The organism is Streptococcus sp. 'group B' (assembly GCF_002073795.1).
Lineage (GTDB): Bacteria > Bacillota > Bacilli > Lactobacillales > Streptococcaceae > Streptococcus > Streptococcus agalactiae.
This window is the reverse complement of sequence record NZ_CP020432.1, coordinates 230,685-288,089: the sequence shown is the minus strand read 5'-3', so window position 1 is coordinate 288,089 and position 57,405 is coordinate 230,685. Positions and strand designations below refer to the sequence as shown.

66 protein-coding genes (1 of these 66 cut by a window edge) are annotated in these 57,405 nt (G+C 38.4%); 1 reads left to right on the top strand and 65 read right to left on the bottom strand.

The features are described 5' to 3' along the window. Positions 1-49: 49 nt before the first annotated feature. The 44 genes from rplQ to purD form a co-directional block, all read right to left on the bottom strand. Complete coding sequence (gene rplQ, locus A6J68_RS01635) at positions 50-436, bottom strand: 50S ribosomal protein L17 (RefSeq protein ID WP_000331497.1); 387 nt, start codon at positions 434-436, stop codon at positions 50-52. A gap of 14 nt (positions 437-450) precedes the next feature. Then, positions 451-1,389: a DNA-directed RNA polymerase subunit alpha gene (locus tag A6J68_RS01630; RefSeq protein ID WP_000568977.1), complete on the bottom strand. Its 939-nt coding sequence runs from the start codon at positions 1,387-1,389 to the stop codon at positions 451-453. Positions 1,390-1,438: 49 nt separating this feature from the next. Further along, entirely contained in the window at positions 1,439-1,822 is a 384-nt protein-coding gene (rpsK, locus tag A6J68_RS01625) for a 30S ribosomal protein S11 (protein ID WP_001118387.1), read from the bottom strand. A 17-nt stretch (positions 1,823-1,839) separates the two neighbouring features. Then, on the bottom strand, positions 1,840-2,205 hold the full coding sequence (gene rpsM, locus A6J68_RS01620) for a 30S ribosomal protein S13 (protein ID WP_000090785.1): 366 nt from the start codon (positions 2,203-2,205) through the stop codon (positions 1,840-1,842). A 17-nt stretch (positions 2,206-2,222) separates the two neighbouring features. After that, complete coding sequence (gene rpmJ, locus A6J68_RS01615) at positions 2,223-2,339, bottom strand: 50S ribosomal protein L36 (RefSeq protein ID WP_000868345.1); 117 nt, start codon at positions 2,337-2,339, stop codon at positions 2,223-2,225. A gap of 25 nt (positions 2,340-2,364) precedes the next feature. After that, complete coding sequence (infA, locus tag A6J68_RS01610; RefSeq protein ID WP_001040189.1) at positions 2,365-2,583, bottom strand: translation initiation factor IF-1; 219 nt, start codon at positions 2,581-2,583, stop codon at positions 2,365-2,367. Between the two features lie 115 nt (positions 2,584-2,698). Then, positions 2,699-3,337 carry an adenylate kinase gene (locus A6J68_RS01605; RefSeq protein WP_001050424.1) on the bottom strand — a complete coding sequence of 213 codons (639 nt, stop codon included), beginning with the start codon at positions 3,335-3,337 and terminating at the stop codon, positions 2,699-2,701. A gap of 94 nt (positions 3,338-3,431) precedes the next feature. Continuing rightward, on the bottom strand, positions 3,432-4,736 hold the full coding sequence (gene secY / locus A6J68_RS01600; RefSeq protein WP_000478891.1) for a preprotein translocase subunit SecY: 1,305 nt from the start codon (positions 4,734-4,736) through the stop codon (positions 3,432-3,434). A gap of 20 nt (positions 4,737-4,756) precedes the next feature. Beyond that, positions 4,757-5,197, bottom strand: coding sequence for a 50S ribosomal protein L15 (rplO, locus tag A6J68_RS01595; protein WP_000766093.1), 441 nt, complete (start codon positions 5,195-5,197; stop codon positions 4,757-4,759). A gap of 124 nt (positions 5,198-5,321) precedes the next feature. After that, entirely contained in the window at positions 5,322-5,501 is a 180-nt protein-coding gene (rpmD, locus tag A6J68_RS01590) for a 50S ribosomal protein L30 (RefSeq protein ID WP_000057245.1), read from the bottom strand. A gap of 14 nt (positions 5,502-5,515) precedes the next feature. Continuing rightward, on the bottom strand, positions 5,516-6,010 hold the full coding sequence (gene rpsE, locus A6J68_RS01585; RefSeq protein WP_000874200.1) for a 30S ribosomal protein S5: 495 nt from the start codon (positions 6,008-6,010) through the stop codon (positions 5,516-5,518). Between the two features lie 18 nt (positions 6,011-6,028). Next, on the bottom strand, positions 6,029-6,385 hold the full coding sequence (gene rplR / locus A6J68_RS01580) for a 50S ribosomal protein L18 (protein ID WP_001865622.1): 357 nt from the start codon (positions 6,383-6,385) through the stop codon (positions 6,029-6,031). A gap of 100 nt (positions 6,386-6,485) precedes the next feature. Further along, on the bottom strand, positions 6,486-7,022 hold the full coding sequence (rplF, locus tag A6J68_RS01575) for a 50S ribosomal protein L6 (protein ID WP_000086620.1): 537 nt from the start codon (positions 7,020-7,022) through the stop codon (positions 6,486-6,488). Positions 7,023-7,131: 109 nt separating this feature from the next. Continuing rightward, positions 7,132-7,530, bottom strand: coding sequence for a 30S ribosomal protein S8 (gene rpsH, locus A6J68_RS01570; RefSeq protein ID WP_000245501.1), 399 nt, complete (start codon positions 7,528-7,530; stop codon positions 7,132-7,134). A 154-nt stretch (positions 7,531-7,684) separates the two neighbouring features. Further along, positions 7,685-7,870, bottom strand: a complete 186-nt coding sequence (locus A6J68_RS01565) for a type Z 30S ribosomal protein S14 (protein WP_001085698.1) — start codon at positions 7,868-7,870, stop codon at positions 7,685-7,687. Between the two features lie 17 nt (positions 7,871-7,887). Then, a complete protein-coding gene (rplE, locus tag A6J68_RS01560; protein ID WP_000013545.1) occupies positions 7,888-8,430 on the bottom strand; it encodes a 50S ribosomal protein L5 in 543 nt (180 codons plus the stop codon). Between the two features lie 23 nt (positions 8,431-8,453). Beyond that, the gene (rplX, locus tag A6J68_RS01555; RefSeq protein ID WP_000497687.1) at positions 8,454-8,759 is read right to left on the bottom strand and encodes a 50S ribosomal protein L24; all 306 of its coding nucleotides are present in this window, start codon (positions 8,757-8,759) and stop codon (positions 8,454-8,456) included. A 79-nt stretch (positions 8,760-8,838) separates the two neighbouring features. Then, the gene (gene rplN / locus A6J68_RS01550; protein WP_000615920.1) at positions 8,839-9,207 is read right to left on the bottom strand and encodes a 50S ribosomal protein L14; all 369 of its coding nucleotides are present in this window, start codon (positions 9,205-9,207) and stop codon (positions 8,839-8,841) included. A gap of 24 nt (positions 9,208-9,231) precedes the next feature. Further along, on the bottom strand, positions 9,232-9,492 hold the full coding sequence (gene rpsQ, locus A6J68_RS01545) for a 30S ribosomal protein S17 (protein ID WP_000440811.1): 261 nt from the start codon (positions 9,490-9,492) through the stop codon (positions 9,232-9,234). A 25-nt stretch (positions 9,493-9,517) separates the two neighbouring features. After that, positions 9,518-9,724: a 50S ribosomal protein L29 gene (gene rpmC / locus A6J68_RS01540; protein WP_000775731.1), complete on the bottom strand. Its 207-nt coding sequence runs from the start codon at positions 9,722-9,724 to the stop codon at positions 9,518-9,520. A gap of 9 nt (positions 9,725-9,733) precedes the next feature. Next, entirely contained in the window at positions 9,734-10,147 is a 414-nt protein-coding gene (rplP, locus tag A6J68_RS01535; protein WP_000960952.1) for a 50S ribosomal protein L16, read from the bottom strand. A gap of 3 nt (positions 10,148-10,150) precedes the next feature. Next, a complete protein-coding gene (gene rpsC, locus A6J68_RS01530; protein ID WP_000529929.1) occupies positions 10,151-10,804 on the bottom strand; it encodes a 30S ribosomal protein S3 in 654 nt (217 codons plus the stop codon). 12 nt (positions 10,805-10,816) lie between these two features. Continuing rightward, entirely contained in the window at positions 10,817-11,161 is a 345-nt protein-coding gene (gene rplV, locus A6J68_RS01525; protein ID WP_000818141.1) for a 50S ribosomal protein L22, read from the bottom strand. Between the two features lie 15 nt (positions 11,162-11,176). Further along, entirely contained in the window at positions 11,177-11,455 is a 279-nt protein-coding gene (gene rpsS, locus A6J68_RS01520) for a 30S ribosomal protein S19 (RefSeq protein WP_000533765.1), read from the bottom strand. 98 nt (positions 11,456-11,553) lie between these two features. Next, positions 11,554-12,387, bottom strand: coding sequence for a 50S ribosomal protein L2 (gene rplB / locus A6J68_RS01515; protein WP_000511738.1), 834 nt, complete (start codon positions 12,385-12,387; stop codon positions 11,554-11,556). 17 nt (positions 12,388-12,404) lie between these two features. Then, the gene (locus A6J68_RS01510) at positions 12,405-12,701 is read right to left on the bottom strand and encodes a 50S ribosomal protein L23 (protein WP_001055343.1); all 297 of its coding nucleotides are present in this window, start codon (positions 12,699-12,701) and stop codon (positions 12,405-12,407) included. Next, positions 12,701-13,324: a 50S ribosomal protein L4 gene (rplD, locus tag A6J68_RS01505; protein WP_000024418.1), complete on the bottom strand. Its 624-nt coding sequence runs from the start codon at positions 13,322-13,324 to the stop codon at positions 12,701-12,703. The genes A6J68_RS01510 and rplD overlap by 1 nt, the downstream gene beginning before the upstream one ends. 23 nt (positions 13,325-13,347) lie before the next feature. Then, positions 13,348-13,974: a 50S ribosomal protein L3 gene (rplC, locus tag A6J68_RS01500; RefSeq protein WP_000160205.1), complete on the bottom strand. Its 627-nt coding sequence runs from the start codon at positions 13,972-13,974 to the stop codon at positions 13,348-13,350. A gap of 72 nt (positions 13,975-14,046) precedes the next feature. Then, entirely contained in the window at positions 14,047-14,355 is a 309-nt protein-coding gene (gene rpsJ, locus A6J68_RS01495; protein ID WP_001284518.1) for a 30S ribosomal protein S10, read from the bottom strand. A gap of 207 nt (positions 14,356-14,562) precedes the next feature. Continuing rightward, positions 14,563-15,843, bottom strand: a complete 1,281-nt coding sequence (locus tag A6J68_RS01490; protein ID WP_001270709.1) for an MATE family efflux transporter — start codon at positions 15,841-15,843, stop codon at positions 14,563-14,565. A 104-nt stretch (positions 15,844-15,947) separates the two neighbouring features. Continuing rightward, positions 15,948-17,438: a threonine synthase gene (gene thrC / locus A6J68_RS01485; RefSeq protein ID WP_001029129.1), complete on the bottom strand. Its 1,491-nt coding sequence runs from the start codon at positions 17,436-17,438 to the stop codon at positions 15,948-15,950. A 119-nt stretch (positions 17,439-17,557) separates the two neighbouring features. Beyond that, positions 17,558-18,574, bottom strand: a complete 1,017-nt coding sequence (adhP, locus tag A6J68_RS01480) for an alcohol dehydrogenase AdhP (RefSeq protein WP_000649193.1) — start codon at positions 18,572-18,574, stop codon at positions 17,558-17,560. Positions 18,575-18,752: 178 nt separating this feature from the next. Continuing rightward, positions 18,753-21,395: a bifunctional acetaldehyde-CoA/alcohol dehydrogenase gene (gene adhE / locus A6J68_RS01475; RefSeq protein WP_000137031.1), complete on the bottom strand. Its 2,643-nt coding sequence runs from the start codon at positions 21,393-21,395 to the stop codon at positions 18,753-18,755. 268 nt (positions 21,396-21,663) lie between these two features. Continuing rightward, positions 21,664-23,442 (bottom strand): acyltransferase family protein, encoded by a 1,779-nt coding sequence (locus tag A6J68_RS01470; RefSeq protein ID WP_001220913.1) that lies wholly within the window; start codon positions 23,440-23,442, stop codon positions 21,664-21,666. Then, positions 23,439-23,819 (bottom strand): membrane protein, encoded by a 381-nt coding sequence (locus A6J68_RS01465; protein WP_000787702.1) that lies wholly within the window; start codon positions 23,817-23,819, stop codon positions 23,439-23,441. Before A6J68_RS01465 ends, A6J68_RS01470 begins: the two co-directional genes overlap by 4 nt. Positions 23,820-23,825: 6 nt before the next feature. Continuing rightward, the gene (locus A6J68_RS01460) at positions 23,826-24,263 is read right to left on the bottom strand and encodes a low molecular weight protein-tyrosine-phosphatase (RefSeq protein WP_000754819.1); all 438 of its coding nucleotides are present in this window, start codon (positions 24,261-24,263) and stop codon (positions 23,826-23,828) included. Between the two features lie 151 nt (positions 24,264-24,414). Further along, on the bottom strand, positions 24,415-25,413 hold the full coding sequence (gene ruvB / locus A6J68_RS01455; protein WP_001873969.1) for a Holliday junction branch migration DNA helicase RuvB: 999 nt from the start codon (positions 25,411-25,413) through the stop codon (positions 24,415-24,417). A 296-nt stretch (positions 25,414-25,709) separates the two neighbouring features. Next, the gene (locus A6J68_RS01450; protein ID WP_000912100.1) at positions 25,710-26,621 is read right to left on the bottom strand and encodes a helix-turn-helix domain-containing protein; all 912 of its coding nucleotides are present in this window, start codon (positions 26,619-26,621) and stop codon (positions 25,710-25,712) included. Positions 26,622-26,773: 152 nt separating this feature from the next. Next, complete coding sequence (purB, locus tag A6J68_RS01445; RefSeq protein WP_000625675.1) at positions 26,774-28,072, bottom strand: adenylosuccinate lyase; 1,299 nt, start codon at positions 28,070-28,072, stop codon at positions 26,774-26,776. Positions 28,073-28,089: 17 nt separating this feature from the next. Beyond that, the gene (locus A6J68_RS01440; RefSeq protein WP_000613836.1) at positions 28,090-28,935 is read right to left on the bottom strand and encodes a hypothetical protein; all 846 of its coding nucleotides are present in this window, start codon (positions 28,933-28,935) and stop codon (positions 28,090-28,092) included. 131 nt (positions 28,936-29,066) lie between these two features. Further along, positions 29,067-30,311, bottom strand: a complete 1,245-nt coding sequence (locus A6J68_RS01435; protein WP_000522367.1) for a DUF4041 domain-containing protein — start codon at positions 30,309-30,311, stop codon at positions 29,067-29,069. Positions 30,312-30,320: 9 nt separating this feature from the next. Continuing rightward, positions 30,321-31,394, bottom strand: a complete 1,074-nt coding sequence (purK, locus tag A6J68_RS01430) for a 5-(carboxyamino)imidazole ribonucleotide synthase (RefSeq protein WP_001083998.1) — start codon at positions 31,392-31,394, stop codon at positions 30,321-30,323. Next, positions 31,381-31,869, bottom strand: coding sequence for a 5-(carboxyamino)imidazole ribonucleotide mutase (gene purE / locus A6J68_RS01425; RefSeq protein WP_001182532.1), 489 nt, complete (start codon positions 31,867-31,869; stop codon positions 31,381-31,383). Before purE ends, purK begins: the two co-directional genes overlap by 14 nt. A 285-nt stretch (positions 31,870-32,154) precedes the next feature. Further along, positions 32,155-33,417, bottom strand: coding sequence for a phosphoribosylamine--glycine ligase (purD, locus tag A6J68_RS01420; RefSeq protein WP_000772246.1), 1,263 nt, complete (start codon positions 33,415-33,417; stop codon positions 32,155-32,157). Between the two features lie 281 nt (positions 33,418-33,698). Between purD and A6J68_RS01415 the strand changes: the two genes are divergently transcribed. After that, positions 33,699-34,502, top strand: coding sequence for a MurR/RpiR family transcriptional regulator (locus A6J68_RS01415; protein ID WP_000158184.1), 804 nt, complete (start codon positions 33,699-33,701; stop codon positions 34,500-34,502). A 22-nt stretch (positions 34,503-34,524) separates the two neighbouring features. Here A6J68_RS01415 and A6J68_RS01410 read toward each other — a convergent pair whose 3' ends face one another. The 21 genes from A6J68_RS01410 to A6J68_RS01310 form a co-directional block, all read right to left on the bottom strand. Continuing rightward, complete coding sequence (locus A6J68_RS01410) at positions 34,525-35,502, bottom strand: alpha/beta fold hydrolase (protein WP_000573449.1); 978 nt, start codon at positions 35,500-35,502, stop codon at positions 34,525-34,527. A gap of 7 nt (positions 35,503-35,509) precedes the next feature. Beyond that, positions 35,510-36,391 carry an ROK family protein gene (locus tag A6J68_RS01405; RefSeq protein ID WP_000198866.1) on the bottom strand — a complete coding sequence of 294 codons (882 nt, stop codon included), beginning with the start codon at positions 36,389-36,391 and terminating at the stop codon, positions 35,510-35,512. A gap of 16 nt (positions 36,392-36,407) precedes the next feature. Further along, entirely contained in the window at positions 36,408-37,325 is a 918-nt protein-coding gene (locus A6J68_RS01400) for a dihydrodipicolinate synthase family protein (RefSeq protein WP_000654095.1), read from the bottom strand. Next, positions 37,322-37,984: a YesL family protein gene (locus A6J68_RS01395; protein WP_000710130.1), complete on the bottom strand. Its 663-nt coding sequence runs from the start codon at positions 37,982-37,984 to the stop codon at positions 37,322-37,324. The genes A6J68_RS01400 and A6J68_RS01395 overlap by 4 nt, the downstream gene beginning before the upstream one ends. 19 nt (positions 37,985-38,003) lie before the next feature. Beyond that, positions 38,004-38,447: a YhcH/YjgK/YiaL family protein gene (locus A6J68_RS01390; protein ID WP_000638662.1), complete on the bottom strand. Its 444-nt coding sequence runs from the start codon at positions 38,445-38,447 to the stop codon at positions 38,004-38,006. A gap of 12 nt (positions 38,448-38,459) precedes the next feature. After that, complete coding sequence (locus A6J68_RS01385) at positions 38,460-39,290, bottom strand: carbohydrate ABC transporter permease (protein WP_000730582.1); 831 nt, start codon at positions 39,288-39,290, stop codon at positions 38,460-38,462. A gap of 9 nt (positions 39,291-39,299) precedes the next feature. Further along, entirely contained in the window at positions 39,300-40,187 is an 888-nt protein-coding gene (locus A6J68_RS01380; protein ID WP_001260027.1) for a carbohydrate ABC transporter permease, read from the bottom strand. An 87-nt stretch (positions 40,188-40,274) separates the two neighbouring features. Then, positions 40,275-41,591, bottom strand: coding sequence for an ABC transporter substrate-binding protein (locus A6J68_RS01375; protein WP_000023462.1), 1,317 nt, complete (start codon positions 41,589-41,591; stop codon positions 40,275-40,277). A gap of 46 nt (positions 41,592-41,637) precedes the next feature. Then, positions 41,638-42,336 carry an N-acetylmannosamine-6-phosphate 2-epimerase gene (locus A6J68_RS01370; protein WP_001120331.1) on the bottom strand — a complete coding sequence of 233 codons (699 nt, stop codon included), beginning with the start codon at positions 42,334-42,336 and terminating at the stop codon, positions 41,638-41,640. 246 nt (positions 42,337-42,582) lie between these two features. Then, on the bottom strand, positions 42,583-43,887 hold the full coding sequence (locus tag A6J68_RS01365; protein WP_000783413.1) for a LysM peptidoglycan-binding domain-containing protein: 1,305 nt from the start codon (positions 43,885-43,887) through the stop codon (positions 42,583-42,585). A gap of 146 nt (positions 43,888-44,033) precedes the next feature. Continuing rightward, positions 44,034-44,933, bottom strand: a complete 900-nt coding sequence (locus tag A6J68_RS01360; RefSeq protein ID WP_001045908.1) for a lytic exoenzyme target recognition domain-containing protein — start codon at positions 44,931-44,933, stop codon at positions 44,034-44,036. A gap of 192 nt (positions 44,934-45,125) precedes the next feature. Next, the gene (gene purH / locus A6J68_RS01355) at positions 45,126-46,673 is read right to left on the bottom strand and encodes a bifunctional phosphoribosylaminoimidazolecarboxamide formyltransferase/IMP cyclohydrolase (RefSeq protein WP_000166553.1); all 1,548 of its coding nucleotides are present in this window, start codon (positions 46,671-46,673) and stop codon (positions 45,126-45,128) included. Positions 46,674-46,692: 19 nt separating this feature from the next. Further along, a complete protein-coding gene (locus A6J68_RS01350; protein ID WP_000780023.1) occupies positions 46,693-47,445 on the bottom strand; it encodes a GNAT family N-acetyltransferase in 753 nt (250 codons plus the stop codon). A gap of 22 nt (positions 47,446-47,467) precedes the next feature. Next, positions 47,468-48,016, bottom strand: a complete 549-nt coding sequence (gene purN, locus A6J68_RS01345; RefSeq protein ID WP_000685108.1) for a phosphoribosylglycinamide formyltransferase — start codon at positions 48,014-48,016, stop codon at positions 47,468-47,470. Positions 48,017-48,182: 166 nt separating this feature from the next. Beyond that, the gene (purM, locus tag A6J68_RS01340; protein WP_001291333.1) at positions 48,183-49,205 is read right to left on the bottom strand and encodes a phosphoribosylformylglycinamidine cyclo-ligase; all 1,023 of its coding nucleotides are present in this window, start codon (positions 49,203-49,205) and stop codon (positions 48,183-48,185) included. Positions 49,206-49,232: 27 nt separating this feature from the next. Then, positions 49,233-50,687, bottom strand: coding sequence for an amidophosphoribosyltransferase (gene purF / locus A6J68_RS01335; protein ID WP_000220675.1), 1,455 nt, complete (start codon positions 50,685-50,687; stop codon positions 49,233-49,235). 233 nt (positions 50,688-50,920) lie between these two features. Beyond that, positions 50,921-54,646: a phosphoribosylformylglycinamidine synthase gene (locus A6J68_RS01330; protein WP_105253155.1), complete on the bottom strand. Its 3,726-nt coding sequence runs from the start codon at positions 54,644-54,646 to the stop codon at positions 50,921-50,923. A 122-nt stretch (positions 54,647-54,768) separates the two neighbouring features. Next, on the bottom strand, positions 54,769-55,473 hold the full coding sequence (gene purC, locus A6J68_RS01325; protein ID WP_000184490.1) for a phosphoribosylaminoimidazolesuccinocarboxamide synthase: 705 nt from the start codon (positions 55,471-55,473) through the stop codon (positions 54,769-54,771). Positions 55,474-55,596: 123 nt separating this feature from the next. Beyond that, entirely contained in the window at positions 55,597-55,836 is a 240-nt protein-coding gene (locus A6J68_RS01320; protein WP_000085641.1) for a phosphopantetheine-binding protein, read from the bottom strand. A 10-nt stretch (positions 55,837-55,846) separates the two neighbouring features. Next, positions 55,847-56,839 (bottom strand): phosphate acyltransferase PlsX, encoded by a 993-nt coding sequence (gene plsX / locus A6J68_RS01315; protein WP_000717414.1) that lies wholly within the window; start codon positions 56,837-56,839, stop codon positions 55,847-55,849. Positions 56,840-56,916: 77 nt separating this feature from the next. Next, on the bottom strand, positions 56,917-57,405 hold the 3' portion of the coding sequence (locus A6J68_RS01310; protein ID WP_000420123.1) for a CPBP family intramembrane glutamic endopeptidase. It continues 390 nt past the right edge of the window; only the last 489 of its 879 coding nucleotides appear in the window; the start codon falls outside the window, past its right edge; its stop codon occupies positions 56,917-56,919.

Here is a 57,405-nt window from a genome sequence, read left to right as displayed (position 1 = left end):
AAGAATCGATTGATTCCATCATCATAACACTCAACAAAATTGATAAAAATTATACTAATTCAATAATTGCCATTGGGGCAGCATCGCCACGGCGTGGTTCTGTTTTAAGAATACGAGTGTATCCTCCGTTACGTTCAGCATAACGAGGTGCGATGTCGTCAAAAAGTTTTTGAAGAGCTGTTGTTGATGTATATTTATCAGAAGCTTCATCATAGTTTTCTGATGCAATTTCATTACGTACATAAGCAGCAGCTTGACGACGAGCATGTAAATCACCACGTTTACCTAGAGTAATCATTTTTTCAACTGTTTTACGGATTTCTTTAGCACGTGCTTCAGTAGTTACAATTGATTCGTTGATAAGAAGATCGGTTGTCAAATCACGAAGCATTGCCTTACGTTGTGAGCTAGTGCGTCCTAGTTTACGGTAAGCCATTATGTCCTCCTATTTTATTTATCGTTTTTTAATCCAAGACCTAGATCGGCAAGTTTGATTTTAACTTCTTCAAGACTCTTACGTCCTAAGTTTCGGACTTTCATCATTTCAGGCTCAGTTTTTTCTGTTAAATCAAATACTGTATTAATTCCAGCACGTTTTAAACAGTTATATGAGCGCACTGACAAATCAAGTTCCTCAATTGTGCGGTCAAGCACTTTCTCATCGTTCACTTTCTCTGTTTCCTTCATTACTTCAGTTGCTTTAGCAACCTCTGTTAAATCAGTAAACAAGTTTAAGTGTTCAATTAAGACGCGAGCTGAAAGACCAAGAGCATCCTCAGGAATGATTGTGCCATTTGTCATGATTTCAATAGTTAATTTATCAAAGCCATCATTACTACCTACACGAGCAGGTTCAACTTGATAATTAACTTTTTTCACTGGTGTATAGATTGAATCTACAGCCAATGTTCCTACTGGTGCATCATCTTTTTTATTTCCTTCTGCTGGAACATAACCTCGGTTTTTAGCAACGGTCATTGTTGCTTTCAAACTGTGACCTTCAGCAATTGTGAAAAGATAATGGTCAGGGTTTACAATTTCGATATCACTATCTGTTAAAATATCTCCGGCAGTAATTTCTGCAGGACCTTCAACGTCTAGTTCGATAATCTTTTCGTCTTCGACGTAAGATTTCACAGCAAGTCCTTTTACATTAAGGATGATTTGCATCACATCTTCACGTACACCTGGGATAGTATCAAATTCGTGTAATACTCCATCAATTTTGATTGATGTGACTGCTGCACCTGGAAGTGAAGACAGAAGCACACGACGAAGAGAGTTTCCTAGAGTTGTACCGTAGCCACGTTCTAGTGGTTCGATGACAAATCTGCCGTAATCTTTATTTTCATCAATTTTTGTTATTATTGGTTTTTCAAACTCAATCATTTAGTTACTCCCTCTTAAACGAAAAGTTGTGTACTATAAAATGCTATGATTATACACGACGACGTTTTGGAGGACGAGCACCATTATGTGGTACAGGAGTCACATCACGAATTGCAGTTACTTCAAGACCAGCTGCAGCAAGGGCACGGATAGCAGATTCACGACCTGAACCAGGACCTTTTACAGTAACTTCAACAGTTTTAAGACCGTGTTCTTGTGCAGATTTAGCAGCAGCTTCAGCAGCCATTTGAGCAGCAAATGGAGTAGATTTACGAGAACCTTTAAATCCAAGAGCACCAGCTGATGACCATGCAAGAGCGTTACCATGCACATCTGTAATCATAACAATAGTGTTATTGAATGTAGCGTGAATATGAGCAACACCAGATTCGATGTTCTTTTTCACACGACGTTTGCGTGTTGGTTTAGCCAATTGTTTTACCTCCTATTTTATTTTTTCTTACCTGCAATCGCAACAGCTTTACCTTTACGAGTGCGAGCGTTATTTTTAGTATTTTGTCCACGGACAGGAAGTCCACGACGGTGACGGATTCCACGGTATGAACCGATTTCCATCAAACGTTTAATATTCAAGTTTACCTCACGACGTAGGTCACCTTCAACTTTGATTGCATCAACTTCACGACGGATAGCGTCCTCTTGATCTGGTGTCAAATCTTTAACGCGGATATCTTCAGAAATACCTGCAGCTGCTAAGATTTTTTTAGATGTAGAAAGACCAATTCCGTATACATAAGTAAGTGAAATTACTACACGTTTGTCATTTGGAATATCAACTCCAGCAATACGAGCCATTTTATCTCCTTTCTATATTATCCTTGACGTTGTTTGTGTTTTGGATTTGTCGGACAAATTACCATAACACGACCGTTACGACGAATAACTTTACAGTATTCGCAAATTGGTTTAACCGATGGTCTTACCTTCATGTTTTAATCCCTCCAATTATTTCGACTATTTAAAGCGGTATGTGATGCGTCCACGTGTTAAATCGTATGGGCTCATTTCAACAGTAACACGATCACCTACCAAAATACGGATGTAGTTTTTACGGATTTTTCCTGATACAGTTGCCAAAATTTGGTGTCCATTTTCCAACTCAACAGTAAACATTGCGTTAGGCATAGTTTCAACAACTTTACCTTCAATTTCAATCACATCTTCTTTTGCCACGCAAAAGTACCCCCTAAATTTCGATTTGATGTCCTCTATAAAGAGGTAACAATTATAAGTCAGACTAACTTAGTATATCATTACTAATCTACTTATGCAAGTAGATTAGCATAATTTATTTGAGTTCTAGCAACGCTTTTTCAACATCTGCAAAAACTTCTGTTATTTCTTGATTACCTTCAATATCTGTAACAAGACCAAGCTTACGATAGTGTTCAAGAATAGGTTCTCCTTGAGCAATATTAACGTCCAAGCGACGTTTGACAGTTTCAGGCTTATCATCTTCACGTTGATAGTAATCTTCTTCTTTATAATCTACTGGTGGGTTGAACACTTTGTGGAAAGTTTCACCAGTTTTACGATTGATAATACGGCCACTCAAACGCTCTATAAGGCATGTTGGATCCACTTTAATATTAATAACACCATCTAAGCGTAGTCCTAGTTCTTCAAGCGTAGCATCTAAGGCGTGTGCTTGCTCAATAGTACGTGGATATCCATCAAGTAAAAAACCTTTTTCTGCGATATCATCCTCAGCTAAGCGCTCTTTTACAATCCCGTTTGTTACTTCATCAGGAACCAATTCACCTTTATCAATATAACTTTTAGCTAAACGTCCCATTTGGGTTTGATTAGCCATTGCGGCGCGGAACATATCCCCTGTTGAGATGTGAGCAACACCAAATTCTTCAACAATCTTAGCTGCTTGAGTACCTTTACCAGCACCAGGCAAACCCATAATTAAAAGATTCATTATAGTCTCCTTATTTTGTTTTTAAATAAATCCAACACAGCATGTCGGACTTATTAAAAAACAAAATAGAAGGTTGACAGAGTCAACCTATATTCTATTCTGTTGTATTCATGAATCCAACATAGCGTCTCTTCAAAAGATAGCCCTCAAGTTGTTTCATACCTTCAATACCTGTTGCAATCAAAATGAGTAAGCTTGTACCACCTAACGCAATACTTGATGACAAATGCAACGCTTGTTGAGCAATAATTGGTAACAAGGAAATAAATGCTAGAAATACTGAACCAATTGTTGCTAATTTTTTCAATAGCGATGACATATACTCTTCTGTTTCTCGTCCTGGTCGAATACTTGGAATGTAGGACGAATTTTTTTGAAGATTCTCTGCTGTCTTTTCAGGGTTTACTTGTACAAAAGTATAGAAGAAAGAGAACAGAATAATCAAGATAGCATAGATAATCATACCGACTGGGGTTTGATAATTAAGTAATTCTTGGAGTTTAGTAAGCCAAGGAATTTCTTTACCATTTTGAAAGAAAGGAATAATCGTACTTGGAATTGTTGTAATCGAGCTAGCAAAGATAACGGGAATAACACCAGCTGGATTTACTTTTAGAGGAAGATATGAACTTGTAGGAGCTCCTTGAACAAGTTTTGTATATTGGATTGGAATTTTGTATTCAGCTTGTTGAATAAATGTTGTAAAAAATACAATTGCTAATACTGCTACAATAAGAATCCCGACAAAGATGTAAGAATTTGTAATTGCTGAAGAGCGTACATTTACAAAGAAATCTTCGTAGATAGTTGTAATTGCACTTGGAATGGAAGAAATGATCCCCGCAAAGATAATCATAGACACTCCATTTCCGAATCCCTTATCAGTAATTTGTTCACCTAGCCAAGTAACCACCATACTACCTGTTGTAAGGATTGCACCAATAAGCAAATATGTTTGTACATTCGGAGTTTTAACTAAAGCAACACTTGATAGAGTGTTAAAACCAGCAGTAATACCAATTGATTGTACGAATGCAAGGAACAAAGAAATATAACGTGTAGCTTGGTTAAGCTTACGACGACCTACCTCTCCTTGTTTTCCCCATTCAACAAACTTCGGAAGAATATCCATTTGAAGTAGCTGAACAACAATAGACGCAGTAATGTATGGGCTAACTCCCATAGAGAATACCGAAAAGTTTCTCATTGCATTACCACTAACTAAGTTAAGCATATTTAGAAATGGAAGTTCACCCATTTGTTCTAAACTCTTAACATTGATGCCCGGTACTGTGATATGCGTTCCGATACGAAATACAAGAAGGATAAAGATAGTAAATAAAATTTTATTTCTTACCATCTTTACTTTGAGTGCATCTCTAAGTAATTTTAAAAACATAATGAGTTACCTCTCATTAATTAGATGACTTCGATTGAACCACCTTTAGCAGTGATAGCTGCTTCAGCAGATTTAGAAAATTTAGCTGCTTTAACAGACAATTTCTTGGTTAATTCACCATTACCAAGAATTTTAACGCCTGATTTTTCAGCACGCACGATTCCAGCTTCTTTAAGAACAACTGGAGTTACTTCAGTACCATCTTCAAAGACATTTAATTGGTCAAGGTTCACAAGAGCATATTCTTTTGCATTGATGTTTGAGAACCCACGTTTTGGCATACGACGGAACAATGGAGTTTGTCCACCTTCAAAACCAAGGCGTACTCCACCACCACTACGCGCTTTTTGTCCTTTTTGACCACGTCCAGAAGTTTTACCATTACCTGAAGATGTACCGCGACCCACACGATTGCGGACTTTACGTGATCCTTCTGCAGGTTTTAATTCATGAAGTTTCATTATTTTTTCTCCTTATTTGTAAAATGCTAACGCCTTTACGAGGGGAAAGGTACTCCCCGCAAAGACTCGCCTATACGATTTGTTTAAATCGCACCAATAACAATCAGTGCGATTTAGCTTTTAATTAAGCTTCTTCAACAGTTACTAAGTGAGAGATAGCGTTAACCATACCACGGATGGCAGCATTATCTTCCTTAACAACTGAAGAGTTTAATTTACCAAGTCCAAGGGCAACAACTGTTTTACGTTGTTCTGGTTTGCGACCGATTGGAGACTTAGTCAAAGTAATTTTAATTTGAGCCATTATAATCCCCTTTCTTATGCTAAGTCAGAAACAGAAATGCCACGTAAAGCAGCAACTTCTTCTGCACGTTTTAATTGTTTCAAGCCCTCAACAGTTGCGCGAACAATGTTGATTGGAGTGTTTGAACCAAGTGATTTAGATGTAATATCTGCAACACCTGCTAATTCGATGACGGCACGAACAGCACCACCAGCGGCAACCCCAGCACCCTCAACAGCTGGTTTCAACAATACTTTCGCTCCACCAAATTCTGAACGAACTTCGTGAGGAATTGTTGTACCGACCATAGGAACTTCAACCATGTTTTTCTTAGCAGCTTCAACAGCTTTGCGAATAGCTTCTGGTACTTCTTGAGCTTTACCTGTACCAAAACCAACACGACCATTACGGTCACCAACAACTACAAGAGCTGCAAAACGTAGACGACGTCCACCTTTAACAACTTTTGTAACGCGGTTAATCGCAACAACGCGCTCTTCAAGTTCTACTGCATTATCTTTAAATGCCATTATTAAGTGTCCTCCCTATTAGAATTTCAATCCGTTTTCACGAGCTGAGTCAGCCAAAGCTTTTACACGTCCGTGATAGAGATATCCACCGCGGTCAAACACCACTTCAGAAATACCTTTAGCTACTGCGCGTTCAGCAACAAGTTTACCGACAACAACGGCTTGTTCTGTTTTTGTTCCGTTAGAAACTTCTTTATCAAGAGTTGATGCACTTGCGAGCGTTACACCCGCTACGTCATCAATTACTTGAGCGTAGATGCCTGTATTAGAACGGAAAATGTTCAAACGTGGGCGATCAGCAGTTCCAGAGAGTTTACCGCGAACGCGACGGTGGCGTTTTTGGCGGATTTTATTTTTATCTGGTTTCGAAATCACAATTTTCACCTCTTAAATATATTGTTATGTCAAAATGACAATATTAAAATGAAAAGATAGAGAATTTGCAGAAAAGATTCTACAAAATCTATCAATCCTATTATTTACCTGTTTTACCTTCTTTACGGCGTACGAATTCACCAACGTAACGAATACCTTTACCTTTATATGGTTCTGGTGAACGTAAGCTACGAACGTAAGCAGCAGTTTGTCCAACGCTTTCTTTGTTGATACCGATTACGTTGATTGTTGTTGGAGTTGGCACTTCAAAAGTAACACCTTCTGGAGCTTCAACTTCGTCTTGGTGAGACTTACCAACAGAAAGAACAAGTTTTGATCCTTGAAGTTGTGCACGGTAACCAACACCGCGCATTTCAAGAGCTTTTTTGAAACCTTCAGAAACACCAACGACCATGTTGTTCAAGTTCGCACGAGTTGTACCATGAATTGTTTTCATTTCTTTTGAGTCGTTAGGACGAGTAACTGTTACTTCAGTCCCTTCAACAGTGATTCCAATATTTTTATTAAACTCACGAGTGAGTTCGCCTTTAGGTCCTTTTACAGTAACAACATTATCCTTGTTAATGATTTCAACACCTGCAGGCAATGTAATTACTTTATTACCAATACGTGACATGTTTATTTTCTCCTGTTAAATTGTCAAGCTGCTTGAGCAACTAGTTTTCACGGGGACTCATGAGACCACAGGATTATACTGTGACTCAATGAGCATTTTAGGTAAAATTTTACCAAATATATGCAAGTACTTCTCCACCAACATTTTTTTGGCGAGCTTCTTTGTCAGTCAAAAGACCTTCAGAAGTTGATACAATTGCAATACCAAGTCCGTTAAGAACTTTAGGCATATCTTCATGTTTAGTATAAACACGAAGACCTGGTTTTGAAATACGTTTCAAGTTAGTGATAACACGTTCACCATTTTGTCCATATTTAAGGAACACACGGATGATGCCTTGTTTGTCATCTTCAATAACTTCAACGTTTTTTACAAAACCTTCACGTTTAAGGATATCAGCAATCCCTTTTTTAATGTTTGATGCAGGTACTTCTAACACTTCATGTTTTGCTTGGTTAGCATTACGAATACGAGTTAAAAAGTCTGCAATTGGGTCAGTCATAACCATTTTTTAATTCTCCTCTTATTAGCAGTTTGAATTTAATCACTTGCTAATTAATGAGTCCTTACGGACGTTGTAAGACTAGGTCTTAATATATTTGCGTTTAAAAATCAGTGCCATTATCAATGACACCTTTTAAACACAAAGCATCATTAATTTATTACCAAGATGCTTTAGTTACGCCTGGTACTTGACCTTTATAAGCCAAGTCACGGAAGCAAACACGGCAAAGTTGGAATTTGCGGTAAACTGAGTGTGGACGTCCGCATTTTTCACAACGAGTGTAAGCTTGCGTAGAGAACTTCGCTGGGCGTTTGTTCTTAGCAATCATAGATTTTTTAGCCAATTTATTTACCTCCTAGATTACTTTGCAAAAGGCATTCCAAGGCCTTTTAGCAATTCACGTGACTCTTCATCAGTGTTAGCAGTAGTAACGATAACGATATCAAGACCACGTACTTTATCAACGTCATCAAAGTTGATTTCTGGGAAGATCAATTGTTCTTTAACTCCAAGAGTGTAGTTTCCACGTCCATCAAATGATTTCGTTGGAACACCATGGAAGTCACGTACACGTGGAAGTGAAACAGAAACTAATTTATCCAAGAATTCGTACATACGTTCACCACGGAGGGTAACTTTTGCACCGATCGCTACACCTTCACGAAGACGGAAGCCAGCGATTGATTTCTTAGCTTTAGTAATAAGTGGTTTTTGACCTGAAATAAGTGCTAACTCAGCAGCAGCTTTCTCAAGATTTTTAGCGTTTGATACAGCATCACCAACACCCATGTTAAGAACGATTTTCTCAACTTTTGGCACAGCCATAACAGATGAATAGTTAAATTTTTCTGTCAACGCAGGAACAACTTCATTAGTATATTTTTCTTTTAAGCGATTTGCCATTATGCTTCTCCTTTCCTTCGTGATTAATCAAGCACTTCGCCTGATTTTTTGTTGTAACGAACTTTTTTGCCGTCAACAACTTTGTAACCAACACGTCCTGCTACACCATTTTTATCAAGAACTTGAACGTTTGACACATGGATTGGAGCTTCTTTTTCAACGATAGCGCCTTGAGGGTTTTCGTTATTTGGTTTTTGATGTTTCTTGATGAGGGCTACGCCTTCAACAACAACTTTGTTTACTTTTGGAAGAGCTTTAAGAACTACAGCTTCAGTGCCTTTGTCCTTACCAGCAATAACGCGAACTTTGTCGCCTTTTTTTACAAACATTTGAGTTTTTCTCCTATTTTTCTTACGCCTCGAAAGGCACCCTAGGAAATCCTAGGGGACTACGTTTGTTAATCTGAGATTAAAGTACTTCTGGTGCCAATGAAACGATCTTCATGTAGCCACCTTCACGCAATTCACGTGCAACTGGGCCAAAGATACGAGTTCCGCGAGGAGTTTTATCGTCACGGATGATTACAGCAGCATTGTCGTCAAATTTGATGTATGAACCGTCTGGGCGGCGTGCACCAGTTTTTGTACGAACGATAACAGCTTTAACCACATCACCTTTTTTAACTGCTCCACCAGGAGTAGCTTGTTTTACAGAAGCAACGATTACGTCACCGATGTTAGCGAATTTACGTCCTGAACCACCAAGTACTTTGATAGTCAAGATCTCACGAGCACCGCTATTATCAGCAACTTTCAAGCGAGTTTCTTGTTGAATCATTTCAATTTTCTCCTTTTAGTTTGATTAGATAATAACAGCTTTTTCCACTACTTCCACAAGACGGAAACGTTTTGTAGCTGAAAGTGGGCGAGTTTCCATGATACGAACGATATCGCCTTCTTTAGCAACGTTGTTTTCATCATGTGCTTTATATTTTTTAGAATAGTTGATACGTTTACCATAGACTGGGTGGTTACGTTTAGTTTCAACTACAACTGTGATTGTTTTGTCCATCTTGTCAGACACTACGCGTCCGTAAAGAGTTTTACGTTGATTACGTTCCATTTAGAATTTCTCCTTTCCCAATCTATTATTTCATTTCTGATTGCACAGTCTTAACACGTGCAATTTGTTTCTTAACTTCGTCAAGGCGAGCAGTCTTTTCAAGTTGACCTGCTGCAGCTTGGAAACGAAGATCAAACAATTCTTTTTTGAGTTCGTTTTCTTTCTTAGCAAGTTCTTCTTGAGACAATCCACGAAGCTCTTTAACAAAATCTTTAATTTCTTGAAGTTTCATGTCTTCTCCTTATTCTGCTTCACGTTTTACGAATTTGCATTTAACTGGTAATTTGTGGCTAGCAAGACGTAATGCTTCACGTGCAACTTCTTCAGAAACACCAGCAATTTCAAACATCACTTTACCACGTTTAACTGGTGCTACCCAACCTTCAGGTGTCCCTTTACCAGAACCCATACGTACACCGATAGCTTTTGCAGTGTATGATTTGTGTGGGAAGATTTTAATCCAAACTTTACCACCACGTTTCATGTAACGAGTCATCGCAATACGGGCAGCTTCGATTTGACGGTTTGTAATCCAGTGGCTAGTTGTAGCTTGAAGTCCGTATTCACCGAATGAAACTTCTTTACCACCTTTAGCCTCACCGCGCATTTTTCCACGGAATTCGCGACGGTGTTTAACACGTTTAGGTACTAACATTTGTTATTTGCCTCCTTTAGTGTTTTTACGAGCTGGAAGAACTTCTCCACGGTAAATCCAAACTTTAACGCCAAGTTTACCATAAGTTGTGTCAGCTTCTTCCCAAGCATAGTCGATATCAGCACGAAGCGTGTGAAGTGGAACAGTTCCTTCTGAATAACCTTCAGCACGAGCGATATCAGCACCGTTCAAACGACCAGAAACTTGAGTTTTAATACCTTTAGCTCCTGCACGCATTGTACGTTGGATTGCTTGTTTTTGAGCACGACGGAAAGCAACACGTTGCTCTAATTGACGAGCAATATTTTCACCAACAAGGTGAGCATCTAAATCAGGTTGTTTGATTTCAATGATGTTGATGTGTACTTGTTTTCCAGTTAATTTGTTAAGTTGACCACGAAGAGCGTCAACGTTTGCTCCACCTTTACCGATAACCATACCTGGTTTAGCAGTGTGAAGTGAAACAATAACTTTATTTACTGCACGTTCAATTTCAATAGTTGAAACTGATGCGTCAGCTAATTCTTTATTAATGAATTTACGGATTGCAAGATCTTCATGAAGGTAATCCGCGTATTCTTTTTCAGCATACCATTTCGCATCCCAGTCACGGATGATTCCGACACGCATACCAATTGGATGTACTTTTTGACCCACGATTTTACCTCCTTATTTTTCTGATACAACTACAGTTACGTGAGTTGTACGTTTGTTGATTGGTGAAGCTGAACCTTTCGCACGTGGACGGAAACGTTTCATTGTTGGTCCTTCGTTAGCGAAAGTTTCAGATACTACCAAGTTTGCTTTTTCCAAACCAAAGTTGTTTTCTGCATTTGCAATTGCTGAGTTAAGAGTTTTCTCAATAACACGAGCTGCTTTGTTTGGAGTGAATTTTAAGATTGCGATTGCGTCAGCAACATTCTTACCACGGATAAGATCAAGTACTAAACGTGTTTTACGAGGTGAAACACGCACTGTACGAGCCATTGCTTTAGCTGAAGTAATTTCTGCCATTGTGTCCTCCTCCTATTAACGACGTGTTTTCTTGTCGTCAGCTGCGTGACCTTTGTAAGTACGTGTTGGTGCAAATTCACCAAGTTTGTGACCTACCATGTCCTCTTGGATATAAACAGGAACATGTTTACGTCCATCATAAACTGCGATTGTGTATCCGATGAAACTTGGGAAAATCGTTGAACGACGTGACCAAGTTTTGATTACTTTTTTCTTTTCGTCATTTGCTTGAGCTTCAACTTTTTTCATTAAATGCTCGTCGACGAAAGGTCCTTTTTTAAGACTACGTCCCATTTTGTAGTTTTCTCCTTTAAATAATGTACCACAACGGCCTGTACACTATAGTGTACTACCGAGCTGGCGGATTTGTATAAGATTATGCTATTAACCTATTATTTTTGGTTACGACGACGAACAATAAGTTTGTCTGATTTAGCTTTCTTATTACGAGTTTTAAGTCCAAGCGCAGGTTTACCCCATGGAGTAGATGGTGCTTTACGACCAACTGGTGCTTTACCTTCACCACCACCGTGTGGGTGATCGTTAGGGTTCATTACAGAACCACGAACTGTAGGGCGAACACCTTTCCAACGATTACGTCCTGCTTTACCAATGTTAACAAGTGATTGCTGTTCATTACCAACAGTACCAATTGTTGCACTGCAAGTACCAAGGATCATACGTACTTCACCTGATTGAAGGCGAACAAGAACATATTTACCTTCTTGACCAAGTACTTGAGCAGAAGCACCAGCGGCACGAATCAATTCAGCACCTTTACCTGGTTGCAATTCAATATTATGGATAACTGTACCGACTGGAATGTTAGCAAGCGGAAGTGCGTTACCAACTTTGATGTCTGCTTCTGGACCAGAAATAATGCGTTGACCTACTTCAAGGCCTTTAGGCGCAAGGATGTAAGCTTTAACACCATCAGTATAGTGTACAAGAGCAATATTTGCAGTACGATTTGGATCGTATTCAATTGTTTTAACAACTGCTTCAACACCATCTTTATTACGTTTGAAGTCAATCAAACGGTAATGACGTTTGTGTCCACCACCTTGGTGACGAACAGTAATACGTCCGTTGTTGTTACGTCCTGCTTTATTCTTTAGTGAAACAAGCAATGATTTCTCAGGAGTGTTTGTAGTGATTTCTGCAAAATCCAAAGAAGTCATATTACGACGGCCATTTGTCGTTGGTTTATAAACTTTAATACCCACGTTATTTCCTCCTTAGATTATTCAGCTTCAGCAGCAAACAACTCGATTGCTTTTGAATCAGCTGTAAGAGTGATAATAGCTTTTTTAGTTTTTGAAGTAAAACCTGTGTAACGACCAACACGTTTTGCTTTGGGTTTAACTGTCACAGTGTTTACACTTGCAACTTTTACTCCGTCAAATGCAGCTTCAACAGCTTGTTTGATCAAAAGTTTGTGTGCACGTGTGTCAACTTCAAATGTATATTTCCCTGCTTCAAGAGCAACCATTGATTTCTCAGTGATAACAGGTTTTTTGATTACGTCATACAAATTCATTATGCAAGAACCCCCTCGATTGTAGAGATTGCTTCTTTAGTAACAAGAAGTTTGTCTGCGTTAACGATATCAAGAACACTTGCAGTAGTTGCAGTAGCAACTGTAACGTTTGGAAGGTTACGCGCTGAAAGTGCAGCAAATTCGTTACCTTCTTCAAGGATTACAAGTACTTTTGAATCAATGCTAAGTGCTGAAAGAACTGACGCAAATTCAGCAGTTTTTGGAGCTGCAAATGAAAGGTTTTCTACAGCTACAAATTTATCTTCAGCAACTTTTGCTGAATAAACTGATTTCAACGCAAGGCGACGAACTTTTTGTGGAAGTTTGTAGCCGTATGAACGTGGAGTTGGTCCAAAGACAACACCACCACCACGCCATTGTGGTGAGCGGATAGAACCTTGACGAGCGCGTCCAGTTCCTTTTTGACGCCATGGTTTACGTCCACCACCAGATACTGCTGAACGGTTTTTAACCGCGTGAGTACCTTGGCGAAGGCTAGCGCGTTGGCTGATTACAACATCAAAAACAACTGATTCGTTTGGTTCGATACCGAAGATAGCTTCGTTAAGCTCAACTGAGCTAACTTCTTTACCAGTTTGGTCAAATAGTTTAACGTTTGCCATTTTAACTGTTTTCTCCTTTCTTATTATTTAGCAGCTTTAACTGCTGATTTGATAGTGATAAGAGATTTCTTAGCACCTGGTACGTTACCTTTGATGAGGACAACGTTTTTCTCTGGGATAACTTGTACAATTTCAAGGTTTTGAACTGTTACACGGTTACCACCCATACGTCCTGCCAAGCGTTTGTTTTTGAAAACGCGGTTAGGCGCAACAGGTCCCATAGAACCTGGACGGCGATGGTAACGAGAACCGTGAGCCATAGGACCACGTGATTGACCATGGCGTTTGATAACACCTTGGAAACCTTTACCTTTTGATGTCCCTGTGACGTCAACAACATCACCAGCTTCAAATTGTTCTACAGATAATTCTGCACCAACTTCTAAGCCTTCAATGTTTTTGAATTCACGAATGAAGCGCTTAGGAGCTGTGTTTGCTTTTGCAACATGGCCTTTGGCAGGTTTGTTACTCAATACTTCACGTTTGTCATCAAAACCAACCTGAACTGCTTCGTAACCGTCTGTTTCAACAGTTTTAACTTGAAGCACAACGTTTGGAGTTGCTTCAATGACAGTAACAGGGATGAATTCGCCTGATTCAGTGAAGATTTGAGTCATTCCCACTTTTTTCCCTAAGATTCCTTTTGTCATGAGAAAATATTTCCTTTTCTTATTTTATTTCAAAAAGTTTTTTACGAGCGTTTTTTGTGCTCAGAAATCAAATTAAAGTTTGATTTCTACGTTGACACCACTTGGAAGATCAAGTTTCATCAAAGCATCAACAGTTTTTTGTGTTGGGTTGATGATGTCTACCAAACGTTTGTGTGTACGCATTTCAAACTGTTCGCGAGAATCTTTATATTTGTGAGTCGCACGAATAATTGTGTAAAGACTGCGTTCAGTTGGAAGCGGAACTGGTCCAGCAACTGTAGCACCTGTACGTGTTGCAGTTTCAACGATTTTTTCTGCCGCTGTATCAAGTGTACGGTGTTCGTACGCTTTCAAACGGATACGGATTTTTTTGTTTGCCATCTTTTCTCCTCTCGTCTATTTACGATAATAGGCTAGCTCCTCAAGAAAACCAACACGAGTTGCGTGGCAATGCAACCTAGCGTGTCGCAACCTCTTGCATCATAGCTAAAGCTGTTCATACACAGCACCAGTATATGATATCAAAAAAAAACAGCACACGCAAGCATTATTTTATTTTTTTTTCAAAAAAAATGCAACCATTTCTGGTTACATTTTTTGAATATATCGATGATAGCGAACTTTCAAAAACAGCCACCTAAAGATATTATCTGCTATCGTAGCCATCCAAACCCCAAGCAAACCTAATTCAAAAACTATTCCTAATAAATAACCAAGAACTACTCTGATTAACCACATGCCTATAGTCGTTGTGTAAAATGGGAGTTTAGCATTTCCTAATCCTTGCCAAGCTGCTGTATAAACCAAGGTCCCAATAGTAGCAGGTACTCCTACGAAAGATAGCAAAATAACAATCAAACTTCCTTTAATGGCAGAAGGATTATTTGTAAATAACTGTGTCAATGGTTTGCCGGCAAGAAGCATAAAACTTGATATAAGGATCATTAGAACTAAGCCAATATAATACGAACTTTGAATAGTTTCTTCTATAGATTCTCTATTTTTTTGTCCTACATATTTTGCAGTTAGGATAATTGTAGCAGTTGCGATGCCAAGTCCTGGCATATAATTAAATTGTGTCAAGGTTTCTCCAATAGCATTTCCCGCTACAACATTTGTACCTAACTGAACAACAATAGCAACTATAACAACATCTCCAGCTCGCATCATCAGACGTTCTCCTGCTGATGGTAAGGCAAGATTCCAAATTTGTGCACTGATTTTCCAAGTCATTCTTTTTATTATTTTTTTAATAGGAAGATACTTCGCAAGGATACAAATACCAATTAATCTTGCGATAAGAGTTGATACTGCCACTCCGACCAAACCATAGCGCCACTCAAAAATAGCAAAACCTGATAAGACTGCATTGAGGAAATTGACAAAAATACTGACATACATTGGTAAACGAGGTTGCCCTTGCACACGTAAAAATGAGCCTAGGGTGGTTAATATTCCTAAAGTAACAACACCTCCACCCACAATTGCTAAATATAAACCACCAACTTGTGCGACACTTTTTGTTGTCCCTAAAAGTTTAAAGAAAGTTTGTCCAAAAACAATCGAGATAATTCCTAATACTGCCCCTATCAGTGATGTTAGAAAAATGGCTTGAGAACATACTGAAATTGCATCATCCTTCTCACTACCTGCTAACGACTTGGCCAATAGACTTGCTATACTCGCCCCTAAAGCTATAAAAATAGCTTGATAAATAGTAATTATATTATTAGCAACTGAAACACCTGATACTGCTACAACACCTAACTGAGCCACTAGATAATTATCAACTACTCCCATGAGCATTTGTAAGATATTTTCAATCATAGCTGGTATAGCTAACTGAATAATCTCTTTACTATAACGCACAGTATCTCCTTTCTATTACCCAGGATCATTAAAAAGAGAGTGATGGGAAAATTTCTAAAATGTTTCTTTCTCGCTCTAAATATTTTAAAACAATCGTATTTTTATTATTGTTTCAAACCTAGACACTCTTCAACCGTTTCTCGCATATTTGAGGTAGGTACTACCATTCTATGGATTACTTCGGCCTTTTGTAGATCTGTAACCGCCTTAGGTAAAGAAACACCTGACAAATCGTTTAAGATTGAAATAGCAGCGAAATCCTGTATCTCTTCTTTATTTGTAATAGCCTTTGTAACAACACACGGGAACTTATAAGGACTTGCTGTTGACACAATTACTGTTGGAGTTTGATCTTTAGTTTCTGTCTGATAAGCTTGATAAACAGCTGATGCTACAGCTGTATGCGGATCCTCTATATACTGATACTGGTCAAATAAACGTTTGATGTCTAATTCAACAAATTGTTCTGTCGCAAATCCCGCTACAAAGCTCTCTAAAATATTTGCTTGCCTAGCCTCTAAGGCATACTCCCCAGTAGTCACTAAATCTTCCATTAATTTTTTAGTCGTTTCTGCATCATCGCCTAAAAGGTGAAAGATTAATCGTTCTAGATTAGAGGAGACCAAAATATCCATAGAGGGACTTGATGTCACTTTAAATTCTCGATTTTTATCGTAGGTTTGTGTCTTAAAAAAATCTGTTAGAACGTTATTATCATTTGAGGCACAAATGAGTTTGGTAACAGGTAATCCAATTTGACTAGCATAATATGCTGCTAAAATATTACCAAAATTTCCTGTAGGTACACTAAAATTAATTAGTTGACCAATTGAGATTTCCTTTGACTTAACTAATTGAGCATATGCATATATATAGTAAACAATTTGAGGAACAAGGCGACCGATGTTCATTGAATTGGCTGATGATAACTGCATATGCTGCTGTGATAATTTTGATCGAAGAAGGGAATTATTGAACATTTCTTTAACCGAAGTCTGTGCATCATCAAAATTTCCTTCAATCGCAACAACATGGGTATTTTGCCCGGCTTGTGTTATCATCTGCAATTCTTGAATATAACTAACACCATGTTTAGGATAAAATACAATAATCTCAGTTCCTGGAACATCTGCAAAACCTGCCATCGCTGCCTTACCAGTGTCACCTGATGTTGCTGTTAAAATAACGATTTTATCATCAACCCCTTGTTTTTTGGCTGCTGTTGTTAGCAAATAAGGAAGAATGGATAAAGCCATATCTTTAAATGCAATTGTAGGACCGTGAAATAATTCAAGGTGATACCGGTCTCCAATCTTTACTATTGGGGCTATTTCAGTTGTATCAAATTTAGTATCATAAGCTTGACTAATACAGTAATCCAATTCTTGTTCAGTAAAATCATCAAAAAAAGCTGACAAAACGAGTTTAGCCACTTCTTGGTAGGAAGCATCCTTAAGTTTAGTGAAATCTAAATCAACTTTTGGAAATGTGATGGGGGTAAAGAGTCCTCCATCGTCAGCTAATCCCTTTAGAATCGCTTGACTAGCTGTCACTTTATTACTAGCATCACGTGTTGATTGATATACTATTGCCATAAGAATCCCTCTTTATATAAATATCTTTTAGTTATTGTAACACAATTTAATAACATGTCCATTGTTCGTTATATAATTAACCCCCCTTTATTAAAATAAAGGGGGGCGTAATATCATTATCACTTTGTAAAGTCGAGAACTTTACGTCCTTGAATCAATCCTCTTTCCATTTCATCGAATACTTGAGGAGCTGTATCCACAGGCACTTTTTCAACCACTGGTACTACCAAACCTTCTGCTCCAAATGCGAAGGCTTCTTCTAAATCTTTACGAGTTCCAACTAAGGAACCAACCACACGAATCCCATCAAGTACTGTTTTTACAATACTCAATTCCATATATTCTGATGGAAGACCAACAGCTACCACTGTACCTCCAGCACGAACGCTGTCAATCGCCTGATTAAACGCAACTTTAGAAACAGCAGTCACAACCACTCCATGACAACCGCCTGTCTTTTCTTGAATATAGGCCGCAACATCTTTTATTTCTTTGCCATTAACTGTCAAATCTGCTCCAACCTCTTTAGCTAATTGAAGTTTATCTGCGTTAATATCAACAGCTACAACATGAGCATTGAATACTTTTTTTGCATATTGGACTGCTAAGTTTCCAAGACCACCTGCACCATACACTGCAATCCACTGACCAGGAGCAGCTCCAGCTTCTTTGATAGCCTTGTATGTTGTTACTCCAGCACAAGTGATTGATGATGCTTGAGCTGGATCTAATCCCTCAGGAACCTTAACCGCATAGTCCGCGGTAACGATAGCGTATTCACTCATACCACCATCAACACTGTATCCAGCATTTTTAACACTACGACAAAGCGTCTCACGTCCTGTAGTACAGTATTCGCAATGACCGCACCCTTCAAAGAACCATGCAATAGAGACACGATCACCAACCCTCAAAGACGTTACGCCTTCTCCAATTTCTTCTACTATACCAATGCCTTCGTGACCCAAAATGCGTCCTGGTACCTGGCCGAAATCTCCATGTGCAACGTGTAAATCAGTATGGCACACACCACAGTATTCTACTTTTACAAGTGCTTCACCATGACCAACTTTTGGAAGATCATGCTCAACAACTTCAACACCTGTACTAGCTTGATTAACAACAACCGCTTTCATGATAAAACCTCCTAGAAATAAATATATCTTATTTGTAATCGTTTACATTTTTATATTGTATTATTATTCACAAACTATGTCAAGTGATTTTCAGAAAATTTTTTGAAAATATTATTAACTGGTTAATCTTTTTGAAACTAAAAATCCCACTCAATAGAGTGAGATTCTTCGACTGTTGTTACTTACGGCGTCCTGGACGTTCCTCATAACCATAATAAGCATCTTCGATGATTTCTTGCATGTGATCTACCATTGGAAGGCGTGGATTTGCTGGTGAACATTGATCTTCATATGCTAAGAAAGCTAGTTCACGAGATTTTTCTTTCCATTCTTTTTCATCAATGCCTTGGTCACGGAAATTCATCTTAATACCTAAACGTGTTCCAAGGTCATACACAGCTTTTGCATATGATTCGACAGCTTCTTCTGGTGTTGCTGCTGGTAAGCCGAGTAATTTAGCGATATCTTGATACTTTTCATCAGCACGATAGTAATTGTACTTAGGCCATGTTGCTGTTTTAGCTGGACGAGTTCCATTATAGCGGATAACATACGGCAAAAGAATTGCATTTGTACGTCCGTGTACGGTATGGAATTGTGCGCCAATTTTATGCGCCATTGAGTGAGAAATACCTAAGAATGCATTGGCGAAAGCCATACCTGCCATAGTTGACGCATTGTGCATCTTTTCACGTGCTTCAAAATCAGCATCTTTTACTGAGCGTTCTAAGTAGTCAAATACAATTTTAATTGCTTGAAGAGCAAGTCCGTCTGTATAATCATTTGCCATCTGTGAAACATAAGCCTCTGTTGCATGTGTCAATACATCCATACCCGTATCAGCCGCAATAAAACCAGGAACAGTCATAACAAGGGCCGGATCAACGATAGCTACAGTTGGTGTTAATGAATAATCAGCGATTGGATATTTACGATTATTTGCTTTGTCAGAGATAACGGCAAATGGTGTCACTTCAGAACCTGTTCCAGAAGTTGTTGGAATAGCAACAAATTTTGTTTTCTTACCAAGTTCTGGGAATTTGAACGCACGTTTACGGATATCCATGAATTTTTGAACGAGGTCATGGAAATCAACTTCTGGTTGTTCATAGAAGAGCCACATAACTTTCGCAGCATCCATAGGAGAACCACCACCTAATGCAATAATAGTGTCTGGTTTGAAGGTACGCATTAAATCAGTCCCTTTCATTACTGTTGTAATGTCTGGATCTGGTTCTACTTCAGCAAAAATCTGATAAACAACTTTATTGCGACGAAGATCAAGTTGTTCAATGATACGATCCAAGAAACCAAGCTCAACCATGGCGTGATCTGTAACAATCATGACACGTTCAACATCGCGACATTTTTGCAAATATTGAATAGAATCACGTTCGAAGTATGTTTTTGAAGGGACTTTAAACCATTGCATATTATTTCTACGTCTTCCTACTTTTTTGATATTCAAGAGATTTATAGCACTAACGTTATCACCAACTGAGTTACGTCCATACGAACCACAACCAAGAGTCAATGATGGCAAGAAAGCATTGTAAACATCCCCAATACCACCAAAAGTAGAAGGAGAATTCCAAATAACACGGATAGCACGAATTCTAGTTCCAAATTCACGAGCTAAGTCTGCATCTTTTGTATGAATAGCAGCTGAGTGCCCTAGACCATTAAACTCAACCATTTGACGAGCTTTTTCAACACCATCTTCTGTAGATTCAGCTTTCAATACTGCAATAACAGGTGATAGTTTTTCACGTGTCAAAGGTTCTTTTTCACTAACTTCAGTACATTCTGCGGCAAGAATATTTGTTCCTTCTGGAACAGTAAATCCAGCTTGTTCAGCAATCCAAACTGCTGATTTTCCAACAATATTTGGATTTAATTTTGCACCAGCACAGTTTTTGCTATTTGCTTTTGCACCAAAACAGAATTCTTCAAGAAGAGCTTTTTCTTTCTTATTAACGAAATAGGTATGATAAGATTTAAATTCTTCAACAAATTCTTTATAAATTTCTTTATCAATAATAACAGCCTGTTCTGACGCACATACCATACCGTTATCAAATGATTTAGACATAACAATATCGTGAGCAGCTTGACGGATATTAGCTGATTTTTCAACATAAGCTGGAACATTCCCAGCACCTACACCAAGGGCAGGTTTCCCACATGAGTAGGCAGCTTTAACCATCGCATTACCACCTGTCGCAAGGATAGTGGCAATACCATCATGTTTCATCAAAGCATTAGTTGCATCAATCGATGGTTGTTCAATCCATTGGACACAATTTTCAGGAGCTCCAGCAGCGATAGCAGCATCACGAACAATACGTGCTGCATGTGCTGATGATTCTTGTGCTGATGGGTGGAAGGCAAAAATAATTGGATTACGTGTTTTAAGAGAGATTAATGACTTGAAAATAGCAGTTGAAGTCGGGTTGGTTGTTGGCGTAATACCACAGACAACTCCCACTGGTTCAGCAATTAATGTCAAGCCTGTGACATCGTCTTCTTCAATAACTCCCACTGTCTTTGTATGACGCATGTTGTTAACGACGTGTTCACATGCAAATAAATTTTTTGTCGCTTTATCTTCAAAGACACCACGACCAGTTTCTTCTACTGCATGAAGAGCAAGTTCTCCATGGGCATCCAAGGCTGCAACAGAAGCTTTAGCTACAATATAATCAACTTGTTCTTGATTAAGTTGACGCATCTCATCAAGTGCTTTTAAACCGTTTTGAACTAATGTATCAATTGCAAGAGCAACATCTGTAGTTTCTACCGCTTTAGTTTTTTCAGTCATTTGAGACTCCTTTTGATTTGTTAAATGTTTCACAAATTTGTTTACGAGATTATTATAGCATATTTAAAAACTTTGTAAATAGTTTCACAACTTTTTTGTGAACTTTTTTTCAATCTTTCGGAAACATTTCTTGAAAGCGCTTTAATTAAATTTGTTTTTTCATTACTAATTTTCAGATTAAAGCCAATCGATTTCATTTGTATCACCATAAACGGAGGTATCTATTATTCGTTTTCACAAAAAAGCCGAGTACATGACTCGGACTTGTTTATTTTGCAGCTCGTTGAGCTGATTTTTGAATAGCTTTTTTGACGTTACTAACATATAAATCAGCCCCTGTAGTATCGCTATCACTATAATGCACACCATCTGTATTTCCCCAGATTTCTGGATGTTCTGTCGCAACCTTATACCAGTCAGCAACCGTTATGTAATTATATTTTTTCATTAGCGAGAGTTCATAATCACGCACTGTCGTAACTTGACTCATATTTTTAGCATTATAAGGCGTTACTATAATCAAACGGTGTCCCTTAGGCAAAGATTTAATAAATTGGCTCAAGTCTGTCTTGTAGTTATCTAATGAATTCACACCAACTGCCAAAACAACAATTTTGGACAAGGCTTTATTTTGAATACGGTTTTCAAAAATATCAAATGATTTACTAAAATTACGACTCACCGCAGCATCTAATTGTACTTCTGGTAACAATTTATTAAAAGCAGCACTTGACCTTAAGGCAACTGAATCTCCGATTACCGTCACATCACTAAGAGCACCTGCATCCCCTGCGGCTAGTGTATGTGTTCGGTTAGTATTTGTTCTAGCTTGTTGTAACGAATTCTGCAATAATTCTGTCTCAAAACTTCCTATACTTGGAGCTGTCAACATTGTCACTACAGTAATAAGAGTTAGTACCCCTCCGATACTAAATAACCACTTTTTGTAAGGCAACAAGTCAAATTCATAATCAAGGAATTTAGGTTTTCTACCTAAAATAAAAGGTTCAATGATATAAAATGATAATGTTGAGAAGACTGCTGATAATACTACTGTCAAAATAACAGCTATCCAGTTTGGGGATAAACGACTAAAAATAATATAAAATGGCCAATGAAAAAGGTACATACCGTAACTGATATCAGCAAGATAAGTAATCACGAAAGGTTCTGAAATATCTGGTGTATGCTCGTGTAAAATACGTGCATTGTAAATCATTACACTAGCAAAAATGCTAGACAAAACAAAACCAAAAAGATATGTTAGCCGATTATCAAAATCAAGTGCAAAAGTTAAAATCATTAGACCAGCAAAAGCACTACCCATCATGATTAAATTATGCTTCAAAGTCAGATTTTTGATATTTTTCTTGAATCGTCCGGTAATCTCTCGAATACCAGATATTGTAGCCACCATCGCTCCTAAAAAGAACGGAAATATATGTGATAATGTAGAGAAATATATCGTTGAAAAATTATCAACGAAAAAGGCTCTAACAAACATGGTAAGGAAGCTGACTCCAAAAACTCCCATGGAAACAAGGAACAAAGTCCCCCTCAATTGCTTTTGATCTTTTGATCTTTTCGATAAGAGCCATACCGTTAAGCCCCATAAAACATAAAAATGGACTTCAATAGAAAGACTCCAAGTATGCACAAATAAGTGAGGGATAAATTGACTTTCGTAGTTACCACCAGTCAAGATTTCGTAAAAGTTGCTGGTAAAACCTAAAGCAGTCATAATTTGAGAGCCAATACTTGCTCTAAAATCGCTTTTAACCAGAAATACAAAAGGTATTGTCACCAAAACCATCAATACTAATGGTGGGAAAATACGGTAAAAACGTCTACGACAAAAACTAACAAAATCAATTTTTTTCGTTTTAGAAAATTCATCAATCAACAAGGCCGTAATCAGAAAACCAGAAAATGTAAAGAAGATGTCAACACCAACAAATCCTCCTGGAAAACTATTCTTAAAGAAATGGTAAAGTAAAACAAGTAGTAGTCCTGTTATACGTACCAAAGAAAACCATTTTATTCTCATTTTTGATAAATCCCCTGTTTAAATGTCCCCTTATAGACTTTCTTATTTTTAGCATTGAGGCGACCTTGTCCATCAGGTTGACCTTTTTTAAAGTCACCTGTATAAGACCAGCCATGAACTGAAACAAATGTTCCTTTCCCTTCAAAGACCCCATTTACAAAATCGCCCTTATAGTAATCCCCATTCTCATAGGTTAATTTACCTTTACCAGTCATATGGTGATTAACAATAGAGCCCACATATTTTATCTTACCGCCATCATAGCTAAGGACTCCTTGACTAGAAGTCGTTAAGGTAAATACTGATAAACCAAAAACAACAATAATTATCAAAGATAATATTTCTAGATGAGTTCGTGTTATTTTAAAATTCTTCATTTCTACTTAATCTCTACTATTATTTATTAGCGTTAACCACTGTTTACAGCCATCACTGACTAGACGATAGGTTTCCTCAAAATCACCAGTATACCATGGATCAGGAACACCACCATCACAAAAAAGGCTAATCTTATCATCATAGGTTCCTTGTGATAGAGCTTTTAAATCCTTGACATTTTGCTCATCCATACCGATGATATAATCAAAATATGCTAAATCGTCTTTAGAAATAGGTTGTGACCCTTTATCGTTAGTGTAAGGAATTTGATAACGCTGCAAAATCGCTTGCGTTCCCCTATGTATAGGATTTCCATGCTCCCATGTTGAAGTCGCGCGACTCTCAACCGAGAGGCTATCCTCCTTATCTAAATTCGCCATAACAAACTCAGCCATAGGGCTACGGCAGATATTTCCAAGACAAACAAAACAGACTTTCTTCATAGCAAACTCCTTTTGGTCTATTATAACAGAAAAAAGGTACTTATAATACGTTTAACTGCTCAAAGAATAACTACAACATATCTAATACTTAACATTGCATGAAAATTAAAAAATTAAGACTAGATACCCTAGCCTTAAAATGACTTATGTTTTATTTATCAAATCGCTGATAACCTAAATGTTCGTATGCCTTATCCGTAGCTACACGACCGGTACGGGTACGCATAATAAAACCTTTTTGAATTAAATAAGGTTCGTACATGTCTTCAACAGTATCTCGTTCTTCAGTAATATTAACGGATAGAGTTCCTAAACCAACAGGACCTCCATTATACATTTCAATCATGGTTCTTAAGATTTTTTGATCGACGTAATCAAGCCCCTCGTGATCAACATCTAACATCGTTAATGCTTTATCTGTAATATTGTCATCTATCAAACCATCTCCCATGATTTGAGCATAATCTCGAACACGTTTCAATAAACGGTTAGCGATACGTGGCGTTCCACGACTGCGACGCGCTAATTCAGAAGCAGCTTCATAAGTAATTTTCATTTCAAAAATATCTGCTGTACGCTCAATAATTTCTGTCAAATCGTTTTCTTCATAATACTCCATATGCCCTGTAATACCAAAGCGAGCACGTAAGGGATTAGATAACATACCTGCACGTGTCGTTGCACCAATTAAGGTAAAGGGCGGCAAATCTAAATGAACACTTCTACTAGTTTCTCCTGCACCGATCATAATGTCAATATAGAAGTCTTCCATTGCACTATAAAGTACCTCTTCAACCGCCATCGGCATACGATGAATTTCATCAATAAAAAGAACATCACCTGGTTCTAAATCATTTAAAATGGCTACTAAATCCCCTGATTTTTCAATTGCGGGACCTGATGTTTGTTTGAGATTGACACCCAACTCATTAGCAATTACAAATGCCATGGTTGTTTTCCCTAAACCAGGAGGGCCAAATAATAACACATGATCCAATGACTCATCACGCAATTTAGCAGCTTCAATAAATATTTTTAGCTGATCTTTAACCTTATCTTGTCCAATATACTCTCTTAAATACTGCGGACGAAGTGTACGTTCTACCAATTCTTCGTCACCCATTGCATCACTATCTAAAAATCTTGTCATGATATTATTATAACATTTGTATAGGAAAAGTTAAGAACTAAGTTGGTGTATTAGTATCTCCCTTATTTAAAGGAAGAATAAACTGATCTTATAGTTAATCCAACCTCAAGAAATCACAGAACAGCTTACTTAGCCCATATTCCACCAACCCATTCCTAAAAACAAATCAAATGAACCTAAATTTGATAATAGAACAAGTAATACTATTAAAAAACATTTTTTAATCACTATAATAAACTCCTAAATAATATTTTGTACGTTTATTATAAATTTTTAGACCTCAGAGTCACAGGACATCAATGTCCTGTTATATCTTCTTGCCACTCCAATTCTAATTTTTTAATTAGATGCTTGTCATCAATCATTTTTGAAAACATAATTGATTGTTGGTAAGCATTTTCTGCAGACTTTATATCATTGTCAATTGTAATGAAGTATTTCCATTGGTACATAAAATATAAAGGCATTTTATGAAAATCATGTGTTGACACCATCGTTTGTCGGCTAACTTCTAACATTTCTGCAAGACACTCTTCACTATTTAAACAAAGTCCAACAAATACACAATTCAGGAGTACATGATTAAACCAAAACAAATCTTCTGCTGTAAGTTTGTGGTTCTGACTTATCAAAGTTTTACATATAGTTTGAAATACTTCTTTAGTAAATGCTCTATTGTTAAATTTAGATACAACTGCACAAGTTAAAAACAAATCTATGATAATCAAATCATTAAGAGTATATTTTTCTTTATATTTTACTTTATCAAAGCATTCGCATAAAACCTCCACACCAAAATTAATGTCTCCTGTTTGATAGACTTCAAATTTAGCTTGTAAACTGTCAATTGCTAAGCACTCGTCTTCTGGAAGATTATCATAGAATTCTTCGAAAATATGATCAAACTGACATTCTCTTAATTTTAATCGTTCAGCATCTGCATAAGTTGGAATTCTTAAAATCAAATACTTCAACTCTTTATACCGTTTAGGTAATTCTAAGCTCTCTCCTCCTGTTAAAATATCTAATTTTACATTCAATTGTTTAGCTATGTAGTGAGCTTTAGTCAAGTTTGGGATTGACTGTCCACTTTCAATCCTAGCTAATTGTCTTACAGATAACTCAGTTTCATCACCACAAAAATCTTCGCGAGTAATATTTCTAGTTACTCTCAAATTTCTTACTTTACTACCAAAATGTTTTAACATTTTCCTTTAAAAACTAACTCCTAAATTTTTCTTCTTATTATATATTATCATAATAAACTCATTTTAAGTATGTTTTTTTAATATTAATTCCTTTTAAATCAATAAAAATTCCATTACTGGTTAAAAAAACGTTAACCAGTAATGGAATTTTTTTATTTTTCTAATCCTAGTCTTTCAAAAATATCATCAACACGTTTTGTGTAATAAATCGGATTAAATAGTTCATCAATTTCTTCCTGTGTAAGACAAGAGGTAACTTTGGTGTCTTCTTCTAAAAGTGGTTTGAAATCCACTTGATTGTCCCAGGAATAAGCTGTCTTAGGTTGAACTAAGTCATAAGCTTCTTCTCGTGTCATTCCTTTTTCAATCAATTTGAGCATAACACGTTGACTATAAATCAAACCAAAAGTTGATTCCATATTGCGCATCATATTTTCCGGGAAGACAGTCAAGTTCTTAACGATATTGCCAAAACGGTTGAGCATGTAGTCAATCAAGATAGTTGTGTCTGGTGTGATGATACGCTCAGCTGATGAGTGCGAAATGTCACGCTCATGCCAAAGTGACACGTTCTCATAAGCTGTCACCATGTGACCACGAATCACGCGCGCTAGCCCTGTCATGTTCTCTGAACCGATTGGGTTGCGTTTGTGAGGCATAGCAGAGCTACCTTTCTGACCTTTGGCAAAGAATTCTTCAACTTCACGTTGTTCTGATTTTTGCAGACCACGAATCTCTGTCGCCATACGTTCGATAGATGTTGCGATGCTTGCAAGTACTGCAAAATATTCTGCGTGGAGGTCACGTGGAAGAACCTGTGTTGAAATTTCTTGCGGACGGATGCCCAATTTGTCACAGACATATTTTTCCACAAATGGAGGAATGTTGGCAAAGTTACCAACGGCACCTGAAATCTTACCAGCTTCCACACCTGCGGCAGCATGTTCAAAACGCTCAATATTACGTTTCATCTCGCTGTACCAAGTCGCCAACTTGAGACCGAAAGTCGTTGGCTCGGCGTGAACACCGTGGGTACGACCCATCATGATGGTGAACTTGTGCTCCTTAGCCTTGTCAGCTACGATGTTTGTGAAATTCTCAAGATCACGACGGATAATGTCGTTAGCCTGCTTGTAGAGGTAACCGTAGGCAGTGTCCACCACGTCAGTCGACGTCAAACCGTAGTGCACCCACTTGCGCTCCTCACCAAGCGTCTCAGAAACCGCACGAGTGAAAGCCACCACATCGTGACGCGTGTCCTGCTCAATCTCAAGAATGCGGTCAATGTCAAAATCCGCCTTCTCGCGAATCTTAGCCACATCCTCTTTAGGAATCTCACCCAACTCAGCCCATGCCTCGTCAGCCAAAATCTCGACCTCCAACCAAGCACGGTATTTATTTTCCTCTGTCCAAATTGCCGCCATCTCAGGGCGTGAATAACGTGAAATCATTGTTTGTCTCCTTTAACTTATTTCATTAAAATACTAGAAATGACATTGCCTAACACCCCAGTTATGGTATTCTGAACATAATCATTTTTGAAGAAACTAGACATTTTATTGACAAAATTTTTCAATTTTCTTTCATCCTCTGCCTCACTAATTTCCAACAATTCTGAATATATCGCTTTATCCGCAGTAGATAGCTGAGTGTTAATAATTAAATTTAACTGCTCAACCATATCAGTCCATGGAATTTCCACACTTTTATGTATATCGGCATTATTAATATTAGAATCTTTTATGATAGTAGAACCATTTGATATATCCCCAGATAAACTAACTTGACTACCGTTATCAATATTTGTTCCAACTATATTACCACTACCTGAGACATCATTTCGACTAGATCCAGATTCATAATTATCGCCCTTTATATTTTGGTTTTTTATATCAATTTTTATATTTTGATTTTTGTTATTGAACGATTTTGTAATTACATCGAAAACTTTATCTCTAAAATTCGAATCTTTAAAATAAAGAAAATAGTCCCTGCTAGAGCCCAAGTTAAAAATAATATAATATTTTGAATTTAAATGTTGCTTATGCTTTTTATAAACTAGGTAAGCATAGCCTACCAAAAATATAAGTCCTATAAAAGGAGGAATCAGTCCTATAATAAATAATACAAATAAAATCACATAATCTAGCAACGTTATTGGAGATGAAAAATTACTTCTACTTACCATTGAGATAGACGTTATCTGAATACTGCTATTTTTTACTATTATTGCATTATCTTTGATTGCTAATGTATCTGTCTCTAATGTATTAGAATCTTCTCTACTTACACTTTTTAGAATATCTTGAATCAATTCTTATTTCTCCTTTTATTTTTTGAAATTAATTTTTGGAATGAAAGATGCCTACAAATAAGTCACAATTATCTTTTCAACAAAGCTACAACTATATTCTGTTATATACAAATACAGTCTTTTCTATATAATTATTTTGTCATCAGACTTTGTCTATATTCAAATGCTTCTGCTTTTTCAGTCAACTCGATAGCAAGTTCTTTATGCTCCTCTAACACTGCTTTGATGTCAGAAAATGGGACTTTAAAATACTCTTTTCGCCCATTAACTTTATTAATTTTATTTTTTTCAAATCTGTTATGTAACTCTTTTTCTAATGAAAAAGCTTCCTCACTAAAAATTAAGGCATGTACATCAAATTGAAATGGAACAGATGCACTCCCTAATTCGCGAATACGTTCCATAGGATCTAGACGCCTTGTAACACCAATCTTGTAAACATCTTCTCCAAATGCACCAATATTTGAAATGATATAAACATATCCAGCAGTTGCATGCCCTTCTCGATAATCAATATCTTCTTCTAACTCATCTAGTTCTGATAATTTATCTTGGTATTCTGCTAATTGAAGATTTAATTTTTCCTTTTCTTCCTCATTAGCTGTTTTAAGTAATTCTTCAACGTTATCTAACATCTGTTTAAAGTGTTTTCTATCTTTTTCAATTTGTTTTCTCTTAGCAGCTAATTCTGCTTGAAGTTTCTTATCTTCTCTTTCCTTCGCACGTTGTTCACGAAGAAGTTCTTTTTCTTCTAATTTCTGAAGTTCATATTCTACTGCTAATTGTAACTCTGAAATTTTTAGCTCAAGATAGTCATTAGATAGACATACCAAATTTCTTGAATACATCTTATTAAGCTGATTAAATGATTTAACAACTGCATCTACTTTTTTACTTAGATTAGTAGCCGTTACCTTTACCAGGTGAGCATCAACTTCTCCATTAAAACCTCTTATCATCGCTTTAATAAGTTGATTTTGCATTGCTCGTCCTTTTGATTTACTGTTATCCAGCAACATAGGTCTTACAATAACACCCGCTTTTTTATCTTTTACTAACTGTTTTTGCCTCTTTCTCAGAGTTTCCAATTCTTCTTTATACTTAGTACTATCTGAGAACTTATATTTTCTCTCAAAAAATCCGTACTCTTGAAGATCTAAATCATCATTAAGAACTATTACCTCTTTTTGTAAAGCTTTAAGTTCTGATTGGCGTTTCTTAAGTTCATCATCAAGTTTTAAAATATCTTTAGCAACCTTTATCTGCCTTGTTAAATCATCCAAAATAGATTGTTTATCTTTTAACTTACTTTCTAAACTACTGATTTTAGCTTCCAAAGCCTCATCTTTAGGCTTTCCGAATCCAAATAGACCCATTTATTCCCCCTAAAACTCCTCCACCTCATCCGCATCTTCCACAAACACCGTTACATGTCCCATTTTGCGGTTATGTTTCGCTTCTAGTTTACCATACATGTGGAGGTGAGCGCTAGGGTTTTGGGCAACATAGTCAATCGCCTGCTGGACATGTTGTCCAAGGACATTAAGCATAACGGCTGGGTCATGGAGCTTGATTGGTGGGAGAGGTTGCCCCAGTACACCCAAGATGTGGGTGTCAAACTGTGAAAAGTCACAGGCTTCGATAGAATAGTGCCCTGAGTTGTGGGGGCGTGGGGCGATTTCATTGACGATGATATCATCTGCGGTCACAAACATTTCCACACAGAGGGTTCCTGATAGCTGGAGTTCCTTGGCAATCTGTACCGCCATTTTCTTAGCCTTGTCAGCTAGTTGGTCTGAGATGCGAGCTGGTACGATAGTTTTTGATAGGATATTGTTGCGGTGGATATTTTCCTGAACGGGAAAGACCGTCACATCCTTGCCATTTCCAGACACGATGACTGAGATTTCAAGGTCAAAGTCGACAAACTCTTCCAAGACACACTCAGCTGAGTTGGCTAATTGTTGCGCCTCTGGCAGGTCTTCTGCTGAGCGGATAACCTTTTGCCCATGACCGTCATAACCACCTGTCGCTGTCTTGAGGACATAGGTCTTGGTCAAGTCAAGCCCCTCTAGGTCAAGGCTAGACGTCACCACCTTATAGGGAGCGACAGTCACTCCAGCCTTATTTGCCAGAAAGTCTTTTTCAAAGATACGGTTTTGAGAAATGCGGAGCAGATCAGTCCCCTGCGGTAGCTGACCAGCTGACACAACGGCATCCAGACCATCGGCATCAACATTTTCAAACTCATAGGTCAAAACATCGCAACGCGCAGCTAATTGTCCCAAAGCCTCAACGTCATCGTAAGGCGCCACAATCACCTCGCTAACGCGGGAGGCAGGGCAGTCGCTAGCAGGATCCAGCGTAATGACCTTGTGGCCCATGTAGATAGCCGCAATCGCCATCATCTGCCCCAGCTGACCACCACCGATAATCCCAATGGTCTTAAATGAGTTCATTGCTTGACTCCTCTGCGATTTTTCCTTGTTCCTCATGGAAATGAGCTAGCGCATCAGCCAGATTTTGGTCCTCGATAGAGAGAATACGGAGGGCTGTTAGGGCAGCGTTAGTCGCTCCCGCTTCTCCGATAGCCATGGTTGCCACAGGCACACCGCCAGGCATCTGCACAATGGAATAGAGCGAATCCAAGCCTGAAAGGGCACGTGATTTGACAGGCACACCGATAACAGGCAGGGTTGTTTTAGCTGCTACCATACCAGGCAAGTGGGCTGCCCCACCTGCTCCAGCAATGATGATTTTGATACCACGACCACGCGCCTCCTCAGCATGCTTGAACATGAGGTCTGGCGTACGGTGGGCAGAGACGACTTTCTTCTCGTAAGCAATGCCAAAGTTATCTAGAACTTCAGCCGTTTTTTGCATGGTTGTCCAGTCGGATTTGGAACCCATGATAATAGAAATAATTGGTTGCATAATATTAAGATACAAAGGGACGTTTCGACTTGTCGAAAATTTTCGTAGAAAAATATGCGGTAAGTCCGAAATCTTTGATTTCGAAGACGCACCCACGTCAGGGCGACTAGGTGCTTTAGCAGCAGACGCCTACGACGCAAAAATCTGACGAAGATGCTTTAGCATCTAGGAAGATTTATCTTTTTCACTAGAAAATTAGTCCCGTGTTCAGTTCCTTTCTTCTTTCTTTTTGGAGCGACCTTCGGTCGCTGATTGCTGACGCTAATATTTGAATGAGTAGTCTTATTACTTAATAGCTTTGCTTCCGATGTCGTTTCGGTAGAAGAGGCCTGTGGTGTCTTGTTGGGCTAGTTGGGTATAGATTTTGTCCTGCCCTGCTTTGACGCTGTCTTCTGTGGTGACAAGCATATAGACTCGTCCACCGTTTGAGAGCAGTGCTTTGCCATTTTCCGCAAACTTAGCTCCGGCATAGTAGGTGATGATGTCGCCGTCGGTCTTTTCAGGCAGTGGCACACCTTTCTCGTAATCGAGCGGATAGCCTTCTGAGGCAACGACAACGCCCAAAGTCACGCCGTCCTTCTGCCAAGTGATGTAAGGCTCGATGCCCATCATGATGTCGTCGATGTTCTGAGCAAAATCAGAAGTCAGGCGAGGGAGGATAATCTGAGTTTCTGGGTCACCGAAACGTGAGTTGAACTCGATAACCTTCGGACCATCAGCCGTCAGGATAAGCCCCGCATAGAGGACGCCTAGATAAGGACGCCCTTCAGTAATCATACCCTCAAGGATAGGCTTAACGATGGTTTCAACCGCCGTATCCACTACGCTCTGAGGCAGGTGGGGAACTGGCGCATAGGCACCCATACCGCCAGTGTTTGGTCCCATATCACCGTCATAGGCACACTTGTGATCCTGAGCTGTCGGCATGATGTAAAACTTGTCGCCATTAGCGAAGGCAAAGAGGGAGAACTCTTCACCATCCAAAAATTCCTCGATAACCACACGCGCTCCTGAGTCGCCAAACTTGTTGTCCAAAAGCATCTCTTGCGCCGCCTCTACCGCCTGCTCAACGGTTTCAGCCACGACCACGCCCTTGCCTAACGCCAAGCCATCAGCCTTGACCACGATTGGTGCACCCTGCTCTTCGATGTAGGCTTTAGCTTTTTCAAAATCTGAATATGTGCCATAGGCTGCTGTTGGAACGTTGTATTTAACCATGATTTCCTTAGCAAAGTCTTTTGACCACTCTAGCTCCGCTGCTGCCTTTGTTGGCCCAAAAGCTCTAAGTCCAGCACTGTTGAAATCATCAACGATACCAGCCGCTAGCGCATCATCAGGACCAATAAAAGTCCAAGCAATCTCATTCTCCTTAGCAAAGTCAATCAGCCTAGAATGTTCGGAAATTACGATATTTACCAAGCCTAGACCATCCAAGGTCATACCATCATTACCAGGTGCCACAAAAACCTGATCTACACCCTTAGACACTAACAACTTCTTAGCAATCGCATGCTCACGACCACCAGAACCAACAACAAGCAATTTCATATCAGAATAACTCCTATTAAATAATATAAAAAGAAATTTGCAATAAAAACGTATTATTTATAAAATTATAACACATTTGTTCGCTTTTAAGTTTTTTGTTGCATCTTTTTTGAAAAATTAATAACATAATATATACTTCACATATATTATGTTATTAATCCTTCATATTGCTATTTAAAACTTATCATTGCTGTTTCTTAGAACTTAGTTTGGCCCCTCGCTAACTTTATGTTATACTGAATATGTTAAGCGCTTTCTTAAAGAGGAGAGGACCGTGCATTATGACTATTTATGACCAAATTGAGTCTGCTCTTGATTTAATGACTGATTTAGAACATGAAATTGCTTGTTATTTTATGGGGCAGCCCATTTCAAAAGACGCTCTTGCTTCTTCCATTGTCACTAAGCAACTACACATTTCACAAGCAGCCTTAACGCGTTTTGCTAAAAAATGTGGGTTTAAAGGCTATCGTGAATTTGTTTTTGAATATTTAAAAAGCCATGAGACCATCAGTCAACAATTATACGGTCTTCAAAATGACAACACTAAGAAAGTATTTATGAATTATCAAGAGATGGTTTCTAAATCCGCTGATATTATTGATGAAGAACAGCTTCTAGAAGTATCACATATGATTGAGCAAGCTGATCGTGTTTATTTTTATGGCAAAGGGAGCTCATCGCTAGTAGCTAAAGAATTTAAAATACGCCTTATGAGGCTGGGAGTGATTTGTGAGGCTCTGGATGATACAGATAGTTTCTCATGGACTAATAGTATTGTTAATGATAGATGCCTCGTCATTGCCTTCTCACTTTCTGGGAACACCAACTCTGTTATCGGTGCCTTAAAAATCGCAAGTTGTCACGGAGCTAAAACCGTTCTATTTACAAAACAACCTCACACAATTGACTATGCTTTTGACAAGATTATTCAGGTGGCCTCTGCTAGGCATTTAGACTACGGCAATAGAATTTCGCCTCAGATCCCAATGTTAATCATGGTAGATATTATCTATGCACAATTTTTAGATATTAATAAAATAGAAAAAGAGCGAATTTTTAGAGAAACCATTATTCAACGCTAAATGAAAATCGAGTAGAAATAATCTACTCGATTTTTTGCTTTGTAAATTGACTTCCTGTCAGTTGATCAAAAATATAGTCTTTTACTTGTACTGTCATTGGATCATGTCCATAGTCTGGTAATAAAAGATGCTTTTTAGTTGATGTCAAACGGTTAAAAATGGCAAATTGACTTGATGGAGGACAAATATCATCTTTCAAGGCTGTTAGTAAAACAACGGGGCAAGAAATCCTATGTGCAAAATTTTTAACATCAATATAAGCCAAAGTTTTTAACACATTATTTTCTGTTTTATGAAAAGGATCACTATATTTAAAATAGCGGAAGAGTTCGTCATAAGGCTCACTGACATTCCCTAAATCTAATACTCGTCTAAAGTCTGACAAAAATGGGTAAACAGCAACGGTCTTGACGATTTTGGGATTAAGAGCTGCAGCTATCAAAGCAAGTGCTCCACCTTGAGACCAGCCATAACTATAAAGTTGATTACTATCAACACTCTCTAATGTAGCAATGATATCAATCAATTGGAAAACATCAAGATAAATGTCTTTATAAAAAAGATGATTTGGTCCTGAGATCATTCCTCGCACAATCTGGCCCTTAACTGTAATGCCATCAAAATGCCCCTTGTCTTGAGACTGTCCAGCTTGACCTCGAACATCCATTGAAACAACGCCGTAACCTGCTGCTACATAATTAAGTTGGTCACTCCAGTCAGGACTTTGGTTTTGGTAACCATGAAAATAAAAAACTACAGGATAGGGTTTATTTGTTTTAGGGAATAAACATTTGGCATAGACAATAGAGTTATTGCTGCCTTTAAAATGAAGATCATAAGCTTGTGCAAAAGTAATATTGAAATCTTTTTTGTCTAGACGATACTCAATATTCCCTTGATATTTCATTGTTTGTTTTTTCCAGAAGTCATCAAAATCCTCGGGAATTTGGTCTTGACCTAGGTATTCTCTCATGTCATCTAGCGACATTGTTTCAATCATATACCCGTCACCCCCTGTTTTTAAAATGGTAGTAAGCTCCTAGCATACCAGCTTGGTTTTCGTGTTGTGCAAAAACTATTATTGTTTTTTCAGCAAGACTTGTCACAAGATTTCGTTTCAAAGATTCACTAAGTTTATCTTGTAAATAATCTTTTTGAGCCATGATTCCACCACCTAAAACAACTTTTTCAGGATTTACCACATAAACCATATTAGCGATTCCTTGACCAAGGTAGTTTATCATACGGTCTATACTTGCAATACATTTCTCATTGCCTTCTTTAGCCTCCTGAAAAATACGACGTCCATCCCATCGGTTAATTTCATCTCCATGCGCTTTGGCAACATCAGCAATCAGTGCAGTTGTAGAGGCTAAATCTTGAAAATCACCATCTGAAAGGTGCATATAGCCAACTTCACAAGCAGAATTACTAAAGCCATGAAAAACTGTTTTATCAATAATCAGACAACCACCAATACCTGTTCCAATAGTAAGACAAAGCGCTATTGAACTATCTTTGGCACTACCTGAGACAGCTTCCGCTAATCCTGCACAATTAACATCATTTTCAATTTCTGTGCGTACTTGATAAGTGTCTTCTAAAACTTTCTTAAATTGTGTCCCAGCATAGTTTGGAATTTGAGGACCAGAGTAAAATATGCATCCTTCATCTGGATCTACCATGCCAGCAGATGAGATAGCAATTCCATCAATGCTCCCTTCTGTTAGATAGTTATCGATAATTTGACAAACTTTTTGTAAAATGCCTGGACCACCTTTGTAGGCTTCTGTGGCAAGCTCACTTGCCTCAACAATACAACCTAAATTATCCACAATGCCATGCTTAATCATTGTACCGCCAATATCAATTGCTACTGTTCTGGTCATAATTATCTACCTCACTTTAACAAAACTGTTTTTTAGCATGTCTAATCATTTCTGCTGCCTCTTTAATAATAGGTTTATCTTCTTCTGTTACAGATGCTAAAGGTAACCGAACGGAACCTATAGTTAGTTGCTCATTGATTTCCAATACAGCTTTGATCACAGCATACATATTACCATGACCCGAACAAAGCTTTGTGATAATATCGTTAATTGTAAATTGAAGTTCACGCGCTTTTTCTAAATCTTTATCAACAATTAACTGATTTAAAGTCAAGTATAATTCTGGCATTACGCCATAGGTACCACCAATACCTGCAGCTGCTCCCATGAGACGACCACCCAAAAATTGTTCATCTGGACCATTAAAAACAATATGATTTTCTCCTCCAATAGCCACAAAATTCTGAATGTCTTGAACTGGCATGGAAGAATTTTTAACACCAATTACTTGCGGATTTTGTAACATTTTTCGATATAAATCCGATGTCAAAGCAACCCCTGCCAATTGAGGAATATTGTAAATAATAAAATCAGTTTGTGGTGCTGCTTGACTAATAGTATTCCAATAATCTGCTATGGCATACTCTGGTAATCGAAAATAAATTGGTGGAATTGCTGCAATAGCATCAACACCCATAGCTTCAGCATGCATAGCCAACTCGACGCTATCCTTAGTATTATTACATGCTACATGCGCTATCACTGTTAGTTTACCCTTAGCAACGGACATAACATTTTCCAGTACAAGTTTACGATCTGCTACACTTTGGTAAATACATTCTCCTGATGAACCATTAACATAAAGTCCTTGAACACCTTTATCAATAAAATAATTGGTCAGGGCTTTTACTCGTTCGGGACAAATATCACCCTTATCATCATAGCAAGCATAAAATGCAGGAATAATTCCTTGATATTTTTGTAAATCTTTCATTGATAATCCCCTTGTTGTTTGCTGAAATAGGCAAATTGTTTTTGTAAAATAATAATTTTAAAGTAAGCAAAGGCGGTATAAGCAAAAATAAATATAGCTGACACTGTAAGCATAAATAAGAGACTAGACTGCACCATAATAAACCAAGTCATGATTAATAAAAACATCAATACACCAGTCCATTTCAAGTTTAAACATGCCATTATAAAGCTCTTTTTCACGGTATCTAAAAGAGACATTTCATAGCGGGCAGCCATAGGAAATAGGTATATGCTCGTCATCACAGTCAATAACAAAAAGGCGTAACAAATTATCTTCAAGAAAGGCACAATGAAACCTATTTGATAATGAAGAATTGTTAAATCAAATATGATCACAACCAAAATACTTAGTTCAACCAAACCTAAAAGCATACCTTGGAACCACTCTTTTTTTAGGTGTTTTATATACAATATTAAAAGATTTGTCTGATCACCTTCTAATTTTTGCCACAACGTTCGATACAAACTAATTTTAGCAGCACCAATAGTTACCAATGGTAGGCAAGTTATCATAAAGAGAAGGTTTAGCAATGCCAGATCAAAAACAACATTGCAACCTTGCATAAAGGGGTTGTTAAGATCAAAAATCGCTGCTATTAATTGATTTGCTTTTTTCACAATATACTCCCTGTATTTCTTACGCCATTAACACTTTCAATACCCCTTTTTTGACATAATTACCTAGACTTCCCATACCATTTGGCTGATGAGCTTCTTCTGGGAAAAAGAAGGCTATATAATTATCTCTCAAATCAAAAGAAGTCTCTTCTGAGCACTTGACAAATCCTATATCGCCTAAGTATTCCTCTACCTCTACCTTATCACCTTTTCCCAATTTGATAACTTCATATCCTTCAATGACATAATGTATATCAAGGTATTTTTTATGGTATTCAAAAATATGATCAAATGACTCACTAAGTTGATTTGATTGGACCATGAGTATCACTTCTGGGCTAATATGATAGGTGCCTATATCTAAATTCCTTAAATCATGACTTAGTAGATAATCAATCGCTAAATCTAAATTAGGATTAATATCTTTATAATGCGTTAAATTCAATAAATGATCGTAAATCATAATAAATCCTACCTATCCTTTAACAGCTCCCATTGTAATCCCCTGAGTAAAGGATTTTTGGAAAACTAAGAATACTGTCACAATAGGAACAGCAGCTAAGGCTGCACCTGCCATAATTAAGCCATAGTTTGTTGCCATTTCAGCCTGCATAGTAGCTACCCCAAGAGAAATGGTCAGATTATTTCTAGAAGTTAGCATAACTAATTGCATAAAATAGTCATTCCAAGTATTGATAAATGTGAAAATAGCTAGGGCAGCAAATCCAGGTTTGACAATTGGAAATGCTACATTAATAAATGTTCGAATCTCTCCACAACCATCAATTTTAGCTGATTCCAGTAATTCTGTTGGAATATTTTCAGAAAACTGTTTCATCAAGAAGACCCCAAAAGGCCAACCAACAAGAGGTAAAATAACCGCCCATAAGGTATCATGTATCCCCATAAAATTGATAATTCTAACTAATGGCACTAAAACAACTTGTTTAGGTAAAGCCATAGCAGCAATAAAAAGGGAGAACAATATTTTTTGACCGTAAAATCGTTTCTTAGCTAAAACATAGCCTGCCATTGACGATGTACAGCAAACTAGGAACATTGTCATAATTGAGATAAAGACACTATTCCAAAGCCATCTCAAAGCTGGGTTTTGTACAGTTAAAGCTTTAAAATTTTCTAAGGTCGGTGCTTTGGGCCACCATTGTGGGGGGATGATAATAGTATCAGGTTGAGATTTAAAAGCTCCTGTCATAATCCAATAAAATGGAAAGATAAAAAGCACTGTCAAAAGACAAAGGATAAGAGCCGTTAAAAAGTTATAAGCACTGAATGTTTTCTTTTTCATGTTTTCCTCCTAATATTCCACATCATTTCCTAAGATCTTAAATTGAGCAAAACTTATTAAAGCAATCATTACTGCTAGGAATACTCCCATAGTATTAGCATAGCCATATTCTGATAGTTTAAAGGCTTTTTCATAAAGATAATACATCAAAGTGCTTGTTGAATAATTTGGTCCACCAGATGTTAGGAGCTGGATTAAGGCAAAACATTGAAATGAATTAATTGTTGTTATAACTGCAATATAGAGTGTAGTTGGTAAGAGACTCGGCCATTTAATTTGCCAAAAAACTTGCATTTCATTGGCTCCATCAACACGCGCAGCTTCGCAAAGAGAATTATCAATATTTCCCATCGCCGCAATATATAGAATAATAGGTTGACCAACTGAGGTCGTTAGCAAAATAATAATAATAGCAAGTAATGCCCAGTGCTTATCACCAAGCCAGCTAATATTCTGTTCAATGACATGACCTGATTTCAAGATGTAATTTAAAATTCCGGACATAGGGTCATAAATCCATTTCCAAACAACTGTGACTGCAACACTACCAGTTACTACTGGCAAGAAGAAGACACAACGGTAGAAAGAGCGTGAAAAAACATTTTTTTCATAAGTATTGGCAGCAACAAAAAGTGAGAAGAAAACCACTACTGGCACAGAGCCAATCACAATGATTACTGTATTTATCAAGGATTTCATGAAAATAGAATCATGAAACATACGATTGTAATTAGCTAACCCAATAAAAGTGAACTGTGTCATAGAATAATTAAAAAAACTAGTGACAAAGCCCATAACCATCGGTGCAAAAACAAAAATTAAGAAAAATAAGAGAATAGGCGCTAGAAAAGCATAAGCTATCATCGTTTCCCTCATCTTTAACTTATTAGTACGCATACGGTACTCTCCTTTACATCTTAACTTGACTAAAAACTCCTCTTCTATCCCAATATGTGATTGACCATAGAAAAGGAGTCTCCTTAATTATTTAGCTGCTTTTTTAATGGTATCATTTGCTTTTTGAGTAAAGTCTTTCAAAGCATCTGCTGGTTTTTCATCACCATTGGATACAGATTGAACCATTGGGAACCATAAGGTTCTCATTTCAGAAAATCCATCGATAGTGTTGTAATATGGTGAATAATATTGAGTCCATTTTGAAATCTTCATCATACGTTTATCACCTTTATAAAGATCCCCAAATGATGTTCTAACTGGGAAAGCACCTGTACGTATAACATCTTTTGGTCCCCATTTTTTATCATCAGCAATAAAAGTGATAAATTTCTTAGAGGCTTTTACTTTGTTTTCATCTTTATTATTAAAGACCGCAAAACCATTAACAAGGTATTCTAAATCTGGTTTTCCATCTTCTGATGGGAATGGCACTTCAAGGTAATCCACTTTACTTGACTCTAATAATTTTGCTTGAGTTTTTGGTTGAGCTGGAGCCCATAGGATAGTGAAAGCAGTTTGTCCATTGGCGAAGTTTTGAATGTCAGCTGAGCCATCATACTGAGACCCATTCATCAAGTAGCCTTTCTTAATCCATTCAACTATTTTTTTCATTGATTTTACAGAATTTTTAGTGTCAGTGGTATATTTTGTTACTTCTTTATCTGTTATTGGAGCACTATAAAGATTAGCAAAAAATGCACGTGGTCCTTGATCTCCTCCTTGCCCGTTTGCAAAGAATGAACCTGGTGTATAGCCTTTATTTTTTAGTGCTTTTAGTACTTTTTCAAAATCACTAGTAGTCCAACCTTCTTTTACAAGTTTCAAAACTCCTGCATCTTTAAGCATTTTTTTATTGAACGCCATATAAAATGGGGCAGAACTTATTGGATACATGTAGGCTTTATCGCCAGACTTAGAAGCTTGAATGATGTTCTTATTATTGACATCCTTAATAAATTGGTCTGTAAATAAATCATTCAAATCTGCTAATTTACCATTTTTACCATATTGAATAATTCGCCCTGGTGCATCAAAAAGCACATCAGGTGCTGTCCCTGCTTCAATTGCTGTAGTGATTTTTTCAGGTCCAGATGTGAAATCAATTGTCTCTAGTTTTACTTTTATATTAGGATTTTTCTTTTCAAAAGCCTTGATGACTTTTTTCTCATAAGTACCTACTCCATCCTTAGCCTTTTCTTGAGTAAAGGTTGGAAAAGCCCACCACGTAATTTCGACTTTATCCTTCTCGGCAGCCATAACAGATTGACTACTGTCTACACAAGCAAACATTGATAATGCTGCAGCTCCGAGGCAAAAACCAATCACACTTTTTTTGATACTCATAACTATTCCCCTTTTTTATTTTTATTTTGATTTTTGAGTAACACTTTTAACTAAGTCCTGAGATGAAACGCTCCGCTATTTCTTTTGGTCTAGTGATAGCACCCCCAACTACAATTCCTGCAACACCTATATGATTAATTTCATTAGCCTGCTTAGGAGTATGAATTTTACCTTCCGCAATCACATCTATACCGGCTTGACAAAGCTTATTAAGGAGTTCTATATCCGGTCCTTCTTCTTGGCGGCTGTAATCTGTGTATCCCGATAGAGTTGTACCCACAAAATCAACTCCTGCTTCAAAAGCATTTTTGCCTTCTTCAAAAGTACTTATATCAGCCATTAACAACTGTTTAGGATATTTCCTTTTTATCTTTTGAATAAACTCAGCTACACTCAAACCATCATGACGCTCTCTAAGTGTACAATCTAAGGCTATTACTGCAATATCTAAAGTAGCTAATTGATCCACCTCTGTCATCGTAGCAGTGATAAATGGTTCTTGTGGAGGATATTCACGTTTAATAATGCCGATGATAGGTAAATTAGTAACTTCTTGAATTTCCTTAATGTCGCGGACACTATTGGCTCTTATACCAACCGCTCCTGCTTCTTGAGCTGCCAAAGCTAAAAGAGGCATAACACCTCCACTTTCAGTATAAAGAGGCTCCCCAGGCAAAGCTTGACATGACACAATAATGCCATTTTTTATTTGCTTTTTAAAAGCTTCTTTACTTAGATGTGGCATATTCTCACTTCCTTATCTTTTTTAATTTTAGATATCTACAAACCTTATTATATCTATTTTTAAAGCGTTTTCAATAATCTTTACAGACTTAGATTTTAGTTTTAACGTTTTGATTTAGTCACGGTTAACGTGAAAGTAGTTTCAGACTTATAGCTTAATCTCCTCAATTTAATAAAAATTATATAAGAACCTTGAAAGTCTATTCAAGGCATATAAAAAAGAAGCCAAATAGCTTCCTTTTTTATATTATTTGTTAAATGATACGTGAACGTGGTCATAGTGGTTGGCAGTAACGCCACCACGATCTGGCATTGCATTCCAAGTATTAGCAGGTCCATAAATACTATTTGTATTTGAATAAAACTTTTGTTGCCAGATAACATATGAAATGTTATTTGCTGCCATATTTTGTGTAGAGTACTGTGCAACTTCATTACCAAGTGCTTGGTTTTTACCTACAATAAAGTCAACTGCTAAACCTTTACCATGATCACCTGGATCTCCCGCACGGTATGTACTGAATTCATTAACTCCATAAGTTGACGCTACTTTTTCTTTATAAGCTGCAACATGAGGTTGGAGCCCTGCATTTTCAGGATGTGCAGCTACTGCATTTGTTGTTGAAGCTGGTTGTGCTACCGGTGTTGCTGTTGGAGCTTTTTGTGCTACCGGAACGCTCTTAACTTCAGTCGCTTGTAACTTACTGTCTGTAGCTGGTGAAGTCGTAGTCACAGGAACTGCTGGAGCTGATACATGCTCTGGTGATGCACCAGTTTCTACTTTAGGAGTGACTACTTTAGCACTTGCCACTCTAGGGGCTGCTACAGTTCTTACCGGTGCTACTTTAGCTACTGGAGCTGGTGTTTCAGCGGCAACAGAAGCTGGTGATACTGTTGTTAACTGACTGACTGACGTCTGAGTTGGTTTAACTTCCTCTTTAGCTGCTGGAACTTCTGAAGTAATCGACTTCACAGGAGCTGGTGATACCTGTTCATTAGCTGCTACTTGACTAACAGCTTGCTCTTGTGCTAATACTTCTTTTGATTTCAAAGCTGGCGCAGAAGAATATGTCTTCATTGGCGAAACAATCGTTGTTGCTGCTTCTGGTGTCATACCTTCCGAAATTGTATTGAGAGAAACTTTTTGGTCTGCAACAAAAACTTGATTGGTTTTCAAATCGACAGTAGCTGTTGTTTGACCAGCAGCATTTGTTGCTGGTGTTTCTATTTTCATTGAAGTGGCAGTATGACTCTTCTGATCGTAAGTTACTGTCAGTGTTGTCTCAGGATAAATAAGATTGATATCTGCAATGTTATTAATTTTTGCTAAGACATTCATATCAATTGACATTGCTTCTGAAATAACGCTTAGTGTATCACCATATTTCACAGTATATGATGATTTATTGTCTTGCTTTACCAAATCAGCCTTTACCTCTGAAACAGTACGTGCTGTCCACGTCGTATCTGTTTCTTGTGCTTGAACACTTGCGACTGATAATAGCGAAGCTGCCATTGTCGATGTCAATAGTACCTTTTTATTCATTTTCATTGCTTCAATTCCTATTTCCTTTTTATTAGTCCGAGACTATAATATCACACTTTACTGGACTATAAAATTATTTTCAGACGGTTTAAAGAAATTGTACTTAGTTAGTAACAAAACTGTCATTTAAAACAATGAATCAATACCTCAAACTATTTGTAAAGCAGTTCTTGACTGTTGTCAACGCGAAGCCAAACTGAACTACCATTAGCAAAGCGTGTCTTAGCCCAAGTTAAACCAGCTGTTCCTTGGATGGGTTTTTCTACAGTCTTAAGAGTTTTAGGATTAAAGATAAAGTAACCACCTTTTTGAAGAACCTGGTCAGCTGTCAAATTACCATTAGCATCAACCTCATCAATTTCTGATGCTGGTATACCATTATCGTTCCAATCAAACCCAGTCGGCGTTAGGGTGTTATTTTTGACTAACCAAACACCATTAACCTTTTGTAATTCATCTACTCGATACACTTTTAATTTACTAGATTGATTCTGTACAGGAGCTGATTGTAATGGCTTAATGCTTGGAGCTGATGCTTGCGTTTTTCCACTAAAGGTCGCAACGTTAGCAATTAGTGACGTTGGATTGATACGTCCATGGAAACCATTTTGAAAATTAGGGTTAGCTGGTAAAAATTCAAAATGAAGGTGAGGTCCCGTCGCCATACCAGTTGCTCCTACGTAACCGATGATATCTCCTTGTTTGACTTTTTCCCCAGTCCTAGCCACCACACGTGACATATGAGCGTAACCACTATGCATTCCATCCGCATGTTGAATCATGACACAATTTCCTGCTAAGTCTGTCATCCAAGAAAAGTTGGCTCCAGCTCCTGCAAATTTCACAGTACCATCTGCCACTGCCCTAATAATCGTTCCAGTCGGAACAGCATAATCCACCCCACAATGTCCAGGATAACCATTGAAACCTGTTGTAATTCTACCATTATCAATTGGACGGACATAAGTATCCGCTAAAACTCGGGAACCCGCAGATAAAACCATACCACCTAAAACAACTAAGGAACTTGCCTTAACTAACCATTTATTCAAGAAAAACCTCCAAATAGAATTAATATAATGAAGTGCTCAAACACTTGCAATTAACTTATTCGAAAATTTAAATCAAAATATCAAAAAAAGTACTCACCTTGATGAGTACTTAGGAGGTTTAATAAAAAGAAAAGTTTTTAGGATATACGTAGTATACCTGAGTTAACTTAAGAAAACCTAAACTACTATTTTTTAATGTCTAAAATGTCTCACGCCTGTGAAGATCATGGTCAAGCCATGTTTGTTTGCGGCGTCAATAGATTCTTGATCACGAACTGAACCACCTGGCTGGATGATTGCTTTGATGCCTGCGGCAGCTATTTCTTCAATGTTGTCCGCAAATGGGAAGAAGGCATCTGATGCTAGAACGGCACCGTCAAGGTGGTCCTTAGCCTGCTCGATAGCAATCTTGACTGAGCCGACACGGTTGGTTTGACCTACACCCAGTCCAAGCGTCATGTGATCGTTAGTAATAATAATCCCGTTAGACTTAACATACTTGATAGCCTTCCAGGCAAACTCAAGGGCAGTCACCTCTTGTTCTGTTGGCTGGCGGTCTGTCACCACTTGCCAGTCAGATGGATTTTCAGCCACAACGTCTTGGTTTTGCACCAAAAGTCCACCAACTACGCCAGTGTACTCAGCTTCCACTTCGCTGGCAGCTTGGGCATCAAACGGCAACTCAAGGATACGCAAGTTTTTCTTTTTATTTGTGAGAATAGCTAGCGCTTCTTCTGAGTATGATGGTGCGATGATGATTTCCAAGAAGATAGGGTGCATCTTCTCAGCTGTCGCTGCGTCAACTTCACGGTTAAGGACAACAATTCCACCAAAGATTGAAACTGGATCAGCTTCATAAGCGTAATCCCAAGCTGTCTCAATATCATCAGCCTGTCCGATACCACATGGGTTCATGTGTTTGAGGGCAACAACCGTTGGACTGTCTTTGAAATCGCGGATAATACGGATTGCTGCATCAGCATCACGGATATTATTGAAGGACAATTCTTTTCCATTGAGCTGTTTAGCTGAAGCGATTGAGTAGTCTGTTGGTAAGGCTTTTTGGTAGAAATCAGCGTCTTGCTGTGGATTTTCTCCGTAACGCATAGCCTGTTTAAGATCATAAGTGATGGTCAATTTTTCAGGCTTAGCCTCTCCCACTTGAGCTGTGAAGTACTCAGCAATCAAAGCGTCGTAGGCTGCCGTATGACGGAAGGCCTTAGCTGCCAAGCGTTGACGAGTTTTAAATGTCGTCTGACTAGCGTCAGCCAATTCTCCCAAAACAGTGGCATAGTCAGCTGGATCAACCACAACGGTTACGCTAGCGTGGTTTTTAGCAGCTGAGCGAAGCATTGATGGACCGCCGATGTCGATGTTTTCCACCGCCAAATCGTTGGTCACGTCTGGGCGAAGGATAGTCTCCTTGAAGGGATAGAGGTTGACAACCACGAGGTCAATCAACTCGATGTTGTTGTCCTTAGCAGCCTGAAGGTGGCTGTCAGCGTCGCGACGAGCCAAAATCCCACCGTGAATGTTTGAGTGGAGGGTCTTAACACGACCATCCATCATTTCTGGGGAGCCAGTTACATCGTCAATAGCAATGGTCTCAACACCAGCATCGTCAAGGGCAACCTTAGTCCCACCAGTTGAGATAATATCCCAACCCAAGTTTTTCAATTCTTTTGCAAAGTCAATAATTCCTGATTTGTCAGAAACTGAGATTAAAGCACGTTTAGTCATGAGTTCTCCTTTTCTTACTTCAATCTATTTCATAGGCTATGTATTCATGAGAAAATTCATAACCGAGTTTTTCAGATAAATTCAATGAAGTCCTTGTATGAGCATCCCAGCTAGGATAAATTCCCTTATCTAAACAAGTTAGTATCAACTGAGCTGCAACTATTGTTGCTAAACCACGCCGACGAAAATCTGGATGCGTATCTACTTCTATCTCGATCCCATTTTTATAGGTTGAATAAGATGAAGCTCCTGCAATGATATTCCCCTGATAATATATAACATAACCTATACCTTGTTTTTTATAGTACTGATAAGTAGCGTAATTTGCTACTAAATCCTGTGACCATTCCTTTTCTAAGCAAGAGTTGTAAACTTTCTCATCAATAACACGTAATTCAAAACCATTTGGCAACTGAGTAACAAACTTCTCTAACCTACTTCGCTCAAACAAAGTATCTTTTTTCGTCGCATAACGCTTAAAAGAATGGGCATTCTGGCCATAAGTTGATTCAATCAAATCTGACCATCCTTTATGCTGAGGAACAAGGATAATATCCTCCCCAGAGCAAACTTCTAGTAGAAATAAAGTAGGCTGACCTGCTAGAAAGCCAAAAGATGATTTCCTTCCCAATTTTGCCAAAGAAGATTTTGGTTGGTCTAAACTATCTACAAAAACTTCTCCCATAATACCTTGGACACACGACCAGATTATGGTCTCGTCCCAATCACCAAAAATAGACTCTACTATCTCTAAATTTTTCACTAGTTTCATTAGCTTATTATAACAAATTTTACTATTTTCTCTTTATGCCCAAACTATCCAAAACATCTGGATAGAGTTGATATTCGGTTTCATGGATGCGGGTTTCAAAGCTTTCTAGGCTATCGTCTGCTAGGCGTGGCACGCGCACTTGTTGGATGACCTGACCGGTATCCACACCAGAGTCCACCCAATGGATGGTCACACCAGACTGGTCAACACCTGCCTCCCAAGCATCCTTGATACCGTGAGCACCTGGAAATTCAGGCAGATAGGCTGGGTGAATATTGATGATACGCCCTTCATAGGCTGAGAGCAAGGTTTCTCCGACAATCTTCATGTAGCCCGCCAGACAGACCAAGTCAATCTCGTGTTTGTCCAACAAATCAACGACGGCTTGCTCGTAAGCCGCCTTATTCTCAAACTCTTTGAGTTCAAAAGCGAAGCTTGGAATGGCTAAGTTCTGAGCACGCTCTAAAACATAGGCATCACGATGATCTGAAAAGACAAAACTAACTGGAAACTGCTCTGCTATGACCTGAAAGTTGGAACCATTAGCAGAAGCAAAAACAGCGATTTTCATATTCGATACAAAGGGATGATTCGGCTTGCCGAAAAATTTCTAGAAAAATAGGAAAACGAACAACGACGCTTGCGTCTAAGTCGTTTTATCTTTTTTCCCAGAAATTTAATCCCGTGTTCAGTTAGGCAAACTAACTAAACACTCCTTTCTTATAAAATTTAGTGACTTATTTAATCACCACACTATCGTCTGCTTTCTTGATGATACGACCGATTTCATAAACTGGTTCGTCCAAGAGCTCTTTGACGCGGTTAACATTTTCAGGACTAACAGCTAGCATAAGACCGACACCCATATTGAAGATTTCAAACATTTCTTCGTGCTTGATGTCACCATATTTTTCAAGCGCCTTGAAAATCGGAAGTACTGGCACCTTATCCTCATCGATTTCCGCAGCCAAATCATCCGCAAACATACGAGGAACATTCTCGATAAAGCCACCACCCGTGATGTGGCCGATACCGTTGACTAGTTCTTCCTTGATTAATGGCAGAGCTGCTTGAACATAGATACGAGTTGGCTCAAGAAGGACATCCTTGAGTTGTTTACCTTCAAGCTCTGGAAGCAGCTCTTTACCAGTATAGTCAGCAAAGACACGACGCACCAGCGAATAACCGTTTGAGTGGATACCACTTGAAGCAAGTCCCAAAAGAATATCGCCTTCCTTTACTTTGGAACCATCAATGAGCTGAGATTTTTCAGCCACACCAACAGCAAAGCCAGCAAGGTCATAATCATCTTCGCCATACATCCCAGGCATTTCAGCGGTCTCACCTCCAATGAGTGCTGCTCCTGCTTGAACACAACCTTCTGCAACGCCAGAAACAACTTCTTCAAGTTTGACTGGGTTATTTTTTCCTGTCGCAATATAATCTAAAAAATATAATGGCTCAGCACCTGCTGCAATAATATCATTGACACACATGGCAACACAATCTTGGCCTATGGTGTCATGCTGTTGATATTTAATCGCAAGCATGAGTTTTGTGCCAACACCGTCTGTTCCTGAAACCAAAATAGGCTCTCTAACTCCTGTTTTACTCAAGTCAAACACCCCACCAAAGCCACCTAGAGCTCCCATGACTCCCGCACGTTCTGTACGAGAAACGTGTTTTTTTATTCTTTCAACCACTTCATAACCAGCTTCAACATCAACACCAGATTTTGCATAAGCATTTTTTTCAGACATGTTTTCTCCTTATATAATTAGCAGAGCTTATTTCACTTTTTGAATATAAAAACTTGTTTCTTCTTCTAAACTTCTGAGGTATTCTTCTTCATAATCATAAAGCGGTGTTGGATAATGTCCATCAAAGTAAGCTACGCATAAACCACCATTTGGTGCTTTTGTTTCGAGTCCAATTGATTCAATCAACCCATCTAGTGAGAGATAGGTCAGACTATCTGCGCCAATAATATCACACACTTCGTCAGCAGCGTGATTTGCTGAAATTAATTCTCGTCTTGTTTGAATATCAATACCATAAAAACAAGGATACTTTAATTCTGGACTAGCTATAGCAACATGTACTTCACTAGCTCCTGCTTCTCTTAATAATCCGACAATCCTTCTAGAAGTCGTTCCTCTTACAATTGAGTCATCAATCATAACAACGCGCTTTCCTTTGACAACACCAGATACCGCTGATAGTTTCATTCGAACACCTTGTTCCCTTAATTCTTGTGTCGGTTGAATAAAGGTTCGCTGCGTATACTGATTTTTTACAAGACCCATCTCATTTGGTAATCCGGATTCTTCAGCAAAGCCCATAGCAGCCGATAAGGACGAATTTGGGACACCAATTACAATATCAGCATCCTGTTTAAATTCTTGTGCAAGACGCTTTCCCATATTTTTTCGAGCCGTATGAACATTAACACCATGTATAGTTGAATCCGGCCTTGCAAAATAGACATATTCCATCGAACAAATTGCCAGTTGCGTTTCATCAGTATAACGATCACATTGAATACCACTATCGTCTATAAGGATAACTTCGCCAGGTTCAACATCTCTAACCCATTTTGCGCCTACCACCTCAAAAGCACAGGTCTCACTGGAAATAACCCAAGCACCATTTTGCATTTGTCCAATTGACAAAGGACGAAAGGCATTAGGGTCAAGAGCAGCAATTAATTTATCTTCTGTCATCAGTAGATAGGCGAAGCCTCCCTTTACAGTGCTTAAAGCTTCTTTTACCTTCCCCATAAAACTTGGGTTATGGCTTCGACGAATCAAGTGCATCAAAATTTCAGTATCTGAGGAGGCATTGAAAATTGCACCTTGCTTTTCTAATTCTTTCCTTAAAGAAATAGCATTTGTCAAATTACCATTATGGCATAAAGCAAATTGCCCGTCATGAAATTTATAAAGAAAAGGCTGAATATTGCGAATATCTGCAGAACCTGCAGTAGCATACCGAACATGTCCAATAGCCGCATTCCCAGTTAAATTATCTAATTCAGATTGATTCTTAAAAACTTCAGAAAGGAGCCCAACATTTCGATAACCATAGAGTTTCCCATTATCATTCGAAACAATACCAGCACCTTCTTGACCGCGATGTTGAAGGCTATGAAGCCCAAAGTAAGTGACTTGAGCTGCCTGAGGATGCCCCCAGATACCAAAGACTCCACATTCTTCATTTAGAGATTTTACTTCGTATGTCATTCTTTTTTCCTAATTCTTTTTGTATCTCATCTTAAGTAGCTTTGATGATTTTCTCAATTTTGGATCTATCGTCACCAATGCCAACATCAAAATAGAAAATCTATCAAGCTATTTTCAAGCTAATCATTGAGTCTTAGCCTCAACGGCTCCCAAATACCACTACGACAGAAAGATACAGTTAAGCTCGCTTCGCTCTTGTTTCCTTATCTGTTTTATGAAAAAATTTGAAAAAATTATTTTCCTGTAAAATATTTTACTGCACTAGCAAACAAGGCTTGGTCTTTGTTACCAGGGATATTTTGGAAGAGGCCGTCTTCCCAGCGTTCTGAGTGCCCCATCTTACCGATGATTTGACCATTCTTGCTGGTAATCCCTTCGATGGCATTGACAGAGCCATTTGGATTGTATTTAGAATCCATAGATGGTTGTCCGTCAAAGTCCACATATTGGCTCCAGATTTGACCATTGTCTCTTAGCTCTGCAAATTCAGAAGCGCTGACAACAAATTTACCTTCACCGTGTGAAACTGGGATGGCATGAATATCGCCGACCTCAACTCCTACCAACCAAGGTGAGTTGGTATTTGCGATACGAGTCTCAACCATCTTGGCAACGTGCTGGTTGGCATCGTTATAGAAGAGGGTTGGACTTGTCTCACCAGCTTCCTCGAAGTTTCCGTATGGAAGAAGACCTGATTTAACAAGGGCTTGGAAACCATTACAGATACCGATGATAAGGCCACCTTTTTCGATGAAGCTGTCAATAGCTGCGCGAACCTTCTTGTTAAGCAAGATATTGACGATAAACTTAGCAGACCCATCTGGTTCATCCGCTGCTGAGAATCCTCCAGCAAAGAAGATGATATTTGCCTTAGCAATATTAGCGACCATTGTGTCAACTGAGTCAGCAATAGCAGCCTCATTCAAGGTTACAAATGGTACCAAGTTGACACTAGCTCCAACCTGTTCAAAGGCCTTAGCTGAATCATATTCTGAGTTGGTACCAGGGAAGACTGGAATGTAAACCACTGGTTTTTCAATTGTTTCCTTAGCCTTGATAACAGTATCTGATACCACAGCAGGAACTTCTTCAAGAGCGTCTGCCTGTTCAAACTCTGTTGGGTAAACCTCTTCCAATTTGCCTTCGAAGACTGATAGAAGGCTTGCCCCAGCAAGGTCATTTCCATTGACAGTAAGTGTAAAGGCTGCCTGAGTTTGACCGATTTTCACCGAGTCAGCAATTTCCTCAGCTGATGTAAAGACAAAGCCTCCGAGTTGAGCTGTCAAGCTACTGTCAAGCTCTGCAATTTCAACAGAGGCCCCGATACGGTTACCAAAAGTCATGAGAGCAAGACTTTCTAGGACACCACCGTATTTAACAGCTGAAGCAGCAGTAATCTTATGTTGAGCTTGAATAGTCTCGAACTGGCTAAAGTTAGCCTTGATAAGGTCAAAATCAATATCTTCTGAAATAGCTTGACCTGGAATGTAGTAGATATTCTCACCAGCCGCTTTAAACTCAGGAGAGAGAACCTTGCGGCTGTCCGCTGTTGTCACACCGAAAGCTACCAAGGTTGGCGGTACTGTCAATTCTTCGAAAGTACCAGATATAGAGTCCTTACCGCCGATTGATGGCAATCCAAGTTGAATCTGAGCCTCAATAGAACCAAGAAGAGCTGATACTGGCTGATCAAAACGCTCTGCCTGTTTATCCATACGCTCGAAATACTCTTGGTAAGAGAAACGTGCACGAGACCAGTCAGCACCCGTTGCTACCAAGCGAGCTGTCGCTTCAATGACAGCATAGGCAGCACCGTGGTAAGGTGACCATTCTGCAATATAAGGATTGTAACCTTGAGCCATAACAGATGCAGTTGTTGTGACACCGTGTTGAACTGGCAATTTTTGAACAGAGCTTTCTGTTGGTGTGATTTGGTAACGGCCACCGATTGGGTGGTTAACGGTTGAGCGACCAACAGATGAGTCAAAGATAGTTTGGAGACCTTTTTGACTAGCGTGGTTGAGGTCAGACAAGACCTTAAGCGTATCCGCTTCAAGTGTCTCTGCTGATGTTGTGCGTACCTCTGGAACTGTCAAGTCTTTGTCAACGACTTTAGCATCAACAACGACACGGACACCGTTGGTATCAAGGAAACGGCGTTCCAAGTCAACAATTGTTTCACCATCCCAAGTCATGACAAGGTTTGGTTTTGCAGTAATAGTAGCAACCACAACGGCATCGATATTTTCCTTGTTGCAGGCTGCGATGAAGGTATCCACGTCACTAGGACGAACAACGACTGACATACGCTCTTGTGATTCTGAGATTGCAATTTCAGTACCATTAAGACCTTGGTATTTAAGCGGTACCTTGTCCAAATCGATTTCAAGACCGTCAGCCAATTCACCGATGGCAACACAGACACCACCTGCACCGAAGTCATTTGATTTCTTGATTAGGCGAGTGACATTACCATCACGGAAAAGGCGTTGAATCTTACGTTCTTCGATGGCATTCCCTTTTTGTACCTCTGCGCCAGCTGTTTCCACAGATTCAACCGTTTGAACCTTAGATGAACCTGTCGCACCGCCGACACCGTCACGACCTGTTTTACCACCGAGCAAGATGACCACATCGCCTGCTTCTGGTTTTTCACGAACCACATTTTCCTTAGGTGCAGCACCAACCACAGCTCCAAGCTCCATGCGTTTGGCTACAAAGCCAGGGTGAAAGTACTCACGCACATAAGTTGTCGCAAGCCCAATCTGGTTACCATATGAAGAATAGCCGTGCGCCGCAGTTTTAGAAATAACCTGTTGCGGCAATTTACCAGCACGTGTTTCCGCAATCGGAGTCGTAATATCGCCTGCGCCTGAAATACGCATAGCCTGATAAACGTATGAACGTCCTGACAACGGGTCACGAATGGCACCACCGATACAAGTTGCTGCGCCACCAAATGGCTCAATTTCTGTTGGGTGATTGTGAGTCTCATTCTTAAACATGAGGAGCCAAGGCTCTTTTACACCATCAACATCTACTTCAATTTCAACTGAGCAGGCATTGATTTCATCTGAGACTTCCATATCATCCAGTCGTCCATTGGCACGTTCATAACGACCAAAGATAGTCGCCATATCCATAAGTGTCTGCGGCTTTTCAGAACGACCAAGTTCATCACGCATGGCGATATATTTGTCATAAGTCGCCTGCAATTGTTTTTGGAATTTAGAAGCTGAAAAGTCGATGTTTTTCAACTCAGTTTCAAAGGTTGTGTGACGGCAGTGGTCTGACCAGTAAGTATCCAAAACTTTCAACTCAGTTTCAGTTGGCACACGCCCGATTGATTTGAAATAATCTTGGATGAAGAGAAGATCATCGACCTCCATAGCCAAGCCCTGCTCTGCCTTATAGGCCGCAAAATCGTCAGCCTTATAAGTTTCAAAGAAATCAAGACTAGGGATTGTCTTATCAGACACAGAGAAAGCCTGCTCTTCAAGCGGCAAGGTAATGTCCTTGAAACGTGAATCAACAGGATTCAAAAGATAGTTCTTAACGGCTTCAAGCTCTGCTTCTGCAATATCCTTATTGACCAAGTAAAGCTGGGCTGTATTGACCTTAACCTGACTGTCACTTCCAAGCAATAGCAAAGCTTCTTGCGAACTAGCAGCACGTTGGTCAAATTGACCAGGAAGCGCCTCAATGGCAAAGAAGGCAACCTTATCAAGCTCCGCAGTGATTTCAGTTTCCGTCAAAAGACAGTCTGTCACCTGCTCAGAGAAAATATGCTTCTCAGCACGCGCCAGCAAATCCTCAGCCAAATTGAAGACATCATAGACCTGCACAATACGCAAATCCTTCAAAGAAGTCAGTTGTAGATTATGCGTCAACTCTTTCACAAGACTAGCCGATTTAATGTCAAAGTCAGCCTTTTTCTCAACAAAAATACGTTTATTCATATAAGATACCAAGTCCGACAAGGGAGCGACTGAAAAATAGGAGGATATCTGAAATTGAGATTTCAGTAAGCCCAATCTTTTTTCTGAGTTTCCCGAACGGATTCAATTCCTTCCTCTTCTAATTACAATGCTATCAACTTCTCAAGTACAACTTGATAGACATCGGTCAAGCTACCAAGATCTCTACGAAAAACATCCTTGTCCATATGATTTCCTTCAGCATCCCATAGACGGCAGTTGTCAGGTGAGAACTCATCAGCCAAGATGATTTTGCCATCCTTGTCAAATCCGAACTCCAACTTGAAGTCAATCAAGTTAAGCCCAATCTGAGCAAACCAATCTTTCAAGAGTTCATTAATACGGCGAGTCTCTCCTTTCAGATAAGCAATTTCTTCATCATTAACAATACCCAAAAACTTCATATGCTCATCATTGATAAAAGGATCATTCAGATCATCATTTTTGTAGTAAAATTCCACAATTGGAGTTTCAAGAACGCGTCCTTCTTCCACTCCAAAACGTTTTGAAAATGAGCCTGCTGTCACATTCCGTAATACCACCTCAAGTGGAATAATATCAACTTTTTTATTCAATTGTTCGTTTTTTGAAATTTGCTCAATATAATGTGTCACCACACCAGCCATATTTAATTTCTCAAAAATAAGAGATGAAATCTGATTATTTAGTGCTCCCTTGCCATCAATAGTCTCCTTACGAGCTCCATTCAACATAGTAGCTTGGTCTTTATAGACCGTTCTAATCACATTTTCATCTTTTGTACTATAAATATCTTTCGCTTTTCCTTTATAAATAAGCTGGTTAGTCACTTGATTATTCGCCTTTCTCTTATTTTAAGAGTTATTCTAACACACAACATTATCTAATACAACAAAAACTTTATTTAAAATCAAAAAAAAGAAGAAACGTTCGTATTTTCTTCCTTTTTATTATTACTTATGTTCAATGATATAATCTAATAGTTGTTGGACGCTTGACATGTGTTCGACAGCCTCATCTGGAATCTCTAGATGAAACACATCTTCCAAATTGATAATAAACTCTGTTAAAGCGATAGAGTCAATTGCTAAATCATCATGTAACGATGACTCTGGTGTGATATCTAACTGTGGGTCACCAAGTTGCTGCCTTAATAATTCCAGCATCTTTTCAAAAACTTCATCTCTTGACATGAGTTCACTCCTATTCATCTGTAAAGGCATCAACTAATTGATCAACTACTTGAGTTTCCAACATTGTACGAACTTGCTTCAAAGTAGAATAAACAGCTTTAGAATCACTTGATCCATGGCATTTTACTATTGGAGCTTTTAAACCAAAAAGAACCGCACCTCCCGCGCTTGAATAGTCCATACTATCTTTTAGCTGATACAGGCTATCTTTTAATAGAAGTGCTCCTAATTTAGCTTTCACGCCACCTGATTTAATTGAAGATTTTAGACTTCCCATAATATTCATAGCTGTACCTTCCATTGTCTTTAGAACAGCATTTCCAGTAAAACCATCAGTGACAACAATATCTGCTACACTAGACATCAAATCACGTGCTTCAATATTTCCAATAAAATTAATAGAAGGCTCTGCTGCTAACAGTTCATAGGCTTCTTTATGAAGAGAATCGCCTTTTGTTTCTTCCGTTCCGTTATTTAAGAGACCTACACGAGGAACTTCAATACCACGGACATTTTTTGCATAAAACGACCCTAAAATAGCATATTGATGAAGATGAGAAGCTGTGTTTTCTGCATTAGCTCCTAAATCAAGCATATCAAAACCCACACCATCTAACGTAGGCATAGTTGACATTAAGCCTGGTCGATCAACACCTTTTATACGTCCTACTACAAACAAACCAGCAGCTAATAAAGCTCCTGTATTCCCTGCAGAAATAAAGGCCTGTGCAACACCATCTTTGACTGCCTTAGCTCCTAAGACCATCGAAGACTGTTTTTTACGACGAACAGCTTTAGCAGGCTCATCATCAGAATTAATTTTTTCTTCAGTATGAATAATACTAACTCGCTCCGTTACTGTTAAATATTTCTCAATTTTTTTCTGATCGCCATAGAGTTGTACTTCAATATCACTAAAATCTGAAATAGCTTGATTAACACCCTCTACAATAGCTTTGGGAGCGTAATCTCCACCCATAGCATCTACAGCAATTTTCTTCATGAATGAACTCCTCATAAAAACTTAGTGGCTATATTATAGCATGTTTCTTTATTTTTTTCACAAGAAGGCAATAATAGCTAATATCTAACAGATACTTTCACTCTTTCCAAAGAAAAGTATGCTAAACAACCTACTAATATCAAAGAACATAGTACTCCCCCTTCAAAACCAAAATCCCCACCACTCCAAATAGCAAAGCTAGAATTTTCAGTAATTCTAAAAAGAGAAACAGGAGAATACCCCCCACTAACCTTATTACCTAATACACATCCCATAGTAAAATTCCATGCAGTATGAACTCCTGTAACAAAAAGAATATTTTTGGTCATATTAAAAAGAATAGAAAAAATAATACCAAGTAAAAATAAATTAAAAAGTGCTATTGCTGTGATACCATAGTTTCTAAAGTGGATAAAGGAAAACAACATAGAATTGCATAAAACACCTGCAAAACTACCTTTAAATTTGGTAACTGTTGTCATAACATATCCTCTAAATAAAATTTCCTCTGTCAAGCTTTGGATAAAGTATGCAAGTAATAAAAAGAAAAAAGGTCCAAAAGAAAA

Excerpts from the sequence above, each read along its gene's own strand:
- purB (WP_000625675.1), bottom strand. The coding sequence starts at position 28,072 with ATGATTTCACGTTATTCACGCCCTGAGATGGCGGCAATTTGGACAGAG.
- purD (WP_000772246.1), bottom strand. The coding sequence starts at position 33,417 with ATGAAATTGCTTGTTGTTGGTTCTGGTGGTCGTGAGCATGCGATTGCT.
- rplC (WP_000160205.1), bottom strand. The coding sequence starts at position 13,974 with ATGACAAAAGGAATCTTAGGGAAAAAAGTGGGAATGACTCAAATCTTC.
- thrC (WP_001029129.1), bottom strand. The coding sequence starts at position 17,438 with ATGGCAATAGTATATCAATCAACACGTGATGCTAGTAATAAAGTGACA.
- rpmD (WP_000057245.1), bottom strand. The coding sequence starts at position 5,501 with ATGGCTCAAATTAAAATTACTTTGACTAAGTCTCCAATCGGTCGCAAA.
- rplP (WP_000960952.1), bottom strand. The coding sequence starts at position 10,147 with ATGTTAGTACCTAAACGTGTTAAACACCGTCGCGAATTCCGTGGAAAA.
- A6J68_RS01460 (WP_000754819.1), bottom strand. The coding sequence starts at position 24,263 with ATGAAGAAAGTCTGTTTTGTTTGTCTTGGAAATATCTGCCGTAGCCCT.
- rplO (WP_000766093.1), bottom strand. The coding sequence starts at position 5,197 with ATGAAACTTCATGAATTAAAACCTGCAGAAGGATCACGTAAAGTCCGC.
- A6J68_RS01385 (WP_000730582.1), bottom strand. The coding sequence starts at position 39,290 with ATGAAAAAGAAAACATTCAGTGCTTATAACTTTTTAACGGCTCTTATC.
- adhE (WP_000137031.1), bottom strand. The coding sequence starts at position 21,395 with ATGACTGAAAAAACTAAAGCGGTAGAAACTACAGATGTTGCTCTTGCA.
- A6J68_RS01320 (WP_000085641.1), bottom strand. The coding sequence starts at position 55,836 with ATGTCAAGAGATGAAGTTTTTGAAAAGATGCTGGAATTATTAAGGCAG.
- purK (WP_001083998.1), bottom strand. The coding sequence starts at position 31,394 with ATGAACTCATTTAAGACCATTGGGATTATCGGTGGTGGTCAGCTGGGG.
- rplE (WP_000013545.1), bottom strand. The coding sequence starts at position 8,430 with ATGGCAAATCGCTTAAAAGAAAAATATACTAATGAAGTTGTTCCTGCG.
- rplQ (WP_000331497.1), bottom strand. The coding sequence starts at position 436 with ATGGCTTACCGTAAACTAGGACGCACTAGCTCACAACGTAAGGCAATG.
- purH (WP_000166553.1), bottom strand. The coding sequence starts at position 46,673 with ATGACTAAACGTGCTTTAATCTCAGTTTCTGACAAATCAGGAATTATT.
- purE (WP_001182532.1), bottom strand. The coding sequence starts at position 31,869 with ATGCAACCAATTATTTCTATTATCATGGGTTCCAAATCCGACTGGACA.
- A6J68_RS01330 (WP_105253155.1), bottom strand. The coding sequence starts at position 54,646 with ATGAATAAACGTATTTTTGTTGAGAAAAAGGCTGACTTTGACATTAAA.
- rpsS (WP_000533765.1), bottom strand. The coding sequence starts at position 11,455 with ATGGGACGTAGTCTTAAAAAAGGACCTTTCGTCGACGAGCATTTAATG.
- rplV (WP_000818141.1), bottom strand. The coding sequence starts at position 11,161 with ATGGCAGAAATTACTTCAGCTAAAGCAATGGCTCGTACAGTGCGTGTT.
- A6J68_RS01390 (WP_000638662.1), bottom strand. The coding sequence starts at position 38,447 with ATGATTTACGATCATTTATTGAATTTAACGCATTATAAAGATATTAAT.
- A6J68_RS01410 (WP_000573449.1), bottom strand. The coding sequence starts at position 35,502 with ATGATTGAAACAATGTCGCTAGATGACATGAGAGAATACCTAGGTCAA.
- A6J68_RS01630 (WP_000568977.1), bottom strand. The coding sequence starts at position 1,389 with ATGATTGAGTTTGAAAAACCAATAATAACAAAAATTGATGAAAATAAA.
- purM (WP_001291333.1), bottom strand. The coding sequence starts at position 49,205 with ATGTCTGAAAAAAATGCTTATGCAAAATCTGGTGTTGATGTTGAAGCT.
- A6J68_RS01400 (WP_000654095.1), bottom strand. The coding sequence starts at position 37,325 with ATGAAAGATTTACAAAAATATCAAGGAATTATTCCTGCATTTTATGCT.
- A6J68_RS01465 (WP_000787702.1), bottom strand. The coding sequence starts at position 23,819 with ATGAAGAATTTTAAAATAACACGAACTCATCTAGAAATATTATCTTTG.
- rplN (WP_000615920.1), bottom strand. The coding sequence starts at position 9,207 with ATGATTCAACAAGAAACTCGCTTGAAAGTTGCTGATAATAGCGGTGCT.
- A6J68_RS01470 (WP_001220913.1), bottom strand. The coding sequence starts at position 23,442 with ATGAGAATAAAATGGTTTTCTTTGGTACGTATAACAGGACTACTACTT.
- A6J68_RS01605 (WP_001050424.1), bottom strand. The coding sequence starts at position 3,337 with ATGAATCTTTTAATTATGGGTTTGCCTGGTGCTGGTAAAGGTACTCAA.
- rpsH (WP_000245501.1), bottom strand. The coding sequence starts at position 7,530 with ATGGTTATGACTGACCCAATTGCAGACTTTTTAACTCGTATTCGTAAT.
- rpsQ (WP_000440811.1), bottom strand. The coding sequence starts at position 9,492 with ATGGAACGTAATCAACGTAAAACTCTTTACGGACGCGTAGTGTCTGAC.
- A6J68_RS01415 (WP_000158184.1), top strand. The coding sequence starts at position 33,699 with ATGACTATTTATGACCAAATTGAGTCTGCTCTTGATTTAATGACTGAT.
- A6J68_RS01380 (WP_001260027.1), bottom strand. The coding sequence starts at position 40,187 with ATGCGTACTAATAAGTTAAAGATGAGGGAAACGATGATAGCTTATGCT.
- purF (WP_000220675.1), bottom strand. The coding sequence starts at position 50,687 with ATGACATACGAAGTAAAATCTCTAAATGAAGAATGTGGAGTCTTTGGT.
- secY (WP_000478891.1), bottom strand. The coding sequence starts at position 4,736 with ATGTTTTTAAAATTACTTAGAGATGCACTCAAAGTAAAGATGGTAAGA.
- rpsM (WP_000090785.1), bottom strand. The coding sequence starts at position 2,205 with ATGGCTCGTATTGCTGGAGTTGATATTCCAAATGACAAACGTGTAGTA.
- ruvB (WP_001873969.1), bottom strand. The coding sequence starts at position 25,413 with ATGACAAGATTTTTAGATAGTGATGCAATGGGTGACGAAGAATTGGTA.
- rplD (WP_000024418.1), bottom strand. The coding sequence starts at position 13,324 with ATGGCAAACGTTAAACTATTTGACCAAACTGGTAAAGAAGTTAGCTCA.
- adhP (WP_000649193.1), bottom strand. The coding sequence starts at position 18,574 with ATGAAAGCGGTTGTTGTTAATCAAGCTAGTACAGGTGTTGAAGTTGTT.
- A6J68_RS01510 (WP_001055343.1), bottom strand. The coding sequence starts at position 12,701 with ATGAATTTGTATGACGTAATCAAAAAACCTGTTATCACTGAGAAATCA.
- rpmJ (WP_000868345.1), bottom strand. The coding sequence starts at position 2,339 with ATGAAGGTAAGACCATCGGTTAAACCAATTTGCGAATACTGTAAAGTT.
- A6J68_RS01370 (WP_001120331.1), bottom strand. The coding sequence starts at position 42,336 with ATGCCACATCTAAGTAAAGAAGCTTTTAAAAAGCAAATAAAAAATGGC.
- A6J68_RS01375 (WP_000023462.1), bottom strand. The coding sequence starts at position 41,591 with ATGAGTATCAAAAAAAGTGTGATTGGTTTTTGCCTCGGAGCTGCAGCA.
- A6J68_RS01450 (WP_000912100.1), bottom strand. The coding sequence starts at position 26,621 with ATGTTAAAACATTTTGGTAGTAAAGTAAGAAATTTGAGAGTAACTAGA.
- purN (WP_000685108.1), bottom strand. The coding sequence starts at position 48,016 with ATGAAAATCGCTGTTTTTGCTTCTGCTAATGGTTCCAACTTTCAGGTC.
- rplF (WP_000086620.1), bottom strand. The coding sequence starts at position 7,022 with ATGTCACGTATTGGTAATAAAGTAATTACATTGCCTGCAGGTGTTGAA.
- A6J68_RS01435 (WP_000522367.1), bottom strand. The coding sequence starts at position 30,311 with ATGGGTCTATTTGGATTCGGAAAGCCTAAAGATGAGGCTTTGGAAGCT.
- A6J68_RS01405 (WP_000198866.1), bottom strand. The coding sequence starts at position 36,391 with ATGACCAGAACAGTAGCAATTGATATTGGCGGTACAATGATTAAGCAT.
- rpsE (WP_000874200.1), bottom strand. The coding sequence starts at position 6,010 with ATGGCATTTAAAGATAATGCAGTAGAACTTGAAGAGCGCGTTGTTGCG.
- rpmC (WP_000775731.1), bottom strand. The coding sequence starts at position 9,724 with ATGAAACTTCAAGAAATTAAAGATTTTGTTAAAGAGCTTCGTGGATTG.
- A6J68_RS01350 (WP_000780023.1), bottom strand. The coding sequence starts at position 47,445 with ATGAAACTAGTGAAAAATTTAGAGATAGTAGAGTCTATTTTTGGTGAT.
- rpsJ (WP_001284518.1), bottom strand. The coding sequence starts at position 14,355 with ATGGCAAACAAAAAAATCCGTATCCGTTTGAAAGCGTACGAACACCGT.
- A6J68_RS01365 (WP_000783413.1), bottom strand. The coding sequence starts at position 43,887 with ATGAAAATGAATAAAAAGGTACTATTGACATCGACAATGGCAGCTTCG.
- rplX (WP_000497687.1), bottom strand. The coding sequence starts at position 8,759 with ATGTTTGTAAAAAAAGGCGACAAAGTTCGCGTTATTGCTGGTAAGGAC.
- plsX (WP_000717414.1), bottom strand. The coding sequence starts at position 56,839 with ATGAAGAAAATTGCTGTAGATGCTATGGGTGGAGATTACGCTCCCAAA.